A 57,671-nucleotide genomic window follows, 5' to 3' on the forward strand; every position below is an offset into this window, starting at 1 on the left:
CATTCATGGCTGCTTCCGTGAATTCGCCGCATTGACGGAAACACTCGGCTACCATTGGGACGAAGGGGTGCCGATTCATCCCGACGGACGAAAGCTCGGCTTCGTCGGCGATTTGACCGACCGCGGTCCTGAATCGCTGAACATGATCGAGATCGTCTGCGCCCTTGTTGAGCGAAATTTGGCTTACTACGTGCCAGGCAACCATTGCAATAAGCTGTACCGCTTTTTTTTAGGACGAAACGTGCAAATCGCCCACGGGCTTGAGACGACGGTCGCAGAATATCGCACCTTGCCTCCAAGCGAACAGGAGATGATCCGCCGCAAGTTCATCCGCCTGTATGAACAGGCGCCGCTGTATGCGGTGCTCGATGAGGGGCGCCTTGTCATCGCCCACGCCGGCATCCGTCACGACTATATCGGGCGGACGGACAAAAAAGTCAAGACGTTCGTCCTGTACGGGGACATCACCGGCGAAATGAACCAGGACGGGACGCCGGTGCGCCGCGACTGGGCGAAACGGTATCACGGCAGCGCATGGGTTGTATATGGCCACACGCCGGTCGAAAAACCGCGGTTTGTCGGGCGGACGGTCAACATCGACACCGGCTGCGTATTCGGCGGCGCGCTGACCGCCTTGCGCTATCCGGAAATGGAAACGGTCTCCGTTCCTTCCTCGATGCCGTTCGTTCCGGAAAAATTCCGCACGTTCTCCTAATCAGCGCACCTTCTGCGCGTTGCCTCGATGAGGAGCTCCATATCGTCAGGAAGCGGGGCGGAACATGTATACCAGCGCCCGGCAAACGGATGAAAAAACGACAGCTGCCGGCTATGAAGCGCCTGGCGGCCGATCATCTCCCGGCTCCCGCCGTACAGTTCATCGCCGGCGAGCGGGTGGCCGAGATAAGCCAAATGGACGCGAATTTGGTGCGTGCGCCCCGTCTCCAGCCGGAGCGAAACGTATGTATAGCCATAAAGCCGCTCAAGTACACGAAAATGAGTGACAGCCGGCTTCCCGTCTTCCCGCACTTCGCGAGCAATGATGCTGTCGCTTTGGCGGCCGATGGGGGCGTCAATCGTCCCTTCATCCTCGACAATGACGCCATGGCAAATGGCCTCATACGTGCGCACAACGTGCCCTTTTTGCTGCAATGCCGACAACAAATGATGAACGTGGCGGTGCTTGGCGACGAGCACGAGCCCGGACGTGTCGCGGTCAAGCCGGGTGACGATATGGACGGTCGAGTCGAGCTGCTGCTTTCGATAATGGTGAAGCAAGCCATTGGCGAGCGTCCCGCCCGGATGGTGGCGCGACGGAATCGTCGCCAATCCCGCTGGTTTGTTGACAACAAGGACGTAATCGTCTTCATACAGAATGTCAAGCGGCATCGCTTCTGCGTCCATCCAATCGCTTGTCCGCTCCGGCGGAAAGACAACCGACAGCGTCTCGCCGGCGCGCAGCACATGGCGGACGGTGACGGGCCGACCGTCAACCAACAGCGCCCCGCCATGGAATTTAATATCGGTAAGCGCCGTCCGCGAAATGCCGTTCTCTTGCAAAAACTGGCGCAGCAGCTTTCCGTCGTGCTGTTCATCGATGGAAAAGGTCATGGTAAACGGCGGCAATGTTCGTCACCTTTCTGATCAAAAATCTCCGTCTTGCTCATCGTGTTCCATCCACTTTCCTTTGGCGCCGCTAAAACGGAAGCGGCATCCGCGCCAAAAGACCATCACCTCGCCGCAAACGGGAAGCGTTGCCTAACCAAGGAGGCGGGTTTTCCCTCAGTCGGCGATAAACGAGTCGCGCACCCGCCGCCAAAACGGAAACGGCCGAAAGCGGGCGAAACGCACCTTTTCATCGGCCACCCGGCATTGAATCGACTTCACTTCTTTATGCAACAGTGACAAATGGTCGATCGTAATTTGAAAATCGACGTGGTTGACCGGCTTGAGTAAACACGTATGGTGCGCCGGCAGCACGAGCGGCGAACCGATTGTCCGAAACACGCGGTTGTTGATCGACGCCATCTCGGTCACTTGAATCGCCTCAAGCGAAGGATGCAAAATCGCGCCGCCGAGCGCTTTATTGTAAGCCGTGCTGCCGGTCGGCGTCGAAATGCACAACCCGTCGCCGCGGAACCGCTCAAACAAGTCGCCGCGAATCTCGACATCCATCACGAGCGTCCCGCTGACGCACTTGACTGTGCATTCATTGAGCGCTAAATACTTTGCCTCGCTTCCGCCGTTGAGATAGCGGATCGTCACCTCAAGGAGCGGGTATTCGACCACTTGGTACGGCGTCTTAGCGATGGCGATGACGAGCTTTTCGAGTTCCTCCGGCACCCAGTCCGCGTAAAAGCCGAGATGGCCAGTATGGACTCCGACAAACGCCGTCTTGTCCAACCGATGGCAATAGCGATGGAACGCATACAACAGCGTTCCATCACCGCCAACCGAAATGACGAGATCAGGTTCCTCTTCATCGTAACGCAAGTCAAAGTCAAGCAAATACGTTTTCATTTTTTGCGCCAGAGCGTTTGATATGTCGTCGCCTTTGGACGTGATGGCGAACACGAGCGGCGCGTCCGTCCGTTTCATTGCCCTTCTCCTTTTGCTTCTTGTTTTCGAGAAAAAGCAGCCTGCGCTTCTTGAATTTCAAAGCGGATTTTCGACATCTCCTCATCGAGGCGATAGGCCGCCTCCGCGGCGCGCTGCAGCCGAACTTTGATATCTTCGGGGAAACGCCCGCTGTACTTATAGTTCAACGAATGCTCAATCGTCGCCCAAAAGTTCATCGCCAACGTTCGAATTTGAATCTCCGCCAAAATGTTTTTTTCACCGCGGATCGTCTGCACTGGATAGCGGATGACGACATGGTACGAGCGGTAGCCGCTCTCTTTTTTTTGCGTGATGTAATCGCGTTCTTCAACAATCGTAAAATCGTTGCGCTGGCGCAATAGCTCGACGACGGTCTTAATGTCATCGACAAACTGGCACATGATGCGCAGCCCCGCAATATCTTGCATCTCTTCCTCAAGACGGTCGAGCGGGATGTTTTTCTTTTGCGCCTTATCCAAAATGCTGGCGACGGGCTTCACCCGTCCGGTGACAAACTCAATCGGCGAGTGCGCTTCAATCATCTCAAATTGGGCGCGAATGCCCCTTAGCTTCACTTTCAGCTCCTCAACCGCCTGCTTATACGGGGCTAAAAACAAATCCCAATGGTTGACCATCGTACCACCTGCCTACATGTTTTCGATCTCCCGCGGCTTACGTCAAGAGGGCGCAACCGCGCCTCTTTCTTGCTGCACGATGCGAATTCACCGGGCCGCTCCCTGTTCGAACGCGCCGGAAAGGGAAAACCCCCGGCTTATTGCTCAAAAAACACGTCTTGCACCGCCTGTTCAAGCGCCTCGCCATAGTTGGCGTTGCCGCGAATATTTTCAAGCAAATAAGACAGTTCATCGTGAAACTGTTCAAGCTCAAGCGTCCTCTCTCCACATCGAAGCCAGACCGGCTCCTTGGCGTCAAGCGCCGCCTTTAGCTCAGGCCACCACGGCTTCGGAATCATGACATATAGAAAGCGGTCATCGGTTTCCAAAATGTACGCAAACGCCAACGCATCCGAATCGACAAGCATATGGCGTTTCGGCGTTACGCGGGCAAGCGGAACCGGAGCATCATTGACATACAGCCAAAGCCGGCCGCCTTCCCGCTCCACCCGCTCGACGATCCATTTTTCGTTCATGTTTTCTCTCCTTCCGCATCAACCATCCGCCCTTTATTTTACCATATTCACCCTATACAGGCGAAATAATTGATATTCGCCGGAAAACAGCTGATAATAGAGGGAGACGACTATCCTGTCTGAAGGGGATTCACGATGCATCAAGAAATCGAAATCGAATTAAAAAACTTGTTAACGGCAGCGGAGTTTGCTGCCGTCCGCGCCGCCTTCCGCCTTGATGATGGCGCTTTCTTCCGCCAGGAAAACCATTACTTTGACACCCCGTCATTCGCCCTGAAAGAACGAGCGGCAGCGCTGCGCATCCGGGCGAAAGAGGGACGCCTGACCTTGACGCTGAAACAAACGCGGGCGGACGGGACCATTTTGGAAATCCATGAGCCGCTTTCGCTGTCTGAAGCGGAAGCGTTGCTTGCTGGTATAGCGGCGCCGCGCGGGGCGATCGCCGATTTGCTTGCAGAACTGGGCATCAACCCACACGAGGTGCGCTGCTTTGGCTCCCTTGTCACCGACCGAGCCGAATGGCCGCATGAAGGCGGCACGCTATGCCTTGACCATAACTGTTACTTGCAAAGCGAAGATTACGAACTTGAATATGAAGTGGATCACGTGGAAGCGGGTGAAAAGCGGTTTTTGCGCCTGCTTGAGGCGCTCGGCATCCCGCGCCGCCCGGCGCCAAACAAAATCGCCCGCTTTTACGCCCGCATGAAAGAAATGGAGGAAAGACGATGACCGTTTCGCCATTAAAGCTGCTCATCGAATGGCAGGCGCTCAATGCGTTCTCACCCGGACGCTCCAGCCTGTTGCCATCGCCGGTGCCATCCTTGTTTTCAAGCTTGCTTGCCGAATCTCTCAGCCGCGGTGAGGAATCTTCTGCCGAGGCGCCTCAAGCTGCCCTAAGCGGTCAGCCCCCGGCGCCCGCCGGCCATCGCAGCGCCCCGCTCGAACATGAAGCGGGTGCTGCAACCAACTCATCTTCTTCCATCGATGCTTTAATCGCGGCGGCAGCGGAAAAATACGATGTTGACCCGCAGCTCATCCGCGCCGTCATTCGCCATGAGTCAAATTTCCGTCCCGATGCGAAAAGCCCGGCTGGAGCGCTTGGACTCATGCAGCTCATGCCAAGCACGGCAAAAATGCTCGGCGTCAACAACCCGCTTGATCCGGCGCAAAACATCGACGGCGGCGTAAAATATTTGCGCCAGCTCCTTGACCGGTACAGCGGCAATATCACTCTCGCCTTAGCCGCCTACAACGCCGGGCCCGGGCACGTCGACCGCTATGGGGGCGTGCCGCCATTTGCCGAAACGCGGGCGTATGTCGAACGCGTGTTGAAAAGCTACCGCACATAAACGAGCGGCGCTCGAGTCACTTTGTTTGAGATCCATGCGTGCTGTTGATAAAATAGCAATCAAACGACAACGAATGATTTTCAAACAAAAGGAGCATCCGCGATGGGTGAACAATGGCAAACTCTTTATGAGGCGATCGGCGGAGAGGAGACGGTTGCGAAACTTGTCGAAGCATTTTACCGTCGCGTGGCCGCGCATCCGGACTTGCGGCCCATTTTCCCTGACGATTTGACGGAAACCGCCCGCAAGCAAAAACAGTTTTTAACACAATATTTAGGCGGCCCCCCTCTTTACACGGCAGAGCATGGACACCCCATGCTGAGGGCGCGCCATCTCCGCTTTGAAATCACGCCGAAGCGGGCGGAAGCGTGGCTTGCCTGCATGCGGGCAGCCATGGACGAAATCGGCTTGTCCGGGCCGGCGCGCGAACAGTTTTATCACCGGCTCGTACTCACCGCCCATCATATGGTCAATACCCCAGATCATCTGGACAGAAAGGAGCATACCCTTGAGTGAGAAGTTTGCTGGGAAGACGACATCAACTTGCTACCCTTCCCAGCCGCTAGGCAACACGAACAAACCGCTCGAGCTGTATTTGTTTATCGATCCTTTATGCCCGGAATGCTGGGGGCTTGAACCAGTCATCAAAAAACTGACGATCGAATACGGCCGTTTTTTTACCTTAAGGCACATATTGAGCGGAACATGGGCGACATGGAGCGCGCGCAAAGGAACGAAGCCGGAGGCAATGGCCAAAGCGTGGGAGTGGGCGGCGAACCGCACCGGCATGTCATGCGACGGCAGCGTTTGGCTCGAAAACCCGATTTCGAGCCCGTTCGCCCCATCGCTCGCCATTAAAGCGGCGGAAATGCAAGGAAAGCGGGCTGGCCTTCGCTTTTTGCGCAAGCTGCAAGAACAGCTCTTTCTCGAAAAACAAAATGTCGCCGATTTGTCGGTGCTCGCCGAATGCGCCGTCAAAGCGGGCTTGGATGTCGATGAATTTTTGCGCGACATGCACTCGCCGGGAGCGGCGAAAGCGTTCCAATGCGATTTAAAAATCACCTCGGAAATGGACGTTGACGAAATTCCGACGCTTGTGTTGTTTAATGAAAACATTGAAGACGAAGGCATTAAAATTTCCGGATGCTATCCGTACGACATCTACGTCGAATTGATCGCTGAAATGCTCGGCTTCCATCCTGAACCGTCCTCTCCTCCTCCGCTGGAATCATTTTTAAGCCATTTTAAATTCGTCGCCACAAAGGAAGTTGCCGTTGTGTACAACTGGACGATCCAAGAAGCGGAAACGGAAATGAAAAAGCTGCAGCTAAAGCAAAAAGTGGAGCGGGTGCCCGTCAAACACGGAACATTTTGGCGCTATATCGATGATTCCCGTCCCTAGCAGCAGGGATGGGCGCAAGAAAAAGCCCGGCTGACGCCGGGCTTTTTCTTGTTGCCAAGACAACAAAGGGGATGGGAGAAATTGTTCACGGTCAAACAAAGGGGTATCAGGTTTTGTCTTCCGTTCACGTTTTTATCTTACCAAACGTCCAACTAAATTGGCAACCCGTTTGCTCGTTTGTTCACATTATTGTCATAATTCGCCCTGCGTCATGATCAGGCAGACAAACAGCATATAATCAACTAGGCTCTTCACCAAAAGTTGTACTTGATTTTTTCTGAACATACCCTATTTACGCTTGTGAGGGAAAATCAACAAATCAGTGATTTTTGCACATCTTTGTGCAGGAAACCGTATTGCTTGTCAAATACATGTTGTGGTGAAGAGCCATCAACTAAAGCAAATGGGAAGAGGTGGCCATCGCCATGAAGCAGCGCATCGTCTTATCCCTTTGGGCGGCGGCATCCACTGCCGCCTTTATTCTGAACTTGTTGGGCCTCATGCAGCTCCTTCCGCTTTGGGCGACCATGCCGCTTTTGTTTCTCTCCTTGCTTGGATTGGCAGCGACATGGAACCGCCGCCATCAGTTTCGTGGATTTCCGTCCAAACGAATGCGGCTGTAGCGCCGCATTCGTTTCATTTCTCAAGCAGCCGTTCCATCTCATCAAGCTTCTCCGCAAACACTTGGCACGCTTGGCGGATCGGCTCGGCGCTCGTCATGTCGACGCCGGCTTTTTTCAACACTTCAATCGGGTAATCAGAGCTGCCGGCTTTCAAAAAGTCGATGTACCGTCTCACCGCCGGTTCGCCTTCTTCCAAAATTTGTTTACTGAGTGCAGTCGCCGCGCTGAAGCCGGTTGCGTATTGGTACACGTAGTAGTTGTAATAAAAATGCGGAATGCGCGCCCACTCGAGGCCGATTTCTTTGTCCACGACAATATCATCGCCAAAATACGTTTTATTTAAGTCGTAATAAAGGGCGCTCAACGTTTCGGCCGTCAACGCTTCGCCTTGTTGCGCCTTCAAATGGATCAAATGCTCAAACTCCGCGAACATCGTCTGGCGAAAAACCGTGCCGCGGAACCCCTCAAGATAATGGTTGAGCAAATAGAGCCGCTTTTTCTCATCATCGATCGTTCTCAGCAAGTAGTCGTTCAACAGCGCCTCATTGCACGTCGACGCCACTTCGGCGACGAAAATTGAATAATGCGCATATGGATACGGCTGCGTTTTGCGCGTATAGTAGCTGTGCACCGAATGGCCAAACTCATGCACAAGTGTAAACAAATTGTTCACATTGTCCTGCCAGTTGAGCAAAATGTACGGATGGGTGCCGTACGCTCCCGACGAATAGGCGCCGCTTCGCTTTCCTTTGTTTTCGCGCACATCGACCCAACGGTTGTCAAGACCTTCTTTCACGATCGCCACATATTCCTCGCCAAGCGGCGCGAGCCCTTCAAGCATATATTGCTTCGCTTCCTCGTACGTCACTTCCATTTTCACTTCTTGCACAAGCGGCGTGTACAAATCGTACATATGCAGCTCATCAAGCCCAAGCACTCGTTTGCGCAGCCGCACGTACCGATGCAACAGCGGCAAATGTTCGTGAATCGCGGCGATTAGATTGTCATAGACGCTCTCCGGAATGTTGTTCGCATCCAACGCCGCTTCTCGCGCCGAACGGTAGTGGCGGATGCGGGCGAAAAAGTTGTCTTTTTTCACCGTGCCGGCAAGCATATTGGCGAACGTATTTTGAAACTTCTCATACGTATGGTATACGGCGTAAAACGCATCGCGGCGGACGCGGCGGTCCGTGCTTTCTAAAAAGCGGATGAACCGGCCGTGCGTGACTTCGACTTCCTCGCCGTTTTCATCGATGATCGTCGGAAACGTCAAATCAGCGTTGTTCAACGCGCTGAACGTGTCGGATGTCGCCTGCATCACCTCGGCTGCCTGCGCCAAGATCGCCTCCTCTTCTGCCGACAGCACGTGCGGGCGCTGGCGCGTAATTTCGTCTAACGCGTGCGCATACAAGCGAAGCGGCTCGTATTGTTCCAAAAACGAGCGCAGCACCGCTTCATCGATCGCCAAAATTTCCGGCACGATAAACGCCATCGCGCTCGATGCTTCGCTGTACAAGCTTTTCGCCCGGGCGTCGAGCCCTTGGTAAAACGAGTTGGTCGTATCTTGATCATAGCGCATATGGGCGTATGTATACAGCTTGCCGAGGCGCATCGATACGTCATCTTGGCATTGCAATGCTTCATACAGCACTTCCGGCGATTCGCCAAGCCGCCCTTTGTATTCGCCAAGCTTTGGAATCATTGCCTTCACTTGTTTGAATTCTTCTTCCCAGGCGTCATCGGTGGGAAAAATGTCCTCAAGCCGCCACGTTTCTTCCACAGGAATCTCGCTTCGCAGCGGCAGCGACTTTTTCGCTTTCTTTTCCTCCACCGTCATCATTCCTCCTTATACAAATAATCGATACACGAATTATTATTCACCATTCCGTTCATCTTTTCCTGTTTTCTGCTCATTTTTTCCACTCTCCCGAACTCAAGTGTTGACCAATAGCAGCTAAGCGCCGACGTTTGGTGAATTTGCTCAAGAAGCGCAGCATCTTGATGAATCATCTGATCGACGGTCGACGGAAACGACAGCGGCTTCACCAAATGAAGCTGGTCGCCCTCTTCGCGGCGGAGATAGCCGAGCAGGCTCAACCAATGCAAATACTCGCCGACGGCCTCACGATACGTATCCCGGCCGACAAGCGGCAGCCGGCGCGGAACGAGGCGGCCGGTGCGGATTTTGTCGTCGAGCCACTGAAATAAAGATACTGCCGTTGCCGGCCGTCCGGTCTTTCCAAGAAGAAACAAAAGGACATACGTTTGCCAAATGAACGGCGCCGTCTCCCATAAATACCCCCGCGGCACTGGCCAGCCTGCTTCGGTCGGAAACAGTGACGGAACGATGCCCGCCTGGTAAAAATCAGCACAAATGCGGCGCACGGTTTGGTTCGGATAAAGCGGAAACGTCCGCCGCCATTGTTTTTTTCGTTCGAGCCATCGCTCCCAAAACTCGGATGGAAGCGGCAGCGGGCAGGGGGCCATCCAATCGGGGAACGAAAACGACGAAAGCGGAATCGAATCGACCGCGGCCAATGTTCGCTGCACCGATAGCGGCAACGGGCGAAAAAGACGGATGAAGCGTTTCGTCTCTGGACTGTAGTACCATATATGTGGAACGACTGAATGTGGAGCGCGATGGGCAAACAACCATTGAAACCGGGAGAGCTGCACTTCCCCCGAATATTTTGGCGAACGCCGCAAATGATGGGCTCCTAACACCCACAACGGGCGGATGCCAAGGAGACGGTAGCCGTCATTGCGTTCGCGAAACAGCGATTCATCGATCGTGGAACATTGGTATTCGAGGGCATAAAGGTGTGGGCCATGGCGGAACAATACGTCAGGACGCTGCTTGATGGCGGGCAAATACGGCTCGAGCTTCGCCTCCATGCCTTGGCGAATGAGCCACGCGAACAAGTCTCGCTTCCCAGTTAAGTGACGCTCCGACTCCGGTTCGTGCTCGACCGGGCAGGCCGCCCCTTTTCGATGGGCGAAATGCGGCAAACGGTAGCGGCCCGACCGGAGCACCACTTCTTGACGGCACGCGGGACAAAAAAACGGTTCCTGTCGTTTCAGGCGCATCAGCCCCTCTCGTTCCCATCTTTCCGCCCCGGCAAGCGAAACCGTCCTGCCATCAGCGGCGAGAGCGACAAACAACATGATCACTTCCTTTCCAGTAAAAAATAGTTGTCCGTGAGCGGGAACAGCTGGAATTGTTCTCTGCTGCCCCCCTTCACCGTTCGGTTCTTCCCTTTTATTCGTTGACCATCGCCGGTTTTCCTGCCCAAAGCCAAACTGCGTCGAAAAAAGTCCGCCGATTCGGCGGACTGGCGTTTACAAGCGGTTGGTTACAACAGAGGCGACAACAGCCGGGAGACCGATTCAGCGATACGCACCCGGAACGGGCGCTGTTGAAACTGTTCGTAGTCGATCATGGAAGCGTGGCGAAAATCTTCCAAAAAGTCGCGGACGAGTTTATGAATGCTGTCGGTATAATACAAAAAGGCGTTCACTTCAAAGTTTAAATGGAAACTGCGCATATCCATGTTCGCCGTGCCGATCGAGGCGAGCTCGCCATCGACGACGATGACTTTGCTGTGCAAAAACCCTTTCTCATACTCGTAAATTTTCACCCCAGCCTCGAGCAGCTCGGGAAAATACGAGCGCGAAGCGTAAAAGACAATTTTTTTATCCGGACGCTTTGGCGCCAGCAGGCGAACATCGATGCCGCTTAACGCCGCCACTTTGAGCGCCGTCAAAATGTCTTCATCCGGCACAAAGTACGGCGAGGCAACCCAAATCGACCGTTTGGCCGACGTAATCATGGCAAAATACAGCTGTTTGATCACTTCCCACTTTTGGTCCGGACCGCCGGCAATGAGCTGCACCCCGCCTTGCCCTTCCTCGACGATGAGCGGCGGCGACAAATAGTCCGGCGTCAACAAGCGTTCTCCCGTCATGTAATACCAATCTTGCAAAAAAATGAGCTGGAGCGTCCGGACGGCTTCACCGCGGATCAATAAGTGCGTATCGCGCCAAAATCCGAAATATTTGTTTTTTCCTAAATACTCATCTCCGATGTTCAGCCCGCCGACAAAGCCGACGCCTCCATCGATGACAATGATCTTTCGGTGATTGCGGAAATTGATTTGGTTGCTTAAAAACGGGAGGCGCACTGGTGAAAACGGGATCATCTCGACTCCAGCCGCGCGCAGCTCCTCGATATAGGCGTTTGACAACTTCCAACTTCCAACGGCGTCGTACAAAAAACGGACGCGCACACCTTGACGCGCTTTTTCCATCAAGACGCGCTTCAACTGTTGGCCGATTTCATCATGACGGACAATATAATATTCTAAATGAATATGGTGTTCCGCTTTTTCCAGTTCAGCAAAAATAGAAGAAAATGTCTCCTCTCCGTTCGTCAACACCGCCGTCTGCGAAGCAAGTGAAACCGGATGCTGGCCGATGCGATAAGCAAGGCGCAAAAGCGGACGCTGATGGGGCGCCATCGGCAGCCGCTCGACGGCAATCGGCGACGGCTCTTGAAACTTGAGCAGCACCGCCTCATCAAAATCGGCTTTCTTTTTATAGCGCCGTTGTTGCCAATAGTTGCGTCCGAACAATAAATAAAACAAAAAGCCGACAATCGGAAAGCTCCCCAGCACCGCCAGCCAAGCGATCGTCTGCGCCGGCTTTCGATTCTCAAGAGAAATGACCAGCGCAATAAAGATGACGGAACAAGACATCAATACGCTGAAAAGACCAAGCAGCTTCCCTTCCCAAAACCCGTTCGTCAATGCCAGCAACGCGCCGACAATGACGACGAGAATCGCCACTCTCGATGTGTTTCGCAACAAAACCCCTCCACCCGGCTCTTCATGATGGCCGTTTTTCTTCCGCTAACGTAGAAAACGCCGATTTCTGGCGGCGAAATCGGCGGAATGGAAACATTATAAGGCTGGAAAATACGTTTTGATCGTTTCGAGTGCATTGTCGCCCATAATTTCAGTCCCGTATTCTTCAAGTCGATAAATCGTCAGCTGGGAATCGCTTCCGTATTCCAACAGAAGGCTGAGCATATTGTCCACTTCCTGCTCGGTGTAGCGCTCGTCAAACTCCACGAACAAGTAATAGCGGCCTTCAAATTGGAACAGGCGATTCGACAACCGAGAGAAGTCAGCGCGATGGGCCAAGGAAATGACATCCTCGATATCCTTGAACGAAAGGATGAATTGAAGGACATCTTGCTCTTCTCTCTCCTCGGCGTCCCCGTTTTGACCAAAGTGGAAATGGTGGCCGAACAGCGATTCCACCTTTTCACCAGCTGACAGCGAAAACTCGCGCCATTTCTCTTCTGGAAGCGGCAGCTCGAGCTTGCTTCCGTCTTTGGACAACTGCGCTTTCGTCACGACGACTTCAAGCCCTTTTTCGAGCGCCTGCACTTGGATCCAAAGCGGGCCATCGAGCGAAAAATCGCTTTCCCCGTGAACTTCATCCATCATTTCCCAAAATAATTCTTCGCTTCGTTCCCGATTGTACCAAATTTCCTCGCGGTCAAAGCCGCGCTCCTCTATATCAACATAGGAAATGTAGAACTTCACCGTATGTTCATTGATGCGTTCGATTTCCATTTCTCAACTCTCCCTTCTAAAACAGAGAAATAAAAAAGGAAGGGATTGTGCCCCTGAAACTATTTAAATCAAAACTTATGATCTTGTACTTTTATTTTATGATAAAAAGCGAAAGAAGGGAAATAAAAAAACGCATTTTTAAAAATTGGTTATGAAACCGGCCATGCCCTACTATAATGATGATGAACACGGACGGAATGAGGGACGCCTATGGTGGATGAATACATCGTTTCCATCTTGCTGATTATCGGCATTGATGTCATTCTTGGCGGGGACAATGCGGTTGTCATTGCGCTAGCAAGCCGCAACTTGCCGGAACAAAAGCGGAATGTGGCCATCATTGTCGGCACCGCGCTGGCGATCGCTGTTCGCATTGTCTTGACGGTGGCCGTCGTTTGGCTGTTGACGATTCCGTTCTTGCAGCTCGCTGGAGGCGTCGTCCTCTTTTGGATCGCCTTGAAACTGATCGGGCAAAAAGACGAAAAACCGACTATGATCAAAGCCGAACCGTCGCTTTGGAAAGCCATCCAGACGATCGTCGCCGCCGATGTCGCCATGGGTCTTGACAACGTCATCGCCATCGCTGGAGCGGCTCAAGGCCATATCGGACTTGTTGTGTTCGGTTTTCTCTGTTCCGTTCCTATCATCATTTTAGGCAGCAAAATCATCCTTTATGCCATGGAACGGTTCCCGATTCTCATTTATGCCGGCGGCGCCCTCTTGGCGTACACCGCTGGAAAGATGATCGCTGCCGAAGAGCGGTTGCGCCCGTTTTACCCCCCGAATGGGGAGGCGCTGTTTCCAATGGCGGCGGCCGTTCTTGCCGTTTTGCTCGGCTTGGCGGCCCACCGCCGGTCGCGCGCCGCATAAAGCAAATGATAAAAAACTTCTACATGGCAGACCATGTAGAAGTTTTTTTATTACCCGTTCACCAGCCGCTGCGCTTCACGAAGCTGATACGCCCGCACTTTGCGCGGCAGAAAGCGGCGGATTTCATCTTCGTTGTAGCCGACTTGAAGCCGCTTTTCATCAATGATGATCGGCCGGCGCAAAATGCCTGGGTTTTTCTGAATCAGCTCGTACAAATCTTGCAACGGCAAAGCTTCCAAGTTAATATTCAGCTTCTGGAATACTTTCGAACGGGTGGAAATGATCTCATCCGTCCCCGTTTCCGTCATCCGCAAAATCTCTTTAATCTCCTCGACCGTGAGCGGCTCAGAGAAAATATTGCGCTCGATATAAGGAATATTGTGCTTCTCGAGCCACGCCTTCGCCTTCCGGCACGATGTGCAGCTCGGTGATGTGTATAGTTTGACCATTTTGATCACTCCTTTTTCACAAGGAATCCCTTGCTTCCCTCGTCCGTCAGACGACAGACGTGCACCGCTATGCCGGTTTGACGTCTGACAGCATAGCGACACGGCCTGGACGCCAGTCTGGCGATCAGCCGCTTTGCCAATCGTTTGCAAATTGAAATGACTTTAACATGATATATTATACAATACATCGGCCAAGAAAGATATAGTTTTTCGATGATAAATGCAATTTTCTTTCTTTCCTCTTCCAAAGTGAAGGCAAATCCTCTACAATCAAAGTAGAAAAGGAAAAGGGAGGAAGAACCGATGGCCGGCTATTTCATCGACTTTGCCATTGCTTCGGCATTGATCGTCGTCCTCACCGCATTGATGGGGAACATCAGCAACACGATCGGAGAGCGGATGTTCGGCCGAAACAAAAGTGGAAAGCATGTTGAGGCCTCCCGCCGCATCCAACAAGGATGGAAAGTCGTCGGGGGAAAAAATAACGCGCCAAAACAGGCGCATAGGTGGGTGCCGCCTCTTTCGCCGTTCGCACCATGCGGCGGTGAAAGAGCGGCGCTTTTTTCGATTCGGCTAGGCATACATCGCCCGATACCGCTTATATTCTTCCTCTGAACAAAGCACAAAATGGCCAGGCGTAATTTCGCGGAATTCGAGTTCCTCTCCGTCTTTGTAGCCATGTTGCGCCGGGTCGTACATGATCCGCTTGCGCGTCCGCTCCGTTTCCGGATCTGGAAGCGGAATAGCGGAGAGCAATGCCTTTGTATACGGATGGATCGGATTGCGGTACAGCTCTTCCGATTCAGCGAGCTCGACCATTTTCCCGAAATACATGACGCCGATCCGGTCGCTGATGTATTTGACCATCGACAAGTCATGGGCAATAAACAAGTACGTCAACCCTTTTTCACGCTGCAGGCGCTTCAATAAGTTCACGACTTGCGCCTGAATGGAAACGTCAAGCGCCGAAATCGGCTCATCGGCGATGATGAATTCCGGCTCGACGGCAAGCGCCCGGGCGATGCCGATCCGCTGGCGCTGACCGCCGGAAAACTCATGCGGATAGCGGCTCGCATGCTCGCGGTTCAAGCCAACCGTCTCAAGCAATTCATACACGCGTTGCATCCGTTCTTCTTTCGTTTTCGCCAGCCCATGGATGTCAATGCCCTCAGCGATAATGTCGGCGACCGTCATCCGCGGATTGAGCGACGCATACGGATCTTGGAAAATCATCTGCATTTTCCGATTTAACTCTTTCAGCTCTTTTTTTGATTTTTTGCCGTGCACATTGACGCCGTTAAACAGCACTTCTCCTTCCGTCGCTTCGTACAGCCGGATGATCGTCCGCCCCGTTGTCGACTTGCCGCAGCCCGACTCGCCGACAAGGCCGAACGTTTCACCTTTATAAATGTCAAAGGTGACGCCGTCGACTGCTTTCACCACCTGACCGCGTCCAGCTGGGAAATACTGTTTCAAATTTTTGACCTCAAGCAGCTTTTGTCTAGCCACGCGGTTTTCCTCCTTTCCGGGCGACGATGTCAGCAAACCGTTTCATCCGTTCACGCACGATAGCCGGCGGTTCCACTTTCGGCGCCATTTCATGCAACAGCCATGTCGCCGCATAGTGCGTATCAGACACTTGGAACATCGGCGGCTCGAGCTCATAGTCAATTTTGAGCGCATACGGATTGCGCGGCGCAAACGCATCGCCTTTTGGCGGATTTAACAAATCCGGCGGCGAACCCGGAATCGAATACAGCTCCGTATCTTTATGATCAAGGCTCGGCATCGAGGCCAGCAATCCCCACGTGTACGGATGTTTCGGATTGTAAAAAATTTCATCCACCGTGCCGATCTCCACGATTTTCCCGGCATACATCACGGCCACTCGGTCGGCCATGTTGGCGACGACCCCTAAATCATGGGTGATGAAAATAATCGACATGCCGAGCTTTTTCTGAATGTCTTTCATCAACTCCAAAATTTGCGCCTGAATCGTCACATCAAGCGCTGTCGTCGGTTCATCGGCGATCAAAATTTTCGGATTGCACGCCAAGGCGATGGCGATGACAACACGCTGGCGCATCCCGCCGGAAAATTGGTGCGGGTATTGCTTCATGCGCAGCTCGGCGTTTTTAATGCCGACCAGCTGCAATAGTTCAATCGCCCGTTTGCGCGCTTCATCTTTCGACAGCTTTTGATGCTTTAAAATCGCTTCCATAATTTGTTTCCCAATCGTCATCGTCGGATTGAGCGACGTCATCGGATCTTGGAAAATCATTGAAATTTCCGCACCGCGGATCGATTGCATCTCTTTCTCCGACAGCTTGGTCAAGTCTTTGCCTTCAAATAAAATTTCCCCTTGCTTAATCCGGCTCGGCGGTGTCGGCAACAGGCGCATCAACGCTTTTGAAGTCACTGATTTCCCAGACCCTGACTCGCCGACGATTGCCAGCGTTTCTCCCTTATACAAGTCGAACGTGACGCCGCGAACCGCCTGCACTTCACCGGCGTGGATGTCAAAGGAAATATGCAAATCGTTCACCTGCAAAATTTTCTCCATCGGTTTCACCCCTTCCGTCGGTTATTTGCGCATTTTCGGGTCAAGCGCATCGCGGATTCCGTCTGCCACCAAGTTGAAGCTTAAAATGAGCAAGCTGATGACAACGGCCGGAATAATCATCAAATGCGGATATGTTTGGATCGATTTGTATCCATCATTGACAAGCGAGCCAAGCGACGCTTCCGGCGGACGGATGCCAAGGCCGATAAAGCTCAAAAACGCCTCAGTGAAGATGGCCGATGGAATCGTGAACATCGTCGTAATAATGATCGGGCCGATGACGTTCGGGATCAAATGTTTGAAAATGAGCCGTGATGTCGGCGCTCCGAGCGTCCTTGCCGCCAACACGTATTCCATGTTCTTTAATTTCAACACTTGTCCGCGCACGATCCGCGCCATCGTCGTCCAACCGGTAATGACCATCGCCAACGTGATGGAAATGATTCCAGGCTCAAAAATCAAAATGAACAAAATGACCATAATTAAATACGGAATGCCGTTTAAAATTTCGATGATCCGCTGCATCACATTGTCGACGCGGCCGCCATAGTAGCCGGAAATGCCGCCGTACGCAATCCCGATCAATAAGTCGATCAACGCCGCGAGCAAACCAATGTAAAGTGAGATGCGCGTGCCATACCACGTTCTCACCCACAAGTCGCGTCCTAAGTCATCCGTGCCAAACCAATAGTACTCTTTCACGCCGCGCTGTTTATATACATCAACGCCGTTCGCATCCCGGCCGTCAAACGGAAGCCAATGAACATGCTCGAGCACCGGGATTTTCGGCGGAAGTTTCGCATGCCGCAAGTTTTGATCTTTATACGTCCGGTCGCTCGCCATCGGGGCGATGATCGCCATGAGCGTCAAAATGATAATCATCACGAGCCCCACGATCGCTGCCTTGTTTTCCCGAAGGCGAAGCCAAGCATCCTGCCAAAACGTCAAGCTCGGACGATTGATTTTTTCCTGCTCACCGACGTTCGGCGGGGCGGGCTGAAACCATTCCGGTGAAAGTTGTTCGTATTGTTGTTTCGCCATCATTTTTTCCCTCCCGCTAACCGGATGCGTGGGTCGACAACCCCGTACAACACATCAACGATAAAGACTGCCAAAATCAACAAGGCGGAATAAAACAACGTCGTTCCCATAATAACAGGGTAATCGTTCAGTTCAATCGAACGGACAAACTGCTCTCCAAGACCAGGGACAGCAAACAGTTTCTCAATGACAAGCGTTCCCGTCATTAAATTGACGGTCATCGGTCCTAAAATGGTAATGACGGGGATAAGCGAGTTGCGGATGGCGTGCTTGATGATAACCCCCGCCTGGCTGATCCCTTTCGCCCGAGCCGTCAAAATGTAGTCAGAGCTTAACACTTCAAGCATTTCCGTGCGCATAAAGCGGGCGATGCTGGCGATGACTCCGACAGACAGCGCCAAGGTCGGGAGAATCGTATATTTGAAGCCTTCCCAAAAGGCGACCGGAAGCCATTGCAGTTTCACAGCGATAAAATATTGCAAAAACCCCCCTAACACAAACGACGGGATCGAGGCGCCCAACACCGCAATGACCGTAGCTGTGTAATCTTCCCAATGATTATGTCGAATCGCCGCGACAATTCCGAGAATCAACCCAACGATCGTCCCAAAAACAATCGCCTGAAACCCGAGCTGGGCCGACGGGCCGATTCGATCGCTGATGAGCTCTGTCACTGGGCGGTTGTCATATTGGAACGATACCCCCAAGTCTCCTTTCAACAAATTCCCTAAATATTGAATGTATTGAACAGGCACGGGCTTATCCAATCCGTACTCTTTTAAAATAAGCGCCTTCTGTTCCGGCGTTAATTTCTCTTGGTTTTGCAGCGGCGAACCAGGCAGCAGCTTCATTAAAAAGAACGTCAACGTCGCAATGATAAACAACGTGATGATCATATAAACGAACCGCTGAAGCGTATACCGCGCCATGACCGCACCTCCTCTGCTTTTCTACAATCTTCGTTGTTTTTCGACATTTTTCGCCTTGGCAGGCAAAAGGAGAGTATATGCCTAGGCATATACTCTCCTCCGCATTTTCAAGAGAACAACGGATTACTCGACATACGCCCATTTCAAGCTGTAGTCGGCGCCAAACGTGTGCGTGACGAAATCTTTGACGTATTCACGTTGCAAATACGCAGCGCCGCGTTGGTACAGCGGAGCGATCGGCATTCCTTCAAAGACGATTTTTTCTGCTTTCAGCATCGCATCCCAACGAGCTTGCTGATCGTTGGCAAGCGTCGTTTGCGCGTCTTTGATCAGCTTGTCGTACTCAGGATTCGACCAGCCTGTTTCGTTGTGCGGGCTTGTCGACGTCCAAAGCTGCAGGAACGTCATTGGGTCTTGATAGTCCGGACCCCAGCCGGAGAACGACAAATCATATTGCATGTTGCTTTCGAGCTTCAGTTTTTGTGCAAACGGTTGTTGCTTAATGTTGATCGTCAAGCCCGGCAAGTTTTGTTCAAGCTGCGCTTTCACATACTCGCCGATTTTCTTCGCGCTGTCGGTGTCATAGTTCAGCAGTTCAAGCGTAAATTTGTCTTTGCCCAGCTCTTTTTTCGCTTGCTCCCACAATTTTTTCGCTTCATCCGGATTGTAATTGACCAAATCGCCATTCACATCGCGGAAGTCTTTGCCATCCGGACCGGTGACGAAGTCTTTCGGAACGGTGAACTTCGCCGGAATCGAACCGTTGTTCAAGAGCGTATCGACCATCGCTTGCGTGTCGATGGCCATCGCAATCGCTTTGCGGGCGTTGACGTTGTTCAACGGTTCTTTTTTCGTGTTCATGCGCAGCCAATAGAGCGACGGATCCAATTTCGTATGGAAGTTTTTGTCGTTTTTGTACTTATCCACGAACTCCGCCGTCAAGCCGACGCGGTCCGCTTGTTTTGTTTCATACAAGTTGACGGCTGTCGCCGTGTCTTTCACGACTTTCACATTGACTTTTTCCAGCTTGACGTTGTCTTTGTCCCAGTAGTTCGGGTTTTTCGTATATACCCAACCTTGTTCGTGCTTCCACTCGCTCAACACGAACGGGCCGTTGTACAATGTTGTATTCGCTTCCAATCCATATTTGTCGCCTTGAGCTTTGACAAATTTTTCGTTTTGCGGCATAAACGTGCCAAACGCTGTCAAGCCGACGAAATACGGAACTGGGTTTTTCAGCTCGACTTTAAGGGTGTAGTCATCAAGGGCTTTGACGCCGACTTGGTCAAGCGGCACCTTGCCTGTGTTGGCTTCTTCCGCGTTTTTAATGTCGTACATGATGTACGCATATTCCGATTTCGTCTTCGGATCAAGCACGCGCTTCCAGGCGAATTCGAAATCGTGCGCCGTCACCGGATCGCCGTTGGACCATTTCGCATCTTTGCGAAGCTTGAATGTATACGTTTTGCCGTCTTGGCTCACTTCATAGCTTTCCGCGATCCCTGGCACCGGCTTGTTGTCTTTGCCTAAACGGTACAGACCTTCCATGACGTTGTTCAACACGATAAACGATACTTGGTCGGTGGCGAGCGCCGAATCAAGCGACGGGATCTCTTGGCTTTCAAGCAAGTTCAGCACCTGCTCCTTCTTCTCCGCCGGCTTTTCGCCGCCCTGGCCGCCTTGAGCGTTGTTGTTGTCCTTGCCTCCGCCGCACGCCGCTAAAAACGTCGACAGCGCGAGAAGCAGGACGAGGAAGAAAGAGAATCGCTTCTTCACTAAAAAACCCCCCTTAAAATTTATGTAGCGTATTACAAATCTTCTGAACCATTTGATTTCAGAAGATTGTACTTACATCGCTTATTATATCCTGTGTTAGTATATTTGAAAAGGATTTTTTTATTTTCTTAAATAAAAAAATTTCAAACTACTTACAAACGGGATGAGGATCGGATTGCATTTACACCTGCATTGTAACGACTTTTGCCACAATTGTAAACAAAAAATTTCTGCTTACAGAAAAAAGAAAACGCTTACAATATAATTTTTTTGCCCTTCCTTTCAGCTTCGAAGCAAATCTCTCCTGAACTTCCAGGTTTCTTCTATATTTTTCAATATAATTTTGTTAATAATTTTGACAATCTTCCCGCCCACATGATTTATGATAAAATAAGCAGTGAGAAGGGAAAGGCGGGAACAGACGATATGAAACAAACGGCTGTGCGGACTGGATGGCTCGTCGCCGCGATGCTGGCGGCAAGCGCACTCATCGTAATAGGGCAAGGAGCATGGAGTACGGTGGCCTTTATTAACGTTTCGTTTTTGCTCTCCCTTTTGCCTCTGTCGCTTGGCGGGCTTTTGTTTGTTTATGAACGCGGGTTTTTCAGCGGATTCGCATACGGGTTTCGCCGATTGCGCAGGAATCGAACGAAGGTGGAGCGGTATCTTGAGGAAGCGGCAGCAGAACATGAATCGGATGAGCTGCTCGGTCCGCGGCGTTTCGCCATCACGTATCCGCTTCTCTTTTCTGGTCTGCTTCTGTTTCTGGCGATGATTGCCGCCGGATATGCCGTGCAATAAGGTTGCAACAGCTGAATGTTTTCCGTATAATATAAGGCAAATCTAGGATCAACCGAGCGATGAGAAAGAAGAGTACATATTGGCGATGCCTTCAGAGAGCTTGTGGACGGTGCGAACAAGCGGCTAGCCATATGGAATGGGCTTTCGAGCTTCCCGCCGAACCGGCGACGCAGTAGGCGAGGACGTTTCCCCGCGTTACAGGGGGCCATGCGCTAAGCATGGGCTGAGCGATTGCGCTTGTCGGCGCAATAAGTAGGGTGGCACCGCGGTCCTACCGTCCCTATCAGAGGGCTGGCAGGGCCTTTTTTATTTTTTGCTTGAGGGAGTGAAGATCGATGAAAACCATTTTTTCCGGCATTCAGCCAAGCGGCGTCATCACCCTTGGCAACTACATCGGGGCGCTGCGGCAGTTTGTCGAGCTGCAGCATGAATACAACTGCTATTTTTGCATCGTTGACCAACACGCCATTACCGTTTGGCAAGACCCACACGAACTGCGGCAAAACATCCGCCGCCTCGCCGCTTTGTATTTAGCAGTCGGCATCGACCCGACGCAAGCGACGTTGTTCATCCAGTCAGAAGTGCCGGCGCACGCTCAAGCCGCTTGGATGCTGCAGTGCATCGTTTATATCGGCGAACTTGAGCGGATGACGCAATTTAAAGAAAAATCGGCCGGCAAAGAGGCGGTCAGCGCCGGACTGCTCACGTACCCGCCGCTGATGGCCGCTGACATTTTGCTTTATAACACCGACATCGTCCCGGTCGGCGATGATCAAAAGCAGCATATCGAATTGACGCGGGATCTGGCCGAGCGCTTCAACAAACGGTATGGCGAGCTGTTCACGATCCCTGAGGCGCGCATTCCGAAAGTCGGCGCCCGCATCATGTCGCTTGTCGACCCGACGAAAAAAATGAGCAAATCCGACCCCAACCCGAAAGCGTACATCACACTGCTTGACGATGCGAAAACGATCGAGAAGAAGATCAAAAGCGCGGTCACCGACTCGGAAGGAACGATTCGCTACGACAAAGAAGCGAAGCCAGGCATTTCGAACTTGCTCAATATTTATTCGACGCTATCCGGTCAATCGATCGAGGAGTTGGAGCGGCAATACGAAGGAAAAGGATACGGCGTCTTCAAAGCAGACCTCGCTCAAGTCGTCATCGAAACGCTTCGACCGATTCAAGAGCGGTATCACCATTGGATGGAAAGCGAGGAGCTTGACCGCGTGTTGGATGAAGGGGCGGAAAAAGCAAATCGGGTTGCATCGGAAATGGTGCGCAAAATGGAGCAAGCCATGGGGCTCGGGCGGCGGCGGTAAATAGCCGCATCCAGCGAAGCCATACAAAAACGGGCAGGCGCCTATCGCCTTGGCCCGTTTTTTAATTGACTTTTGGTTCTTGCTCCATTTCCCACAGTTTTTCGAAAAATGGCTGCCCTTTGATCAAGTTTTCGCACAGCTGCTCATGCCGTTCGGACCACCCGTATTTCGTCTCGTTATACAATTGTTCCCACGCTTCATCAAAAGACATTTTTTGAATAGCGGCGTATTTTTCCGGCGCCCATTCCGTATACCAATAGCGCATCTGGGCAGCATTTTTTGTCGAATAAAGCTGGTCAAGCGCCATAAACAACAGCTGTTTCAACTGCCGCTCTTTGCGCGTGAGTCCGCACATCAGTTCCGGAGCCGGCGATAAAATGTGGTATTCTTTTTCATACCTCGGCAGCGGATAGTCCCGTTCCTCCGCTTCGGCCGCCATTTCGTAGACGAGTTGTTCCTGACGCGGAATGAGACGGCTTTTGCGAATCGGGATTTGATAACCGATTGTATCGACAGCCAAAACGCCGGCGCCGTCCGTGACAACGAAACAATAGTCCAGCTGAATGCGTTCATGGTTTTTGCGGACATACGCCTTCTGATGCACATCGTCTAGCAGCGGTTTTGGAAGATCGGACAAGCTGTTTTCAATGTAATGAAACAGGGCCGGGGATACTTTTAACAGCGGCACTTGGTCGAGCAGCTCGATTTGATCGTCCTTGCGCCATTCATGGAAATGGCAGACGTTGTATCCGTTCTCTTCTCCTTCAAACCAGTTGACCCAAATGTCGTGCAGATAAAGCATGCGAGACCCCTCACTTCCAGACGTGTTTGTCCATCAGTATAGGCAGAGGGGGAGAATTTTATTCCATTTCGTCCTCTTTTCCCCTCTAGGGGCTGCGGCTTGGAAACGTCAAGCTCCCCCACATCAAAAGAAGGCCAATAGGGAATAAATAACATTCCACCCTTGTCGAAATATAAGATAAGTATTCACTAAAACCACGCTCTGGAGTGATGATGTTCAAATAGGCGATCACCATCATGCCGCCGACGACTGAAAAACCGAAACCGACCAAATAAAAAAACAGGCGGACCACCGGGCTTTCCCTTCCTTCTTGTCCACGTCCTTGTTCTACATATATGTCGGCGCCATGGACAACATGCCTGTTTGCGCCCGATGCCCCTAAGATTCTTGTGATAACCGGACAGCGGCGGTCGCCATGCGGTTTCGAGCTAAGACGCTCCTTGCTGTTTGCCTGAAAAGCCCGCCAACTCCGCGATGTCTTTCGCTTCCATCTTCATCAATTGGGCGAGCGAATAGCCTCTTTCTAGGCAACGACGGATGATGGCATACCCAACGGCATAGCCCCCCATTTTCGGATGCCATCCAAGCCCGTACAAAATGCGGGAAGTATGCGGATGCGAAACGGGCAAATGTTGGTTCGGGACAATATAACGCCGCCAAAACCGTTCCATCTCCCGATCGGTGTAATACTTCGTCCATCCCGCACACTGCTTGACGCCGACTGTCTCGGCGACGGCATGCTCCGCCAATCCTTCCATAACGACTGCATCCAGCAACGTCGCATCTTCGCCTTCGTTCGGCAACTGCTTGAGACGGCATACATGGTTGTATTCATGCGCCACCAACGCGGCGATCTCCTCGTCGCCATGATCCGGCAGCAAGAAGAAAAACAATTTATCAGCAAACGCCACCCCGCCTTTTCCTTGGAATTCGCGCACAAGCTTCCGGTTTTCGTCATCGGCCGGCAGCAAAAATACCGGAACGTCCGGTCCCTTCCATATCCCCCGTTGCCGTTCATACAAACGGCCAAGACGTTCCCAAAGACGGCGCTCTTTCATCTCCGGCAAAAGCCGCTCGGCCTGCCGAGTGCTTCGGTACATGCCATACAGCCGTAAATAGCTGTAAATCTCACGCGCCGGCATCTTGCCAAAAAGCGGCGCCAACCGTGCGCACAACCGGAGCGGATCGCCTTCATCCTCTTCAAGCCATCGATCGGTCGGAAGCAATCCCATCGCTTTTCCCTCCTTTTCTCTTACGTTATGTCGGCAGCGAAAAGACGGTGAAACAAAACAAAAAAGAGAGCCTGACGCTGAACCGAACCCGCCGTTAGTCACGCGTTTTCAGCTCTGCTCAACCAAGGCTCTCCTTTTCATCCATTACACATATTTTTTAAAAATCAATGTCGCATTATGGCCGCCAAATCCAAATGAGTTGCTTAAGACCGCACGCACGTCTTGCTTGCGCGCTTCATTCGGCACATAGTCGAGGTCGCATTCCGGATCCGGTGTTTCGTAGTTGATCGTCGGCGGAATGATGCCGTCGCGGATCGCCAGCACGGAGAAAATCGCTTCCACCGCGCCGGTCGCCCCGAGCAAATGCCCAGTCATCGACTTCGTCGAGCTGACGGCGAGCTTATAGGCATGATCGCCGAATACTTCTTTGATCGCCGCCGTCTCATACTTATCATTGTACTCGGTGCTCGTGCCGTGGGCGTTGATGTAATCGATCTCCTCCGGCTCCAGGCCAGCGTCATGAAGCGCTTGGCGCATCGCCCGCACGCCGCCTTCGCCGCCCGGAGCCGGCGCGGTGATATGGTACGCATCGGCGGTCGCACCGTAACCGACAATTTCTGCGTAAATCTTCGCGCCGCGGCGCAACGCGTGCTCCAATTCCTCAAGAACAACGATGCCTGCTCCCTCACCCATGACGAAACCGTCGCGTTTTTTGTCAAATGGGCGGCTCGCCGTTTTTGGATCTGGATTGGTTGAAAGAGCCGTATTGGCGCAAAAACCGGCGAACGACATTTTCGTAATCGGCGCTTCCGTCCCGCCGGTGATCATGACATCGGCGTCGCCGCGCTGAATGACTTTAAACGCATCACCGATCGAGTTCGCCCCGGTCGCGCAAGCGGTCACCGTGCACGAATTGATCCCTTTCGCTCCGAGGATGATCGATACTTGCCCAGCGGCCATATCCGGGATCATCATTGGCACGAAAAACGGGCTCACTCGGCGATAACCGCGCTGCTGGAAAATCTCAAACTGCTGTTCAAACGTCTCCATGCCGCCGATGCCAGAACCAATCCAAACACCGACCCGTTCAGCGTTGCTTTCATTAATGTCGAGATTGGCATCTTTGACCGCCATGAGCGCCGCAGCGACGGCGAATTGGGTAAATCGGTCCATCTTCCGCGCCTCGCGGCGGTCGATAAACAGCGACGGATCGAAGTCTTTCACTTCCGCCGCCACTTTCGCCGGAAAGTCGTCCGGATTGACGCGGGTGACAATGTCGATGCCGGACTGGCCGGCGATAATGTTTTTCCACGTCGTTTCTGCGTCATTCCCAAGCGGGGTGACGGCGCCTATGCCTGTCACGACGACTCGTCTTTTTTCCATCGTTTCCGTCTCTCCTTTTATTTCGATAATATACGTGCCGTTAACGGCCCCAGCGCAAAGCGATCGCGCCCCACGTCAGCCCGCCGCCGAATCCGACCATAATGATGAGATCATCGTCATGGATTTTGCCCGCTTCCAACTCTTCTACAAGCGAAATCGGAATGGATGCGGCCGACGTGTTGCCATATCGACGGATGGTTGTCGATATTTTCTCTTCTGGCAGCTCGAGCCGCTGTCTGGCCGCTTCGACGATGCGAATGTTCGCTTGATGCGGAATGAGAAAGTCGACATCGTCTTTCGTGAGCCCGGCTTTTTCAAGCACACGCACGCTTGATTCTCCCATTTGCCGGACGGCGAACTTGAATACTTCACGGCCGTTCATGACGATATATTCGTCTTTGTATAAATGTTTTCCTCCTGTTCCGTCAGCTCCCAACTCGAAAGATAAAATCCCGCGCCCGGGCGACACCGGACCCATGACGACCGCTCCGGCGCCGTCGCCGAACAGCACCGCCGTGTTGCGGTCGGTCCAATCGATGATTTTCGATAGTTTGTCTGCCCCCACTACTAATATATACTTGTAGGCGCCTGTGTCAATAAATTGGGCGGCCGTGACCATCCCGTACATAAACCCCGCACAGGCAGCGCTGATATCAAGCGCAGCGGCGTTGACGGCGCCAAGCCGCTCTTGCAGCATGCAAGCGACCGACGGAAACGGACGGTCCGGAGTGACGGTGGCAACTAAAATGAGATCAATATCCTTCGCCTCCATGCCAGCGTCTTGAAGCGCCCTTTCTGCGGCAAAATACGCCATATGGGACGTATCGATGTCATCCGGAGCGATGCGGCGCTCCTCGATCCCGGTGCGCGTCCGGATCCATTCATCCGATGTATCCATCATTTTTTCCAAATCAAAGTTGGTCAACACTTTTTCCGGCACATAGCGGCCGACCCCGATAATTCCTGCTCCCATATCATTCATCTCCTCTTTCTTTCCCAAAATGGCAAAAAAACGCTCACGCTGACAACCAAACTTGAATGTACAATCAGTCTACATCACCAATTATTATTACTTGGTACTAATTTTAGCCGAAAGAGCGTGGATGCGCAATAGAAAACGAAAGTTGAACCAGCGCTTTCCGTACCCCTAAGGCATTTGTCCAAACCGCTTTTTCCCTTCTGCCATACAATACAAATACGAGCAACCATCGCATGAAAGGGAGGATCGCCCATGGCCAACGGCGAAGCACAAGAACAACATCGCGAACGGCAAGACCGTTTTTCCCGCCTAATGTTCGGATCTTTTCCTTCTCGCGCAACCGGCGAGCGCGAAGATCAAGGGAGCGGGGCAGAACCGCCTTTACTGCCGAATATCGATTTCATGAAGCTGTTTGAAAACGTCAATACGCTAGCCGACTCATTGCAACAATTAAAACCGCTCGTGAAAAAGATCACCTCGCTCGTCGACTTATTGAAAAAATAGCAGACGCACCGGTCGATGCGTCTGCCCTTGTCGTTTACGGGAGTTCATTGTATTGGCAGAAAAATTGCCCGATTTGTCGAGCCAGTTGGCGCCGTTTCTCCGGCAGCTCGTAAACGACGCGCACCCGGTTGTTTGTCGTTTTCATCCATTGTTCATATTTACGGCTATGCAAGGCGGATGGATACGGGCTCACTCCGGCCAGCTGCCAAATCGTCACCGGAACGTCATGAGGACTGAGAAAGAGGGACGGAACAGCCTCGGGCACCTCCTCTTCTTTCAAGCCATAGGCAGTCGCGATTTCCCTCACCATCCGCCGGTACACGAATGGATGTTCCTGTTCATAGTCAAGCTGGGCGCGAACATCAAGGCAAGGGTTGATCATGGCGACGGCGCGGATTTGACTTGGCATGGCGCCAAGCAGTTGCAAGGCAACGAGCGCGCCCATTCCTTCGGCAACGATATAGATGCGCTGGTTCACAATTTCGCTTTTCAACACCGAGTAAATGAGTTGGCGCGCCAGCCGGACCGCTTTCGGACTTCCCCAATGCCGGCCGTACAAATGGGACGAAAAGACCGTATACCCACGTTCCAACCAATCTTCCAGCCATTGGCGCCGCCCCGGATGCTCGAGCCAAAAACTCGTCTGTTCGTTCACAAAATGGTCGCCGTCGCCCATTAAAAAAAGGGCAAACCCATTTGGGCGCTCCGGCACGTGAACGATGCACCATTGCTCATCGAGTTGAAAAAACCGCCGTTGTCCTGCCATCGTTTCCATTCACCCTTGTTTGGCAATGCATAATGGTACAGTATACGATATGCGCGGCCAAAAAAAACGTCCGGGTATATGCCTACGTGACAAATTGTGATAAGATAAGAAAAGGAATGACGAGAAGATGGGAGGAACAAAGATGCGCTTGTTTTGGACGTTTTTTTGGACGTTTTTGCTCGTGCAAATGGCAACGTACGTCATGGGCTCGATGCAAGGGATCGGCTATGATTTCGCAACCGGCGCCTTGCTTGGCGTGATCGTGACGATCTTAGTCTTCGTGATTGCAGCCTTGATTCCGGACGAGCCGGCCGGGGATCACCATCATTGATCATTCGCTTCATAAGACAACGCCTTGGGGTGAAAGTCCCAAGGCGTTGTTTTTTGTCATCTTTAACCGAGAATCCTCCCACTTCAACACCTATATAGGGTAAGTGGAGGAGCATTCCATCCATATTGATCTGGGCTTGTGTTTTCCGCCCATGCTCAAACAATGCGACCAACCCCGGCAGACAAGAAGCACGTCTCTCCGCGTCGTCGGCGCCCCCTTCAGCTCGTTTACGCCGACGGACGAATGGCGATCTGCCCGTTGTCAACATCGACCGTGACGGTGCTGTAATCTTTCACCCGCCCAGCGATCAGCTCTTTCGCAAGCGGCGTTTCGATTTGCTTTTGCATAAACCGTTTGAGCGGGCGGGCGCCGTATACTGGGTCGAAGCCCGCTTCGGCAATGTATTGCTTCGCCGCTTCGGTCAGCACGAGTTCGATATGCCGATCGGCCAAACGGGCCGACAGCTCGCGGGCGAACTTTTCGACGATGCCTTTCACTTCATTCATCGACAATGGCTTAAATAAGACGATATCGTCGATCCGGTTTAAAAATTCTGGGCGGAAATGGGCGCGCAGTTGGTCAAACACTTGTTTGCGCGTTTCTTCATCGATGTCGCCATGTTTGTTTTCTAACAACAGCGGCGATCCGATGTTCGATGTCATAATGACGACCGTGTTTTTAAAGTCGACCGTCCGCCCTTGCGAATCGGTGAGCCGTCCGTCATCCAGCAGCTGCAGCAGGATGTTGAACACTTCCGGATGAGCTTTTTCGATTTCATCGAACAACAGAACGGAATACGGCTTGCGCCGCACTGCCTCGGTCAGCTGGCCGCCTTCCTCATAGCCGACATAGCCGGGCGGCGCTCCGATCAAGCGGGAGACGGCGTGTTTTTCCATATACTCGGACATGTCAAGACGGATGAGCTGCTCCTCACTGTCAAACAGCGCCTCGGCGAGCGCTTTGGCCAGTTCCGTTTTGCCGACGCCGGTCGGTCCGAGGAACAAAAACGATCCGATCGGGCGGTTCGGGTCTTTCATGCCGGCCCGCGCCCGCAAGACGGCGTCAGCGACAAGCTCGACCGCTTCGTCTTGACCGATGACCCGTCTATGCAGCAATTCATGAAGGCGAAGCAGCTTTTCCCTCTCTCCCTCGACGAGGCGGGTGAGCGGAATGCCAGTCCAGCGTGACACGATTTCGGCAATCTCTTCTTCCGTCACTTCCTCGCGCAGCAATTTCCCTTCACTTTGCTCACTGATTTCTTGCTCGAGCTGTTTGAGTTGCTTTTCCAACTGCGGAATGCGGCCATGGCGAAGCTCCGCCGCCTTGTTTAAATCATACTCGTTTTCCGCCTCTTCCAGTTCGCGTTTTGCCCGCTCGAGCGCCTCGCGCAAACGGCGGACGCGGTCAAGCGCCTCTTTTTCTTTTTGCCATTGCGCTTTCATGGCGTTCGCCTTTTCACGCAAATCGGCAAGTTCTTTTTGCAATGCCGCAAGCCGCTCGCGGCTCGCTTCATCCGTTTCTTTGCTTAAGGCCGCCTCTTCAATTTCAAGCTGCATGACGCGGCGCATCACTTCGTCCAGCTCCGACGGCATCGATTCCATTTCCGTCCGGATCGTCGCGCACGCTTCATCGACCAAATCGATCGCTTTGTCAGGCAAAAAGCGGTCAGAGATGTAACGGTCGGACAAAACGGCGGCCGCGACGAGCGCGCGATCGTGGATTTTCACTCCATGGTGCACTTCATACCGTTCTTTCAATCCGCGCAAAATCGAAATCGTGTCCTCGACACTCGGCTCTTGGACAAGCACTTGTTGGAAGCGGCGCTCGAGCGCCGGGTCTTTTTCGATGTATTGCCGGTACTCATCAAGCGTCGTCGCCCCGATGCAGCGCAACTCGCCGCGGGCAAGCATCGGCTTGAGCATATTGCCGGCGTCAATCGCCCCTTCCGCTCTGCCGGCGCCGACGATCGTATGCAGCTCGTCAATGAACAATATGATGCGGCCGTCGCTTTTTTTGATTTCGTTTAACACCGCTTTCAGCCGTTCTTCAAATTCACCGCGAAACTTTGCTCCGGCGACGAGCGCGCTCATATCAAGAGCGAAAATCGTTTTGTCTTTCAGCCCTTCCGGGACATCTTTGCGCACGATGCGTTGAGCGAGCCCTTCGACAATAGCGGTCTTCCCGACGCCCGGCTCGCCGATCAACACCGGGTTGTTTTTCGTCTTCCGCGACAAAATGCGGATGATGCGGCGAATTTCACTGTCGCGGCCGATGACCGGGTCGATTTTTCCCGCTTTCGCTTCCGCGACAAGGTCGCGCCCGTATTTTGCCAACGCTTCATAGGTTGCTTCCGGATGTGGACTCGTCACGCGTTGATTCCCCCTTACGTTTCTCACTGCCGCTAATAGTGCTTCCTTCGTCAGTCCAAACGACGCCAGCTGCCGAGCGACCGGCTCGGCGCCATGAGGCAACGCGAGCAGCACATGTTCGACCGATATGTACTCGTCTTGCATTCGCTTCGCTTCGTTTTCCGCCTCCTCAAGCAGCCGCGCTAAGGCGGGCGCAACATACAGCTGCCCGTCCGCCCCATGCACTTCAGGCTTTTGGCGAAGCTGGCTGCGAAGCCAGTCAGCGGCCTTTTCCTTGTCGGCGCCGGAAAGCTCCACGAGCCGCGGCGCCAGGCCGCCTTCTTGTTCGAGCAGCGCAATCAGGAGATGCTCGACATCAAGCTGTTGATGATGCCGCTCTTTGGCGAGCGACTGCGCCGCCATAAGCGCCTCTTGCAGTTTTTCCGTCAAACGGCTTGCGTCCATGCCGTTCCCTCCATTTGACCTTCTTTGACCATAAATCATTATAGCCGATCGCGAAGCACACGGCAAATCAAAAGCCACTCCATACTTGGAATGGCTTTTGTTGTACTTCACGGTTTGCGCAAATACGTCCAATGCCGATTATGGTTCGACGTTTCCGGGAACGTATCGCCGGCTTTCAGTTTCAGCTTTTTCGGGTGTTTTACATTGTCGCCCGTTTCGCCGATTTCAATGTACACGCCGTTGTTCGGCGCTTTATCCCCTGGTTTGAAATGGCGCGGTTGGCCCATTTGTTTCATCCCCCTTGCTTCGATTGCATTTGTTAGCATTCCCGGTTTTGCCGCTGTTCATAAGAAGGGAAATGATGGGGCCGCCGCACACGGAGCGTCAAGCCTTCACAATAAAAACGTTTTTTCTCATGAAAATCCTTTTCCTTGCAAAGAACGAAAAAGGAACTCCCGAAACGGGAATTCCTTTTTCCTATAGGATCGACACTAAAATCGCTTTTTGGGCATGAAGCCGGTTGCCGGCCTGCTCAAATACGACCGAGTTCGGGCCGTCCATGACGCCGGCCGTCACTTCTTCGCCTCGATGGGCCGGCAGGCAATGCAAAAAGAGGTAATCGGGTTTGGCCGCTTTGGCGAGCTCTTCATTCACTTGGTACGGCTGGAACACTTGAAGCCGCTCGGCGCTTTCGCTTTCTTGGCCCATGCTCGTCCATACGTCCGTATAAATCGCATCCGCTCCGGCCACTGCCTCAAGCGGGTCGTGCGTCACAACAACTGTTGCTCCGGTTTTCTCGCCGATCTGGCGCGCTGCCTCGACGTATTCCTCCTTCGGCTCATAGCCTGGCGGACAGGCAATGAAAATATCCATTCCCACTTTGGCTGCGGCCGCAAGCAAGGCGTTGGCGACGTTGTTGCCGTCGCCGACATAGGCGAGTTTGACGCCTTGGAACGTTTTCTTCGCTTCGTAAATCGTCAGCAAATCCGCCAGCGCCTGGCACGGATGATCATCGTCCGTCAAGCCGTTGATGACCGGAACGGACGCATACTCGGCCAATTCCTCGACTTTTTGATGGGCAAACGTCCGAATCATCATGACATCGACGTATTGCGACAAGACGCGCGCCGTATCCGCAATCGTTTCACCGCGGCCAAGCTGCAAATCGTTGCCGTTTAAATACATCGCCTGGCCGCCAAGCTGGATCATGCCGACTTCAAACGACACGCGCGTGCGCGTTGAGGGCTTTTCAAAAATCATCGCCATTGTTTTGCCGGAAAGCGGCGCATACGGCACGCCGGCTTTTTGTTTCGCTTTTAAATCGGCTGCTAGCGCCAACAAGTCCATAATTTCGTCTGTTGAAAAATCGAGCAGCGTTAAAAAATCTCTCCCTTTTAATGACATCACTGCATTCATGCGATCACCGCCTGTTCTGCCTGTTTTTTCTTTTCCAACCAGCCGTGGATCGGCTGCACATCAAGATGATCCACATCGAGCGCCTGCAAGAAGAGCTTCAATGTCTCACGTTCCGTGAAGACGAGCAATTGTCGGGACAACGCAGTCATTCGTTTGTTTGCCTCGTCTTCCTCTTTGCCCAAGTTGATCACCGCGAGCGCCGTGTCGCGCTTCACCCAATCGGCAAATGAACCATCTGAAACGATGGTCAGCTGTTTCGCTGTCATCTCCGCCTCCAGTTCGGCGTCGATGTTGCCGATGACGTAGATCTCGTTCGCGTTCGCTTTCTTTTGCAAATACGGATAAAATGCTTTATACGCCGCTTCTTCCTTCGTCGCGGCGATGCTGATGCCTTCACCGGTCGATTTCATCTCCGGTCCAACCATCGGGTCAACCCCCGGCAGCTTATGGCTCGAAAAGACCGGATACTTTAACACGGCGTACGGCATGACCGCCAATCCGCGAGCTTTTTCGTCAACGATGTCGACGAGTGATTTCCCAAGCAATAACTTTGTCGCAATTTGCGCCAATGGCACGCCGGTCGTTTTGCTGACGATCGGCACCGTCCGGCTGGCGCGCGGGTTCACTTCCAGGACGTATACATTGCCGTCCGCAATGACGTATTGAATGTTCATGATTCCTTTAAAGCCAAGTTTTTTCGCAATCCGGCCCGCATAGTCGATGATTTTCGCTTTTTCTTCGTCTGTGAGCGTCTGCGCCGGCAGCCAAGCATAGCTGTCGCCGGAGTGGACGCCGGCTTTTTCGACATGTTCGATAATCGTCGGCAGTAAAATGTCCGTCCCATCCGTGGCGATGTCGGCCTCCGCCTCTTTCCCGTCCAAATACGCATCGATCAAAATCGGATATGTCAACTCGCCTTGCTCAATCAAAGCGGCGAGCTGCGCCTCGCTATGGACGATAAACATGCCGCGGCCGCCGATGACATACGACGGGCGAAGCAGCACCGGGCAGCCGATCTCGGCCGCTTTGGCGGCGAGCTCCTCGGCGTTGTTCGCCATCAAGCCCGGTACGTGCGGGATGTCAAGCTCCTCGAGCAACTGGTAAAAACGATCGCGATCCTCAAGCTGGTCAATCATATCGTACGTGACGCCCAACAGCGGCACACCTGCTTCTTCGAGTCCTTTGACCAAATTGATCGCCGTCTGTCCGCCAAACTGAACGATGACATGCTTGATTTGTTCCGCTTCAATGACATCCAAGACGCTCTCTAAGGTAAGTGGCTCAAAGTAAAGGCGGTCGGCGACGGCAAAGTCCGTGCTGACGGTTTCTGGATTGTTGTTGATCATCACCGTTTCATAGCCTTCTTTTTGCAAGGCGAACACGCTATGAACGGAGCTGTAGTCAAACTCAATGCCTTGGCCGATGCGAATGGGTCCAGCTCCAATGATCAGCACTTTCTCCTTGCCGCTCGCTTTCTTCCGCTCGTCTTCGCCGAAATAGGTTGAGTAGTAATAATCCGTTTCCGAATGAAATTCGGCCGCGCACGTGTCGACCATTTTGTATGACGGCACGATGCCAAGTTCCTTCCGCTTGTTGCGCACATCAAGCTCCGTCACGCCCCACGTTTCGGCCAAAAAGGCGTCGCTTGCCCCTTTTTCTTTCAAGAAGCGCAACGTCGGCTCATCGATCGTATCGATCGTGGTGGCTGCCGCCTGTTTTTCGAGCGCCACGAGCCGTTCGAACGAAGCAAGGAAAAAGCGGTCGATTTTCGTCCATTCGTGAATGGCTTCGACCGCCACCCCGCGGCGGAGCAGTTCCAAAATGGCGAAAAAGCGGCGGTCGTCTTTGTCGACAAGCAGCTGTTTCAGCTCGTCATCCGTTTTCGCCGAAAGCTCCGGCAAAAACAGTCCGTTGTTTTTTCCCTCGAGCGACTGCACCGCTTTTTGGAATGCCCGCTCCATATTGCGATCGATCGCCATCACTTCCCCGGTCGCTTTCATTTGCGTACCGAGCTTCCGGTCCGCGTGCGGGAACTTGTCAAACGGCAAGCGCGGAAACTTGACGACGACGTAGTCCAAGGCCGGCTCGAAGCTGGCGTACGTCGTTTTCGTCACCGGATTGACGAGTTCCGCGAGCGTATAGCCGACCGCCAGCTTCGCCGCAATGCGGGCGATTGGATAGCCGGTCGCTTTCGAGGCGAGCGCTGACGAGCGGCTGACGCGCGGGTTGACTTCGATTAAGTAATATTGTTTGCTGTTCGGGTCAAGGGCGAACTGAATGTTGCAGCCGCCGATGATCCCTAATGCGGAAATGATCTTCACCGCCGACGAACGGAGCATTTGGTACTCCTCATCGGTCAACGTCTGCGACGGTGCGACGACGATCGAATCGCCCGTGTGGATGCCGACTGGATCGACGTTTTCCATATTGCAAACCGTGATGCACGTATTCGACTGGTCGCGCATCACTTCGTATTCAATTTCTTTAAACCCGGCGACGCTCCGTTCGATCAAACATTGGCGGATCGGGCTTTCGGCCAGCCCTTTTTCCACGAGCGCGAGAAACTGCTCCATGTTTTCGGCAATGCCGCCGCCCGTCCCGCCGAGCGTATACGCGGGACGAATAATGATCGGAAAACCGATTTGTTCGGCAAACGCGACCGCTTCCTCAACGCTTGTGACAATTTCGCTCTCCGGCACCGGTTCGCCAAGCTCATGCATTAACGCGCGGAACGCTTCGCGGTCTTCCCCGCGCTTGATCGCTTCAATCGGTGTTCCGAGCAGTCTCACCCCATACTTTTCAAGCACGCCGGCTTCATGCAGCTGAAACGCCAAGTTGAGCCCTGTCTGGCCGCCGAACGTGGCGAGCAGCCCGTCCGGGCGTTCTTTGGCAATAATCGCTTCGACCGCATCGACGGTGAGCGGTTCAAAATACACGGCATCGGCATGAACTTCATCGGTCATGATCGTCGCCGGATTGTTGTTCACTAAAATGACGCGGTATCCTTCTTCCTTTAAGGCGATGCACGCTTGTGTGCCGGAATAATCAAACTCGGCGGCCTGGCCGATGACAATCGGCCCCGACCCGATCAGGAGAATCGACTGAAGCGAAGAATCTTTAGGCATACACGTTCTCTCCCTTGAACACGGTTTGCAAAAATTCGTCGAAAATATAGCCGGTATCTTGCGGCCCCGGATGCGCCTCCGGGTGATATTGCACCGACAAAATCGGTTTATGGCGATGGACGATGCCTTCGACCGAGCCGTCGTTGACGTTGATGAAGCGGATGTCAAACGGCTTGCCCGCCAAGCTTTCCTCTTTGACGACGTAACTATGATTTTGCGATGTCATCATCACTTTTTGCTTCCCGGCGTCCCACACCGGCTGATTGGCGCCGCGGTGCCCGAAGCGGAGTTTTTCCGTATCCGCCCCGTACGCTAAGGCGACAAGCTGATGGCCAAGGCAAATCGCAAGCGTCGGATACCGGTCGATCAGCTGACGGATAGCGGGAAGCTGATGGCTTAACTGTTTCGGATCGCCCGGGCCGTTCGAGAGGACAAGCCCGTCCGGTTTCAGCGCGTCAATCGCTTCCGGCGCCGTATCATGCGGCACGACCGTCACCCGGCAGCCGCGTGCAAGGAGCGACTGCAAAATCGACTTTTTATAGCCGAAATCGATGAGCACCAAATGCGGCCCGGCTTCGCCGTATGTTTCGATCGTTTTCGTTGACACCGCGCGCACTGGAAACGCCGCTTCCTCATCAGCAACTGCTGGAATCGGCGACAAACTTAATTCCGCCATCATCGTCCCAGCGGTGCGGATTTCTTTCACAAGGGCGCGCGTGTCCACGTGCGTGAGAAGCGGAATGTTCCAATGCTGCAAGTATTCTGCCAAGCTGTATTTCGCCCCGTAATGAAATCCTGTGCCGCTCGCTTCGTAGACGACGACCGCTTCGACGTGCGGCCGCTTGCTTTCAAAATCGTCTTCATTAATGCCATAATTGCCGATCAGCGGGTACGTAAAAACGATGATTTGGTTTTTATACGACGGGTCGGTCAACACTTCTTGATAACCGGTCATGCCGGTGAAAAAAACGATCTCCCCGCTCACCTTTTCTTCAAGCGGAGCGGCGAGCTCGCCGCTGAACGTTTTTCCGCTCGCCACATGCAAGTACGCTTTCATTGGCGCCACCTCATCGTTTGAGTTTTTATAACCGTTCAAGAATTTTTATGCATGAACAGGAATAAAAATTAAGCCATCGGCCGTCCGTTTACAAGACAGCTGAGGCGTTGGCGTTGTTCAACACGTTTGTCAAAATGTCCACCGCTTCATCGATTTCCGCTTTCGTCACGACAAGCGGCGGCAGCAGGCGGATCACGTTCGGCCCCGCCGAGAGGACAAGCAAGCCGTTTTCATGAATCAATGGCAACAGCGGCGCGACGTCCGTTTGGCACTCGATTCCGACCAGCAACCCGAGCCCGCGCACGTCCTTGACGATGTCAAGCGGGGCGAGCGCGTCATGGAGGCGCTCAAGCAAATAGCGGCCTTTCTCCTGCACATCTTGCAAAAACGCCGGATCAAACACAACTTCAAGCGTCGCCTTGGCGGCGGCCATCGCGATCGGGTTGCCGCCAAACGTCGACCCGTGCACCCCAGGTCCAAACGATTCTTTCAAAAACGCTTTGCCGATCATCGCCCCAACCGGAATGCCGCTGCCAAGCCCTTTCGCTGCGGTGATGATGTCCGGCTCCACATCAAAGTGCTGGTACGCAAACGGCTTCCCGGTCCGGCCGATGCCGGTTTGCACTTCGTCGATGATCAGAAGCGCCCCGTGCTGTTGACACAGCTCCGACGCTATTTGCAAAAACGCCGAGTCAACCGGGCGGACGCCCCCTTCCCCTTGGACGACCTCAAGCATCACCGCGGCCACTTCTTCGTTCATTGCCTGTTTGAGAGCGTCGACATCATTCAGCGGCAAGTGAATGAATTCCGGAAGCAGCGGACCAAAACCGCTATGCACTTTCTCCTGCCCGGTCGCCGCCATCGTCGCAAACGTCCGGCCGTGAAACGATTGGGAAAACGTGATCACTTTGTGTCGTCCGGTATGTTTGCGCGCCAGCTTCAGCGCCGCTTCGTTCGCCTCGGCTCCGCTATTGCAGAAAAAGACGCAGTCGCCGGCGCTGTGGGCGACAAGCAAAGACGCGACCTCTTCTTGAATGGGAATCGTAAACAAGTTCGATACGTGCCAATATTGATTCAGCTGCTTTTCAATCGCCTTTTGGACGTGCGGATGGCGATGGCCGAGATTGCAGACGGCAATGCCGGAGACAAAGTCGAGATATTGTTTTCCGTTTACATCGGTCACAACCGTCCCTTCCGCGGCTTGGACGGCGATCTTCCAACGGTTGTATGTCGGAAACAGCGCGCTCATAAATATACCCCCACTTCTTTGCGAATCGTTGTGCCGTGCCATGTTCCGTTCTGGTAAAACGTCGTTTTGCCGCTGACGATCATCACCTCGGGCAGCGCATCGGACAGGGCGGACAGCGCCGCTTTCACTTTCGGAATCATCCCGCCAGTAATGACGCCGTCTTCGATCAGTCGTTCAATCGTTTCCGCCGTCGCGTCGGCCACGAGCGCGCCGTCTCGCAAAATGCCGGGCACGTTCGTCACAAACGCGAGCTGGCTGGCGCCGATGGCGGCCGCGACCGCCCCAGCCGCCGTGTCGGCGTTAATGTTGTATGTTTGCCCGTTTTGATCGATGCCAAGCGGCGAAACGACCGGAATGTAGCCCGCCTCAAGCAGCGTGCGCAAAAGACGGGAGCGAACCGTTTTCACACGGCCGACATAGCCGAGTTTGGCCAAGTCGATCGGTTCTGCTTCAAGCAGCCCCCCGTCCACGCCGGAAACGCCGACCGCCGGCAAGCCGTTCTGCCTGAGCATCGCCACAAGCTGTTTGTTCACTTTGCCGGAGAGCACCATTTCCACAACGGCAAGCACCTCTTTCGTCGTTTTCCGCAAGCCGTTGACAAACTCGCTCGGCACCGCCAGTTTTTTCAACATTTGCCCGATTTCCGGCCCGCCGCCGTGGACGATGACGACATCCATCCCTTGTTCCCGCATCATGTTCACGCTGGCAAAAAAGGCGGGAGACAGCTCATCGAGCACGCTGCCGCCGCATTTGATGACGACCGTTTTCCCCATCGTTCTCTCTCCTTACGTCCGATAGCTGGCGTTGATTTTCACATAATCGTACGTCAAGTCGCAGCCCCACGCGACGCCGAAGCCATCGCCCAAGTGCAAATCCACCTCAATGACGACCGTCTCTTGTTGCAAATACGCCGTCGCTTCTTCTTCCGAGAACGGCTGCGGCTCGCTTCCTTTCAGCATCACAATCGGCCCGATCGCGACATCAACATTGTCCGGATCAACGTCAGCGTCCGCATAGCCGATCGCGCCGATGATCCGCCCCCAGTTGGCATCCGCGCCGTAAACGGCCGTTTTCACTAAGTTGGAGCCAACGATTTGCTTGGCGACTTTTTTCGCCTCATCGTCCGTTTTCGCGCCGCGCACGCGCACTTCAATGAGCTTCGTCGCCCCCTCGCCGTCTCTGGCGATTTGCTTCGCCAAGTCTTCGCACGTTTTCCGCAGCGCCTCGTAAAAGTGTTCCCAATCCGGATGATTCGGCGTCAGCTCGTCATTTCCAGCAAGACCGTTTGCCATCACCACAACCATGTCATTCGTCGACGTATCGCCATCGACGGTAATTTGATTGAACGATACATCGGTAATCGACCGGAGCGCATCATGCAGCACCGCCGAAGAGATGTTGGCATCGGTCGTAATGAACGCGAGCATCGTCGCCATGTTCGGATGGATCATCCCCGATCCTTTCGCCGCCCCGCCGACGGTGACCGTTTTCCCATCGACGGTCGTTTGGTAACAGGCGCGCTTCATCACCGTATCCGTCGTTAAAATCGCCGTTTGAAACGCCTCAGCATCCGCCATCGTCGCCCCTGGAACAAGCTTTTCGATGCCCGCGCGAATTTTTTCCATCGGCAAATATTCCCCGATCACGCCCGTTGAAGCGACGGCCACATGGTGCAGCGCCAGGCCAAACTGTTTCGCGCACAGCTCGCGCATTTCATAGGCGTCCTTGAGCCCCTGCTCGCCGGTGCAGGCGTTCGCGCATGCACTGTTGACGATGACCGCCTGCAATTTTTGCTCTACAGCGAGGCTCGCCTGCGTCACTTTGAGCGGCGCCGCCTGGAAATGGCTTTGGGTATACACAGCGGCGGCTGAAGCTGGCACGTCGCATAGAATAACCCCTAAATCTTTTTTCGAATAGCGCAGCCCGGCGTGCACCCCAGCCGCTTGAAATCCTTTCGGCGTGACGACCGTTCCATCGGCGACCGCCGTTACTTGCGCCGTTTGTTTCGTCGCTGTCATTGTTCGTTCCCCTTCCCTCACGGATAGATCGGCAAGGATTGGAGGCCCTCGGCCTCATCCCACCCCATCATCAAATTGAAGTTTTGCACCGCCTGCCCGGCAGCGCCTTTCATTAAGTTGTCGATCACCGACACGACCGTCACCCGTCCCGTCCGTTCATCGTAGGCGAGGCCGATGTCGCAATAATTTGAGCCGTACACTTCTTTCGTCGCCGGAAATTGCCCGACCTTGCGAACGCGGATAAACGGCGAACCTTCATAACTTGTTTTATATAAATCTACCAAATCGTTTGGCGAAATCGATTGTTTCGCCTTCGCATAGATCGTCGCCATAATGCCCCGTGTCATCGGAATCAAATGGGTGCTGAACGTAATTGGCTCCATCGCTTCATTCCACGTTTGCAGCGTTTGCTCAATTTCCGGAATGTGCTGATGGACGTTCACTTTATAAATTTTCACGTTTTCGTTCACTTCGGAAAAATGCGTCCCAAGCCCTGCTTTCCGCCCCGCGCCCGATACGCCGGACTTGGCGTCAACGATGATCGAATCTTCCTGAATCAATCCTTCTTTGACAAGCGGCGCCAGGCCAAGCAGCGTCGCCGTCGGATAACAGCCCGGGTTGGATAGGAGCACGGCCTCGCGCACCGCCTCCCGATTCCACTCGGTCAGCCCGTACACCGCCTTTTGCAAATATTCCGCTGGCGCCGCCTCGCGTCCGTACCATTGTTCGTACACCGCTCCGTCTTTCAAACGGAAATCCCCGGATAAATCGATCACTTTCACTCCCCGATCCACGAGCGCCGGCGCCCACTCCCCGGACACCCCGGGCGGCGTGGCGAAAAAGACCGCATCGTAACGGGAAAGCGCCTCGATTTCAAGTTTATGCAACACCGCACCATCGACCGAACCGACGTGCGGGAAACTTTCCGATACATGAACCCCGTCCTGCGACGACGAGAAAACGTCGCAGCGGCTCACATGCGGATGCCCGTGCAACAAGCGGAACAACTCCGCGCCGCTGTACCCCGTCGCCCCGATAATGGCTACGTTCATCATGTTCCCCCTCACCCGTATGCCTCATGTAGTTCTCATTATAATACTGTATAAAAATAAAATCAAATGTATATTTAATAATTTTCGGGGATTTTTTTCTTGCCCCTCCCTAAGTCTATGGGAAACGAATACCGATTTGTCCCGGCAGCCAAGGTGCATCCTTGACTCCATCACCCTCATGTCCTCGGGATGCAAAGACTTTCACAAACGATTCCATCGATGTTCAACAAGTTTTCAATCTTTCCACTATCCTTATATTGACTTCCCTCTTTTTTTCCTGTACACTTTTATATAGCGATACATTTTACGTAAGGTTGTGATCGGATGAACGAGATTGAATCTCGTGAATGGCAGAAGTGGCTTACATCGCTTGGGCGCGATCTTCGCCTTGAGAAGGGAACGTACTTGTTTCAAGAAGGGGAAAAAGCAGACGATATTTACTATATCCAATCGGGGAAAATCCAAATCAGCAAAATGGATATGGACGGACGGGAGCTCGCGCTGCGCATTTGCAGCGAGGGCGATTTGATCGGCGAGCTGACGCTGTTTTGCCCTGGCGCCCGCTACATGCTGACGGCGAAAGCGCTCGAAGACAGCGTCGTTTCCGCCATTCCGCGCGAAAGGCTCGAACAAGAGCTCGCCAACAATCCGAAACTGGCCATCGAATTCATGAAATGGATGAGCCTCCATTTCCGCAAAACGCAAACGAAATTCCGCGATTTGATTTTACATGGCAAAAAAGGAGCGCTCTATTCAACGCTCATCCGTCTGTGCAACAGCTACGGCGTCATGAAAGAAGACGGCATTTTGATCGACGTGCCGCTGACGAACCAAGAGCTCGCCAACTTTTGCGGCACCGCCCGCGAAGTCGTCAACCGCATGCTCGGCGATTTGCGGAAAAAAGGCGTCATCTCCGTGCAAAAAGGAAAAATTCGCGTCCACAACTTGCAATACTTGCGCGACGAAATCTCCTGCGAAGGCTGCCCGCCCGAGCTGTGCCGCATTGACTGACGGGCAAGTGCGGCAAATAAAAGGGAAGGCCGTTCTCGGCGCTCAGGGGCGGCCTTTGCTTTTTTGAAGCAAACACTCCCCTGCTGTTGAAAGCTACACTGCCTATCAACGATGCACCTGCAACCATCGCCACGGCTTTCCAACCACCTTTTTTTAAAGGCTTGGCATCCACCATACGCCGCAACCCCCGCGTTGACGGCAAACCAGAAGAAATGCCCATCCGGATCTATCAACATCACTAGATTGTTATTTGCGTACGTGTATCCATTGTGCGTCAAGATATCGTCCGCATCCCCCGGATCCGGATCTAGGGATAGGAACACGCCATGCGTTGGATGATAGTACCAGGCGATCAGATAATACAGACCTGTTTCGTTGTTATATTGATACCCCGCATATCGGTATGAGTTTTCCTCCGCCAAGGCGCCGGATTGGGAAAGAATTTTGCCCCATGTGTCGTACTGGTAGCGAACCACCACGTTTCCTTGCACATCTGTCAGGGAGATAACATCGCCGTTCGTGCTTGCCCTTCCTTGAATGGTCACGAAAAAAGAACCTTGAAAGGCTTGTTGCCAATCAAGGATCCTTATTGTTCTGTCCTAGCGTTCAAGGCGAGGCTTCTTTACTTAGCTTCGTTAGAATAATGCAAGAAAAGAGAATCGACAACCTCTTGCGGAAGCTGTTGATTGGCAAAATTAAGCGCCACCCATGATAGAACCGTTTGATCCATTGGACGCCAAGTTTTTACAATCGGCCATGCATCCACACGATGGTTCGCATCTCGAAGTCCTAAAATACAAATGCCGTAATTTCTATCCCCCCATATAGCCCATTTCATGGAAGAAGGCAACCAAATAACTGTATACGAATTGTATAACATTGCATCAGCTGGACTTTCCTTAGGCCCCAATTCCAGGACATTTACATATTGATCAGATGTTAAATGAACAGGGGGTTTCACCCAATTATAGTAACCAAATTCTTCATAAAAGTATTCTACAGGATGAGGATCTAGTACAGCAGTAAGAATATACTCATCTTTCATTTTTTCGACAATTGCTGAATTACGGTCCAAAAATCCCCATCCATTGTCCAGTCGAATTCTTCAAACCAAAAATAACGAAATGGTTCACGAAATACCTGTTTGGGCAATCGATTTTCTAAGAAAAACACATCGTTCACCGTGCGGTATAACTGATAAAATTCTCTTTTTTCTCTCACAAACAATGTTTCTAAATTCACGAAGATCACCTATTGTTTTAAACCTGATTTTTAAAGTCATTTTTTACTTCCCTTTGGATAATAGTCAGCGGTTGGCCCACCTGTAGATTTCGCTTCATCACGAAGAACGTATTCAGCTCCGTGAACCGCAATGTTTCCTTGTTGCTCATTTAGAGTGTGAATCGTCTATTTCTTTCGTTTCAATTTCTTTATTGTGATGTTGATATCGTCTAACAGTGCGCTTTCACTTAGCCATTTCCAAAATTTCCCCTTTGTTAAATACTTTTTTTCCTCAACAATTCTTTCAAGTCTTGATGCATCATCAATATTTCCATATCTACCTATTGCAAGTATGGCATGATTCTTTAGTGTTGTATTAAAATCACCCGTTAAAATGTCAAAGAACTTATTTACTACATCCCTAGTAACTTTGTCCTTAGGAAATTTTTCCGCGAAAGCAAGTAGAGTAACGGCACTAAAAACACGCTCAAATTCCTCACTAAAGAGATCTTCTATTATAACTTTTGATGCTTCTGGATGATCAAATGAATGATAAATAGCCTCTGCTAATGCTTTATGAGAATAACGGGAATCTGGTTTTCTGTACTCCTTAATTATTTCTTCTAGTCCACATATTATTTGTAATTTTGCTACCTTGATTTGTTCCAGCACCTCTTTGTTATCCGTATTGATTTTGTCTAATTCTCTTATAGCATTGTAATCGCCAATTGTTCCTATCATAGCTATATCTGCGATTAAATCCGTGCCACTTTTTTTAGATAAATTGCGAATTTTTCTTTTTAATTGAGTTTCTTTCCCCTCTAAAAAATCCAATACACTTTCTGCATAAGCTTTAACAAAAAAGGGTCTTCACCATTTTCTGTGATTTCCACTCAACCCCAGAAATATGTTAGCTGGATGAAATCGGTTCATCAGTCAGGATCCTTCTTCCGCATACAGACCACGAAGTTGGTAGAATGGAAACAGTCAAGTGCTTTCCTTGACGGGTTCCATTCTACCAACTATCATACCGATAGCGGAAGAAGAGAGCGCTTAAGCAGCCTGACTACCTGTAGTGTTCCCTGTACACTCCAGAAATACACGCAAACGAAACCGTTCTCGATTTCGATAGCCATATGCCCGGCGTTTGATGTTTTTGATCTTGTGATTCGTCCCCTCGATTCGGGCATTGGTATATGGGCACAAAAAGTAGGAAAGAATCGGCTCCTTCCACCTTTCAAGCGTGTTGGCTGCTTCCTGAAAAGAAGCAAAAGGGCTCTGTTTGGCTAACTGAATCCATTCTTCCAAGCGTTCCTTTGCTTCGTTATATCCATCGGTTCGGTAAAAATCCCGAAACAACTCTTTCAGATAATAAGCAATGGAAAGTACCGGATACTCCTCCAAGATATCGTCCAATCGAAGCCGTTGGTCCTTACGAAGCTTTTCACAGCCTTTTAAGAGAAGATATCGAGCCTTTTTCAATGGAGGAAATTCCTTTCTTGCTTGATCCAAGGCTTGTGTCACTTTTTGAATCACATGGTACTTATCGATGACAATCGAAGCAGATGGAAACAGGGCGCGAACCGCCTTATGATAAGGTTCCCACATGTCAAGAATCACCGTTTGGACCCTTTCTTTCGACAGGACATTTTGGCTCAACAAGTGGAGGGCGGAGTCACATTGGCGATCGGCATGCATTCCCATGACCGATCCGGCTTTGGCATCCATCAATACGGTTTCATACTGATGTCCCTTTTTTACCGCGATTTCATCTAAGCTAAGCACCATCTCTTCTTGAGAAGATGCTTCTATCGCTGTTTGACGCTCTTTTGCTTTTTTCGATGCAATGAAGTAATAGATGCGCTCCAATGTCGTATATGGGATGCGGTGCTTTCGGCTAACCTCTTGAATGGTGGAGCCTTCACAAAGTTCATACAAGTACTCACAAAATCGATTGGTGTAGTGTTGATTGGGTTGAATCGATTCCAAAGAGGCGGAAAACACTTGGGAACAATTCCAGCACCGATAGCGCTTTACCTTTACGAACAAGTACACCGGTTGATGGAAAATCGCCAAATCCCGTACTTTTCTTGTCCGTCTGTCGTGGACAGAGGAAGTGGCAAACCCACAATGAGGGCAGCGTTCCTGTGTCTCTGTTTTCTCTACATGAATCGCATAACCATAGGAAAGAAGTTCTTGTTTAATCACTTTAAATTCTGGCAATCCTAGTGGTATCGAAAGCACTTACGAGACCTCCTTAATGTTGATTTCACCGCTAACATTATTGCCAGGATCTCGTCAGTGCTTTCTCTTTTTTGTCACTAAATCACAAAATTTGGTGATGAACCAAAAGTATTTTAGCTTTACCTTGTTTTATAGCCATTGTTGGGTAAGGTTCCCACGTAGCATGAGCTGCTATTTTTCCTGTATTTACATTTTCTAATCCTACAGCTACAGATTGATCTATTATAGTTACTTTATTTAACAAGTTATTAGACTTTAAAGTCTGTAAAAGCATTTTGTGTGCGCTTGATCCGTAGGGGACAGAAACCTCTTTCCCCTTTAACTGACTAATATCATTAATGCCATCAATTGGAGCTATTATGCTTTGATTCATCCCGTTTTTTCCTTTTCCATCAATAGCTACTATTTTCGCATCTAATTGTTCTAGCTCAACCGACTTGGCACCAGCTAATAAAGCAGGCATATCACCAAGGAATGCTATTTGTACTTTACCTGAAGACATAGCATTTACAAGTGGAACACCTGATGATGAGTTAAACCATTGTATTTCAATTTCCGCATCTGGATACATCTCTAATAATTTCTTTTCAAAAATCTTTTGATTTTTAATAATTGTAGCGCCCCACGTCTGAGCCGTAGGAGTTTGATATCCGATTGTTAAGCTTATACTTTTTTTATCTAGATTGGGTTTACTTTGCTTAGAAGAACAAGATGCCAATAATAGTACTATAAATATTAACAAAATTTTGAAATATTTATAGCTTATCGACATCATTTTTCCATTAACCCCCATACAACGTTCTCTTCGAACCAATCTCTTATAATGAATATTCGTTGTTCTACTTCTTTTAATGTATTTCCCCTCACCAGTACTATTGCTATAGAATCAATTACAGAGTTAGGATTATTAAAAGTTTCACCCTCATTTCCGAAAGGATCATACAATACTACCCAATCAAATGGAATTTTAGATGGCCTGGACAATAATTTACCATTTTTCGAAGGGATAAAGACTCCACCTACTAAACTTTTTAGTTCTACTGTCGAGGGGATTTCTATAGGTAATGAGCACTCATTTCTCACCCATATCCTATATAAATCTATTCCATACGCCTCATTTATAGCGGCATCAAGTCGTCCACCTCCGACTCTTGAAGCAATCTCACAAAAAACTAATTCATCATTTTCTGTATGGAAAATTTCACAATGGAATGGTGTAAAATTCGGAGTGGGTAATGATTTAATTATTTCTTCAGTAAAATATTTTATTCTTTTAAATAAACTGTGATTAGGTGGTAATAAAGTATACGAAGAACCTTTTTTAAAACTGAGTGCATCATCTAGATATTGTCCCACTGAAATAAAAGCTATTTTTCCATCGGAAATTATTCCATCAACATTGTGCATTGTCCCTTTTATAAAAGTTTCTACCATCATATCTTTTGGTATTCCTTTTTCTAAATATAATTTTAGCTCTTGATGGTTTTTTATTACACTTACACTTTTTGATGCCATTCCATCTACCGGTTTGATAATAAAAGGATAACCGTGTGTCTTTTCAAAGTCATATAAATCTACTGAGCTTTCAATTTTTTTATACGCAGGCGTTTTTAATCCGGCGCTAGAAACGTAGTCCTTCATAATAACTTTATCTCTGAAGGCAAGTGCACTTTTCATATTTTGACCTCTTAGATTAAATCTCTCTCTTAGTCTAGCTGCTCTAACAATTTCTGTTTCATCTAAAGCTATTATTGCATCATACGGATTTTGTTCATATAACTCAATTGCGTCATAATCTACCAAACCATTATCTTGAAACTTTTTATAAGATTTCTTTATATCAAATCCTACAAATTGATCTGAAAATCTCTCATTAGTGAACAAATATATTTCACTGTTATAATCTTCAAGCCATTCTTTGTATTTTGCAACATTAATCGGAAATCTGTTTAGTATCAATACTGCCAATTTCTTTCTCCTCCATTAACTCTAATTTATTAATCAAAATACCAATTGTTGAACATAATATTACAAACATTCCGATAAGATATATTATAATTTGAATAGAGATAACTTCTCCCAATTTACCAATTATACTATATATAAACGCACCTAATAATGAGATGAACATATTGATTATGCTGTTAACCCTTCCTTGAAAATTATTATCTACCTTTTCAAGAATTATAGTGCTAAATAATGTTCTTGACTGAAGTGCAACTGCACCTAGAAAAAACATCACTGTCCCGATAATTAATATGCTTTTCGTTACTGGAATTAAACACAGCAGCCCACCTAAAGCGGCTATACTCATCCAAATAAAATTTCTCCTACCCATTAATTTAATTATCCTTATTAGGCACAATCCGCCCACTATAGAACCCACTGCAAAAATACCTTCAAGGAGGCTTAATGTTGCCGGCCCTTCAGCTAAGATTTTAGTGACATAAGGAACCATAATAATATTGACTATCTGAATCACAAATTCGTTTAATGCTACTAAACAACCGAAAAGTACAATGATTTTTCTAGCAGATAAATACTTAGCAGTGGATTTCAATTGCACGAAAAAGTCATGAAACTCAATAGTATTTTTCTTTTTCAGAGTATTATTTTTCCGTTGTCTTATACTTAGAATACTTATTGCAGCTATAATAAACAAAATTGAATTAAAAAATACTGCAAATACATCTGCTATGTATTCAAAGAGAAAACCTGCAATAGCTGTTCCTATTATCATTCCTATTTGAAAAGTTACGTTTAATGACGTATTTCCCTTTAACAACTCATCGTTTGTTAATAGTTCCTTCATCAACCCTTTAAATGCAGGCATATAGAATCTATCGACAACATTCCAAAGAAAAGTTACTACATACAATATTAATAAATTTAAACTATCAATTAAAATTGCTAAAGGTATAATAATAAGTAATAGCGATCTTAAAAATTGTACAACAACAATAGTCTTCTTCCTATTCCAAATATCAACAAGCACACCAATAAAAGGTGATAATAAAATTCTTGGAATTGTAGAGATGGCCAAAACTGTCCCAATTGCTGAGGCTGTTTGAGTAATATCATAAGCTAACCAGGTTACTACAAAGGCCTGTAAACCAAATCCAATAGAACTAAAAAAATTATTAGATAACAGTAATAAAAAGGTCTTGTTTTGGTACATTAAAAATTGCTCCAATCATACTAATTTAACATTAATTTTTTTTATGGCATTTTTGGCTTTGGATAATGCGTCATCTGTACTATTACCTTTCGCAATAACATATGCTAATCTATCAAACGAACTTAAAGCAGATCTTACAACGTCACCTTTATTCTTCAATAAATTAGCTTCCACTACTCCTTCCGATGCTCTTACATTTTCTAAACCGTTTATTTCACATATTTCACCCTCTTCTTCAGGAAGATAGTACCAAATGGCGTGATAATGCTTTATTTTTAATTCCGGAATGCCTACATCTTCTCCTAATGTTTGTTGTGCGGTCATCTTAATTAAGTCTATACCTGTGGACTTTTCTATTAATTCTGGAATAAAATCCCCTCCCAATCTAGTATGCGTTTCAACAATGTTTATATTACCGCTTGGGTCCACTATAACCTCTGTATGAGAAGGTCCATGTGTTATTCCTAAACATGCAAGACAGTCATAAACTTTTTTTTCAATTTTTGATCTTATAGAAGAAGGAATGGAGGCAAATACAACATGCCCTTTTTCAACTGGATAAGTTTGATTTTTAAATTTCTTGGTTATGACAGTTACGATGTGCTTACCATTTTGACTAAAAACTTCAACACTATATTCATCTCCATTTAAATACTCTTCAACAAGCACTTCTTTATTAGGATTTTCAGCTTTTATAAGGGCTAAAGCTTTATCTATCTCATTCTTTTCCTTTATAATAGATACTCCAATACTTCCCCATTCATCTACAGGTTTAAGAACAACAGGAAGACCAACCCCATCAATGAATCTTTCAATATCTCGCCTATTTATTGCACAAGAAAATTTAACATTATCAATACCATTGCTATTTAATTTTTCTCTCATCAGTACTTTATTTCTTACTGTTTGAATAACTTCGTAACTATAAAAATTTAGACCGAGTTCCTCCGCAATTAATGCAGCTTTATCTTGCAGTTTTTCGTGATACGCCCCAATTGCATAAAACGGTTCAATTTTATTTATAGCTTTTGCTAATTCAATCCACTCATTCGTATCTTCAACATTTTCAATTCCTATAATTCTTTCATATATACCTGCATCACTATTTTTTATTTTTTTTCTGTCAGTCATTAATGTTAATTTTGCATTGTGTTTCTTTAACTGTTTATGGACGGGTCTCATACCGCCTATTACCAATACGTGTTTCGTCAATTTTTCATTACTCCTTTCATTCTTTTAGACTCTGCATTTTTAAGAAATTGTACTGGATCTGTTATCTTCTGATTTGTGTCAAATGAATAACATTCGTTTCTTAACCAGAAACGCTTTTCTATTTCCGGAAAAGGCAAGTCATATACACCTTCATCTTCGGAAGCTTTTCTCATCCATTCATATGTTAGGCCTCTTTCTTCATTCCATTGTTTTAAGTCTTTAGAAGATTTTATTTCATTATTGCTAAGCGCCCTTTTAAATCTTTTAATCTCTCTGGCGATTTGACTAGAACCATTATTAATTTGCCTGAAAATTTGTTCGGTTAATTCGTTAACATCTACAGTTTCAGTAATATCATAACCCAAGTTTTTTAATGACTTGATTCCAGCTGAAATTAATTTTAATGCTTTATCATCACAAACCTTATCACCAGATAAGGTTCCTGATAATGTTCTAATTATTTTTCTCATTGTATGTCCTGGACCTTTCCCCTCTGGTCTTACACCGTCATAATATAGCGCCATGAGTGTTCTTAAATGATTAGCCCATAGGTAAACTTCGTTATAGTTAAATTTAGGGAATTGTGCTTTTACTTCCTTCGTAAGATCAATAAAAAACTCACTTTCATACCAATGAATTAAATTATCTTTTACAAAGGAAAGTCGTTCGAGAAATAACGCACTATCTGTTGAAATTCCATTTATACCTTCGATAAACCCTATAGTCGAAATAGGTATAATGCCATGTTTATATGGTAAAAATATTTTCAAATAATATCCTTGCGGTTTATTTTTTCCTAGTCTTAACGGAATATTGTTTTCCCAACTAATAACATTTCTTTCTGGTACTTTCTTTGATAAGACGGTATTTCTAATCCCTAGTTCATACGGAGCTAAATAGATTAATTGAGAAGGATCTATACCTAAAGCTAGATTCAAAAAATTGAGAATAAAGTCTATAGATGGTTCTACACTTTTATCTCCAAACCGAAATATAGATAACATAACTTCAAATGGAGTAGCTAATGGATACTTCCCTACATCTTCTAATCTGTTAGCTGAAAAAACCCTTTGTGCTGTTATATATTTTTGTGGTATCTCATGTTTTTTCTCCTTTTCTGCTTCAAAAAGATCCATATTTGCCATAATAGCAGATCCAATAAAAAATGTGTCTGCATTATTACGTATAATGGGGCTTTCTGGAATTAATTTATAATTATTGCTAACGCCCATTTTAATAAATAAGTCTCTAATCATGATATTCCCCTACTTTATTTGATAAAGTTGTTATTGGTCTGACTTGAAATATATAAATTTTTTGATTTTGTGCTCCCCATTCAATATCAACAGGGTATCCATATAAATTTTCTATATAATTCGCTATTTCCGCTAAATTATTAAAAATTTTATAATTAGACTTATAACTTGACTTACTTAACGTTTCCCTAATATCAACTTTTCCGTTAACCACATTGGAAGCCCCACCATAACTAGCTTCTATTAACATATCATTTTCATCGTCACCTATAGGATTACAAGTAAATATAACTCCCCCCAAATCTTGTTTTAAATATGGTTGTATTAAAACAGCCAAATCCACCTCATCTTTACTAAAGTAATATTTTATTATTCCTTTTTTTCCGGATTCTTGTACATATTGGATTGCATTATATAAATCGAATGATTCCATTTTACAGATTTTAGATTCTAAAATACCTGCTACTGACTTATCTATAAGATCTTCGCTAGGTGAGCTACTTCGAACAACTAAATGTGAACATTCTGGGAAAAGCATTTTAATCTCATTTAATAGTATCTCAACGTCATTTGCAGTATAGTCGTTTATATTTATACTAGACGGTATTACTATACCGGGTAATACATTAATATTGTGTTTTAAAAGTTCATATAACCTATAAGCTTTATTGCCAACAATAACAGAGTTGGAGGCATCATCAAGTTTAACAAAAGGAATTTTCTTTTCATTTACCTTTCTATGGATAACTTTCACATATCCTTGATCCGCATTTAAATTTATAAAGGATCCTTCAGGTATTTTAGAAAAGACGTTGGGAATTCCTATTAAACAGGGTTTTTTTAATTCTCTTGCTATAACCGCTGCGTGACTTAAGATTCCCCCTTCTTCTGTAATGAATCCCTTAGATTTCATCATTGCATCCATAAAATTAAAGTCAGTACCCTTAGCTACTAAAATATCTTCTTTTGTTATGTAATTTAAGTCACTGATATCTCTAACATGTTTGACATATCCCTTAACATTTCCCATGCTTGCCGTAGTACCTTTTATTTGGTCATTTTTATCAGTTTTAAAATCAACTACTAATGTAGCTTCACGTGCTTTATCTCCAATCAAACAGTTTTCTATTCTATTTAATACAACATAGTCATACCTTAAATTAATAGTTTCTTCACTTAATCTTTTTTGGTTCTCAGCTAATTCAAAGAGTTCAAACAACATGTATCTTGACAAGTTCTCCCTCTTTTCACCTGTTAAACTTGCTAAGTTATTTAGAAGCCTATTTCTCTGGTAGGCTACTTGTCCCATTAATGCTTTATTTTTATCTCTTAAATCCCCTACTTTTATAGCAATGTCATTTAATTTAATAAGTTTATCCCTTATCTCATGAGATCTAATGATTTTATCAACTAGAGAATTACTTTTATTACAATCAGTTAAATTATCCAATTTATTAAAAAGTTGTATTCGTTCTTTTAAGGGAGTCTCTATTAAATACTTTAACTTTTCAGCTGCAACATTATTTTTCTTAACAGCACCATAGGCGTAGTTTAAATTTTTATATTTAGATAAATACTCTTTTTCCGCTTCTCTTAAAGTTAATTTTTTCTCACTGACTTTAATAGATAAAGCCAAAGCAGTTTTTTCTGCTATAACTCCTATCGTTGCTTTTTCAGAACCAAGGAGATACGGAATATATTTTCTCACATCTTCTTTAGGTATTTCTTCTAGTAGGAGTTGCTCCATTGCCCATTTTAGTCCATGTTCAATTTGAACCAGATTTATACCATAAATTTCTCCTAAAGCGGTGTACTGAAGAGATGCAATCCTTTCCACTGTTTCAAGAGAACTATCTAAAGATATTTTTTCAGAAGAAATTTCTTGCAACATATTAATTAAACGATTTTTTGGTTTTTTTATATACAGATCCAACTGTTTTAACAAATCAGGTAACTATTCAGCCCGTACATAGAAAAAATTTACGAGAGCCGGTTTGTTCGCACCTTCCTTGTCTATACTAATTACCATCATAGACATGGGAGGTGAACACAATGGCAAATGTTGCTTTTGGCTTCCAACAAGCGGTCTTCACACTTGAAAGCATGGTCGCAAAAATCGAACACCAAGCACAAACGATGGAAAAACTCATCAAAGAAAACGAACAACTACGTCAAGAAAACCAACAGCTCCGACAAGAAAACCAGCAATGGAAAGCACGTATTGCAGAATTAGAAGCCCGTACGAAAAAAAACAGTACGAATAGTCATTTCCCGCCGTCCTCTGACCGGTTTGAGGCGAAATCTCCTTCTCGTCCACCATCGGAGAAACGGCCGGGAGGACAGCCAGGGCACCAAGGAACGACGCTCCGCCAATCACCGAATCCTGACCATCGAGTCCTTCACCGTGTGACCCAATGCAAAGGATGTGGTCACTCGTTAGAACATATCGATCCACTTCAAGTAGACATTCGCCAAGTGTTCGACCTCCCAGTGGTTCGCATGGAAGTCACTCAACACGAGCGGGAAATCAAGCGTTGTCCTGAATGCCGACTTGTCCAGCAGGCGGAGTTCCCTTTTTATGTCACGAATCATGTCCAGTACGGTCCAGCTATCACTTCCCTTATTTTATACTGGAATCATGCACAGTTGATCCCGTGCGAGCGTGTCACGGAGATGGTCAAAGCGCTCACTGACCATTCGATGAGTGCAGGCACAGTCGTGAACATGACGAGACGGTGGCAGCCTGTGGCAGAAGCCGCGATCGAAGAAATCGAAGCCGCGCTGCTCACTTCGAGCACGCTGCACGTCGATGAAACGAGCCTGCGTGTGAAAGGAACGAAACAATGGGTGCACGTCGCTTCCACTTCCAAGGAAACCCGATACGGGATTCATCGCTCGCGTGGCAAACAAGCGACGGATGACATCGGGATTTTGCCGCGGTACAAAGGAACGATGGTGCATGATGCGTATGCCGTATACCCGATGTATACGCAGGCGAGCCATGCCCTTTGCCACGCCCATCATCTCCGGGAGCTTCGGGAGTATACCGAACTTTACCATCACTCTTGGTCGAACAAGATGGCTGAAGCACTGTTGGAGATGAAACAGGCAGTGGAGAAAGCGGGCGGAGCCTTGCCGGAAGAGAAAGTCCGGTATTGGGAAGTGGTGTACGACGAGCTTCTTTCGAATGGGCGCCAGGAACTCGATGAACGTTGCCGACAAGGCAATCATCTCGGTGTCCGCAAAGCGGAACATTTCATCCGGCGCCTAGAAAAGCGCAAGCAAGAAGCGCTTCTCTTCCTGCGAAAGAAAGAAGTGCCGTTTGACAACAACCAAGCCGAGCGCGATTTGCGGATGGTGAAAGTCAAACAAAAAATCTCTGGAACGTTTCGTCAGGAAGACGATGCCGAGGCTTTCTGTGTCATCCGCAGCGTCGTTTCCACCCTGCAAAAACACGGAAAGCCGGTGTGGGAATCGTTGCAAAGACTTCTAAGTGGGGAGTCTCTCCAAACGATTCTCCAGTCCTCCTAGGGCATTTTCGATACCGGAAATGCCCTATTGGTGCTGGATTCTGAAAATCTCGCTAGTACTGAGCTGAATAGATACCAAATCAGCCTCTAAGTTATAAAATCTTCTTCCCAACCTTCGTCCTAAATTATCCCATTCGTCTTTTGGTGCGTAACTTTCAAACACGTTTCCCTTATAAATACTTATAGTATTCCTAAACCTTATTGAATTAACTGAATAATCATATCGATTATACAGATCATGTAAAAATTCAGCTGCTATCATATCATCGACATTTCTATAATTAATGATTTTCCAATTTTCCCTAGTGCTATTAATCAACAAAAATATTCACCCTCTTTTAATTTTTTTATTTTTTTATTTATTTTAATATAAAAAAAGTTTTTTTCAACTGTAAATTACCATTCGAGTCAGTCAAGACTTTGTGGAGAACATTTTTTCGGTTCACTACGGGCGTTGTCAATCACTAGTTAGTGAACCATTTTCAGGAATTAATATCGTAAGCGCTTTCCGACTCTCATCCCTCATCTTGAGACGATGATACGATATTCCATTTTTTTACACCCAACCACCATCCCGGAGCGCCGACAACGCTTGATGGATCGGCGTCCCGGATGACTGTTGCAGACACGGTATATTCTGACGCACCACATCTGTCCACAACCGTCCTGCCTTCCGTTTGGCCTGTTCGATCCGCTTGGACGTTGTTGAGGCCGAGACGGCCGACTGGGGCTCTTGCTCCTCCCACCGTCCCTTTCTCCACCCGATCCCGTCGATTCGGGCTGCCATCACCCTCAGAAACGCCCGAAGCCCTTGGTCTTTCCAGCTGCGGCGGGATTTCACCCGATGCGCAAATCGGCTCATCACGCTCTCGGCGTGGCCCATCGGACGCATGCCGGTCGTCTCCACCCCTTGCTCCGACAGCCACCCCCGATAGTCCCGGATGCATCCCGGCATCGACTCGATCCGGCGGATCATGGCAGCCAGCTGCTGTTCTTTCGCTTCGTCCTCCAACGTGCCGACCGCGCTGTTCAGCTCCACGAGAAGCCCTTCTTCGTCTTGTTTCGCCAGCTTCTTCCGCACCTCCCGCCAACGCGGATGGCCGGACAGACACTGACGCAGCTCCCGCGCCACATGAAATCGATCCAGCTGAAAGCACGCCCGCTTCCCAAAATACTCCCGGGAGGCCGTGATCCACGACGCCGCGTCGCCGTTGAGGACCAACAGGTCTCGGCACGGATCATAGGCATATTCCTTCATCAGCCACTCCTCAAACCGTTCCCACACGTCCCCCGTCCCTTCATGGAGGTAGTGGCGCCGGTTCACCAGCTCAAGCTGCGACCCGTTTCGTCTCCATCCCTCGTGAACCGCCAGGATTTTCTCTTCTTTCGCCCGTTTCCCTTTCCCCTGGCGGGAAATAAACAGTCCATCCGCCTCCACAAACAGCACCCGGCCGTGCCGTTTGGAAACAGGGTGATGCAGCGAGACAGGGGCCCTCCAGCACCAGTTGGCGAATCGCCTCGTGGCTGAGGACCGCATACCCCACGATCGACTCCAGCGTGCGAGCCGCTTTGCGGTAGGAAGAGCACTCTACGGCCAACTCGACCGCCGTTTCCTCGAGGCAAGGACTGATCGATTGGGCCCCATCAAAGCCTAATTCGGCATCCAGCAAGAAGGTATAGTTCCCCGTTTGCCGGTCATAGTAGTAGTTCCGTCGAAACGTCACTTCTCCAAACAGCGTTTGGATCGTAGTCGGCCGTTTGTCTTTCAGCTGATGCCGGCGCTTGTCCCGCGCTTCCGCCAGTTGTTGATCGATCTCCTCCAAAAGGGCCGCCAACAAGACAGCGAACACCTTTTGAAGAGTTCTGACTAATTGCTCCTCCAGCTCTTTTAATAAAGGCCATTCTGTGGTAAGATGTTTCATGGACTCTCTCCCTCCTGTTTTATGGATGTTGGTCATCACCATCATAGCAGGGAGAGAGTCCTTTTTGCATGACATTTGCTTTTTCTACCGCGCTTCGCTTGGTGGCCCCGACGAGCGTCGCGAACAAAAGTTCGCAACCCTCGTCGGGGAATCATTCCGGAATGCCACCCACAAATATTTTACTCACACGTGGACTTTCCCTAGGTGTTTTTTGCAAGCAAAAAATGCAGAGAAGTGCAAGAAAAAATACATAGGCTTGCCAGCTCAAGACTTAAGGTTCCAGACCGGAGGCAGAGGACGGCTGGATCGCGGAGAGAGCGTTCCGCAGTCGATAGCTCTCTCCCGTAAAGGCCAAGATGTGGGCGTGGTGAACCAAGCGATCCACCAACGCTGCCGTCAAACGGTTGTCCCCAAACACCCGATTCCACTGTCCAAATTCTAGATTCGATGTCACCATGACGCTTTTTCGCTCGTAACAGTCGGCGATAATATGAAACAACAGTTCCGATCCTTGCTTTTGAAACGGCACATAGCCGAGTTCATCCAAAATCAACAGTTCGCATGGGTCGAGGCTTCGTTTCAGCCGTCCGAGCGTGCCGTTTTTCAACGCCTCTTCCAGCTGGGCGACAAGATCCGCGACGCGGAAAAACCGAACCTCATGGCCTTGTTGGCACGCCTGAATGCCAAGTGCTGTGGCGAGATGGGTTTTCCCCGTTCCAGGTGAACCTAAAAGCAGAACGTTTTGCTTTCGCTCCAAAAAGCGAAGGTCACACAGTTCCTCCCTCGATGTCGTGGCTGGCCAATGGATATGACCCGACCATTCGTAATCCTTCAGCCATTTCAACTCCCGAAACTTGGCTT

53 protein-coding genes, 2 pseudogenes and 1 other annotated feature (2 of these 56 running past the window's edge) are annotated in these 57,671 nt (G+C 49.6%); of the genes and pseudogenes, 13 read left to right on the top strand and 42 right to left on the bottom strand.

Features of this window, described 5'->3' with window-relative positions; genetic code table 11:
- A protein-coding gene (prpE, locus tag ACVX3G_RS16100) for a bis(5'-nucleosyl)-tetraphosphatase PrpE (protein ID WP_011230333.1) crosses the window boundary here: on the top strand, nt 1–715 show its 3' portion. The gene continues 23 nt to the left of window position 1, outside the view; only the last 715 of its 738 coding nucleotides appear in the window; its start codon lies off the left edge, out of view; the stop codon is at nt 713–715.
- Here prpE and ACVX3G_RS16105 read toward each other — a convergent pair.
- The 4 genes from ACVX3G_RS16105 to ACVX3G_RS16120 form a co-directional block, all read right to left on the bottom strand.
- Entirely contained in the window at nt 712–1,623 is a 912-nt protein-coding gene (locus ACVX3G_RS16105; protein ID WP_011230332.1) for an RluA family pseudouridine synthase, read from the bottom strand. The genes prpE and ACVX3G_RS16105 overlap by 4 nt on opposite strands.
- Before the next feature lie 156 nt (nt 1,624–1,779).
- Nucleotides 1,780–2,595, bottom strand: coding sequence for an NAD kinase (locus tag ACVX3G_RS16110; protein WP_011230331.1), 816 nt, complete (start codon nt 2,593–2,595; stop codon nt 1,780–1,782).
- Nucleotides 2,592–3,230: a GTP diphosphokinase gene (gene yjbM, locus ACVX3G_RS16115; protein ID WP_011230330.1), complete on the bottom strand. Its 639-nt coding sequence runs from the start codon at nt 3,228–3,230 to the stop codon at nt 2,592–2,594. The genes ACVX3G_RS16110 and yjbM overlap by 4 nt, the downstream gene beginning before the upstream one ends.
- 137 nt (nt 3,231–3,367) lie before the next feature.
- Nucleotides 3,368–3,745: a UPF0738 family protein gene (locus ACVX3G_RS16120; protein WP_011230329.1), complete on the bottom strand. Its 378-nt coding sequence runs from the start codon at nt 3,743–3,745 to the stop codon at nt 3,368–3,370.
- Nucleotides 3,746–3,880: 135 nt separating this feature from the next.
- On the opposite strand from ACVX3G_RS16120, the gene ACVX3G_RS16125 reads away from it, so the two are divergent.
- The 5 genes from ACVX3G_RS16125 to ACVX3G_RS16145 all read left to right on the top strand — a co-directional run bounded on the left by ACVX3G_RS16125 (nt 3,881) and on the right by ACVX3G_RS16145 (nt 7,119).
- Nucleotides 3,881–4,474 carry a CYTH domain-containing protein gene (locus ACVX3G_RS16125; RefSeq protein ID WP_011230328.1) on the top strand — a complete coding sequence of 198 codons (594 nt, stop codon included), beginning with the start codon at nt 3,881–3,883 and terminating at the stop codon, nt 4,472–4,474.
- On the top strand, nt 4,471–5,094 hold the full coding sequence (locus ACVX3G_RS16130; RefSeq protein ID WP_011230327.1) for a lytic transglycosylase domain-containing protein: 624 nt from the start codon (nt 4,471–4,473) through the stop codon (nt 5,092–5,094). Before ACVX3G_RS16125 ends, ACVX3G_RS16130 begins: the two co-directional genes overlap by 4 nt.
- 102 nt (nt 5,095–5,196) lie before the next feature.
- Complete coding sequence (locus ACVX3G_RS16135) at nt 5,197–5,610, top strand: globin domain-containing protein (protein ID WP_011230326.1); 414 nt, start codon at nt 5,197–5,199, stop codon at nt 5,608–5,610.
- Nucleotides 5,603–6,496 (top strand): ClpXP adapter protein SpxH, encoded by an 894-nt coding sequence (gene spxH / locus ACVX3G_RS16140; protein ID WP_011230325.1) that lies wholly within the window; start codon nt 5,603–5,605, stop codon nt 6,494–6,496. Before ACVX3G_RS16135 ends, spxH begins: the two co-directional genes overlap by 8 nt.
- Before the next feature lie 425 nt (nt 6,497–6,921).
- Nucleotides 6,922–7,119, top strand: a complete 198-nt coding sequence (locus ACVX3G_RS16145; RefSeq protein ID WP_011230324.1) for a hypothetical protein — start codon at nt 6,922–6,924, stop codon at nt 7,117–7,119.
- Nucleotides 7,120–7,132: 13 nt separating this feature from the next.
- Here the strand turns inward: ACVX3G_RS16145 and pepF are convergent, their stop codons facing one another.
- The 4 genes from pepF to mecA all read right to left on the bottom strand — a co-directional run bounded on the left by pepF (nt 7,133) and on the right by mecA (nt 12,758).
- Nucleotides 7,133–8,956: an oligoendopeptidase F gene (pepF, locus tag ACVX3G_RS16150; RefSeq protein WP_033012423.1), complete on the bottom strand. Its 1,824-nt coding sequence runs from the start codon at nt 8,954–8,956 to the stop codon at nt 7,133–7,135.
- Entirely contained in the window at nt 8,956–10,284 is a 1,329-nt protein-coding gene (locus ACVX3G_RS16155) for a competence protein CoiA (RefSeq protein ID WP_011230322.1), read from the bottom strand. The genes pepF and ACVX3G_RS16155 overlap by 1 nt, the downstream gene beginning before the upstream one ends.
- A gap of 188 nt (nt 10,285–10,472) precedes the next feature.
- Entirely contained in the window at nt 10,473–11,981 is a 1,509-nt protein-coding gene (gene cls / locus ACVX3G_RS16160) for a cardiolipin synthase (protein WP_011230321.1), read from the bottom strand.
- A 96-nt stretch (nt 11,982–12,077) separates the two neighbouring features.
- A complete protein-coding gene (mecA, locus tag ACVX3G_RS16165; protein WP_011230320.1) occupies nt 12,078–12,758 on the bottom strand; it encodes an adaptor protein MecA in 681 nt (226 codons plus the stop codon).
- 210 nt (nt 12,759–12,968) lie between these two features.
- Between mecA and ACVX3G_RS16170 the strand changes: the two genes are divergently transcribed.
- Nucleotides 12,969–13,628, top strand: coding sequence for a TerC family protein (locus ACVX3G_RS16170; RefSeq protein WP_014195176.1), 660 nt, complete (start codon nt 12,969–12,971; stop codon nt 13,626–13,628).
- A 50-nt stretch (nt 13,629–13,678) separates the two neighbouring features.
- On the opposite strand, the gene spxA is transcribed toward ACVX3G_RS16170, so the two are convergent.
- The 7 genes from spxA to ACVX3G_RS16205 all read right to left on the bottom strand — a co-directional run bounded on the left by spxA (nt 13,679) and on the right by ACVX3G_RS16205 (nt 20,386).
- Nucleotides 13,679–14,077 (bottom strand): transcriptional regulator SpxA, encoded by a 399-nt coding sequence (spxA, locus tag ACVX3G_RS16175; RefSeq protein WP_479454556.1) that lies wholly within the window; start codon nt 14,075–14,077, stop codon nt 13,679–13,681.
- A 270-nt stretch (nt 14,078–14,347) separates the two neighbouring features.
- Nucleotides 14,348–14,581, bottom strand: coding sequence for a hypothetical protein (locus ACVX3G_RS16180; RefSeq protein ID WP_479454557.1), 234 nt, complete (start codon nt 14,579–14,581; stop codon nt 14,348–14,350).
- Between the two features lie 69 nt (nt 14,582–14,650).
- Nucleotides 14,651–15,586: an ABC transporter ATP-binding protein gene (locus ACVX3G_RS16185; protein ID WP_025038852.1), complete on the bottom strand. Its 936-nt coding sequence runs from the start codon at nt 15,584–15,586 to the stop codon at nt 14,651–14,653.
- Nucleotides 15,579–16,640, bottom strand: a complete 1,062-nt coding sequence (locus ACVX3G_RS16190; protein ID WP_014195173.1) for an ABC transporter ATP-binding protein — start codon at nt 16,638–16,640, stop codon at nt 15,579–15,581. The genes ACVX3G_RS16185 and ACVX3G_RS16190 overlap by 8 nt, the downstream gene beginning before the upstream one ends.
- 21 nt (nt 16,641–16,661) lie before the next feature.
- Nucleotides 16,662–17,684, bottom strand: a complete 1,023-nt coding sequence (gene opp3C, locus ACVX3G_RS16195; RefSeq protein ID WP_013146073.1) for an oligopeptide ABC transporter permease — start codon at nt 17,682–17,684, stop codon at nt 16,662–16,664.
- Nucleotides 17,681–18,610 (bottom strand): oligopeptide ABC transporter permease, encoded by a 930-nt coding sequence (opp3b, locus tag ACVX3G_RS16200; RefSeq protein WP_011230313.1) that lies wholly within the window; start codon nt 18,608–18,610, stop codon nt 17,681–17,683. Before opp3b ends, opp3C begins: the two co-directional genes overlap by 4 nt.
- A gap of 123 nt (nt 18,611–18,733) precedes the next feature.
- Nucleotides 18,734–20,386: a peptide ABC transporter substrate-binding protein gene (locus ACVX3G_RS16205; RefSeq protein WP_021321877.1), complete on the bottom strand. Its 1,653-nt coding sequence runs from the start codon at nt 20,384–20,386 to the stop codon at nt 18,734–18,736.
- Nucleotides 20,387–20,812: 426 nt separating this feature from the next.
- Here ACVX3G_RS16205 and ACVX3G_RS16210 point away from each other — a divergent pair, with 426 nt between their 5' ends.
- Complete coding sequence (locus ACVX3G_RS16210; RefSeq protein ID WP_011230311.1) at nt 20,813–21,187, top strand: DUF3899 domain-containing protein; 375 nt, start codon at nt 20,813–20,815, stop codon at nt 21,185–21,187.
- Nucleotides 21,188–21,237: 50 nt separating this feature from the next.
- Nucleotides 21,238–21,472, top strand: a binding site (T-box leader).
- Nucleotides 21,473–21,522: 50 nt separating this feature from the next.
- On the top strand, nt 21,523–22,509 hold the full coding sequence (gene trpS, locus ACVX3G_RS16215) for a tryptophan--tRNA ligase (protein ID WP_013146076.1): 987 nt from the start codon (nt 21,523–21,525) through the stop codon (nt 22,507–22,509).
- Between the two features lie 61 nt (nt 22,510–22,570).
- Here trpS and ACVX3G_RS16220 read toward each other — a convergent pair whose 3' ends face one another.
- The 5 genes from ACVX3G_RS16220 to ACVX3G_RS16240 form a co-directional block, all read right to left on the bottom strand.
- Nucleotides 22,571–23,311: a YjbA family protein gene (locus ACVX3G_RS16220; protein WP_014195169.1), complete on the bottom strand. Its 741-nt coding sequence runs from the start codon at nt 23,309–23,311 to the stop codon at nt 22,571–22,573.
- 85 nt (nt 23,312–23,396) lie between these two features.
- Nucleotides 23,397–23,603: a YuzI family membrane protein gene (locus ACVX3G_RS16225; protein WP_011230308.1), complete on the bottom strand. Its 207-nt coding sequence runs from the start codon at nt 23,601–23,603 to the stop codon at nt 23,397–23,399.
- A 136-nt stretch (nt 23,604–23,739) separates the two neighbouring features.
- Nucleotides 23,740–24,543 (bottom strand): DUF2268 domain-containing putative Zn-dependent protease, encoded by an 804-nt coding sequence (locus tag ACVX3G_RS16230; RefSeq protein WP_011230307.1) that lies wholly within the window; start codon nt 24,541–24,543, stop codon nt 23,740–23,742.
- A gap of 144 nt (nt 24,544–24,687) precedes the next feature.
- Nucleotides 24,688–25,926, bottom strand: a complete 1,239-nt coding sequence (gene fabF, locus ACVX3G_RS16235; RefSeq protein WP_068894959.1) for a beta-ketoacyl-ACP synthase II — start codon at nt 25,924–25,926, stop codon at nt 24,688–24,690.
- Nucleotides 25,927–25,966: 40 nt separating this feature from the next.
- The gene (locus tag ACVX3G_RS16240; protein ID WP_068894961.1) at nt 25,967–26,899 is read right to left on the bottom strand and encodes a beta-ketoacyl-ACP synthase III; all 933 of its coding nucleotides are present in this window, start codon (nt 26,897–26,899) and stop codon (nt 25,967–25,969) included.
- Nucleotides 26,900–27,157: 258 nt separating this feature from the next.
- Between ACVX3G_RS16240 and ACVX3G_RS16245 the strand changes: the two genes are divergently transcribed.
- Nucleotides 27,158–27,409 (top strand): hypothetical protein, encoded by a 252-nt coding sequence (locus ACVX3G_RS16245; protein ID WP_014195166.1) that lies wholly within the window; start codon nt 27,158–27,160, stop codon nt 27,407–27,409.
- 34 nt (nt 27,410–27,443) lie between these two features.
- Here ACVX3G_RS16245 and ACVX3G_RS16250 read toward each other — a convergent pair whose 3' ends face one another.
- A complete protein-coding gene (locus ACVX3G_RS16250) occupies nt 27,444–28,184 on the bottom strand; it encodes an alpha/beta fold hydrolase (RefSeq protein WP_014195165.1) in 741 nt (246 codons plus the stop codon).
- 133 nt (nt 28,185–28,317) lie between these two features.
- Here ACVX3G_RS16250 and ACVX3G_RS16255 point away from each other — a divergent pair, with 133 nt between their 5' ends.
- Entirely contained in the window at nt 28,318–28,506 is a 189-nt protein-coding gene (locus ACVX3G_RS16255) for a YjzD family protein (protein WP_025039308.1), read from the top strand.
- A gap of 227 nt (nt 28,507–28,733) precedes the next feature.
- Here the strand turns inward: ACVX3G_RS16255 and clpB are convergent, their stop codons facing one another.
- The 9 genes from clpB to argC form a co-directional block, all read right to left on the bottom strand.
- Complete coding sequence (clpB, locus tag ACVX3G_RS16260; RefSeq protein WP_014195163.1) at nt 28,734–31,319, bottom strand: ATP-dependent chaperone ClpB; 2,586 nt, start codon at nt 31,317–31,319, stop codon at nt 28,734–28,736.
- Nucleotides 31,320–31,426: 107 nt separating this feature from the next.
- Entirely contained in the window at nt 31,427–31,606 is a 180-nt protein-coding gene (locus ACVX3G_RS16265) for a YjzC family protein (protein WP_011230299.1), read from the bottom strand.
- Between the two features lie 190 nt (nt 31,607–31,796).
- Nucleotides 31,797–32,735 (bottom strand): ornithine carbamoyltransferase, encoded by a 939-nt coding sequence (gene argF, locus ACVX3G_RS16270; RefSeq protein WP_013146083.1) that lies wholly within the window; start codon nt 32,733–32,735, stop codon nt 31,797–31,799.
- Nucleotides 32,732–35,860, bottom strand: a complete 3,129-nt coding sequence (locus tag ACVX3G_RS16275; RefSeq protein ID WP_033845508.1) for a carbamoyl phosphate synthase large subunit — start codon at nt 35,858–35,860, stop codon at nt 32,732–32,734. The genes argF and ACVX3G_RS16275 overlap by 4 nt, the downstream gene beginning before the upstream one ends.
- Nucleotides 35,853–36,917 carry a carbamoyl phosphate synthase small subunit gene (locus ACVX3G_RS16280; RefSeq protein WP_014195160.1) on the bottom strand — a complete coding sequence of 355 codons (1,065 nt, stop codon included), beginning with the start codon at nt 36,915–36,917 and terminating at the stop codon, nt 35,853–35,855. Before ACVX3G_RS16280 ends, ACVX3G_RS16275 begins: the two co-directional genes overlap by 8 nt.
- Before the next feature lie 88 nt (nt 36,918–37,005).
- Nucleotides 37,006–38,166, bottom strand: coding sequence for an acetylornithine transaminase (locus tag ACVX3G_RS16285; RefSeq protein WP_014195159.1), 1,161 nt, complete (start codon nt 38,164–38,166; stop codon nt 37,006–37,008).
- Nucleotides 38,163–38,939: an acetylglutamate kinase gene (gene argB / locus ACVX3G_RS16290; protein WP_014195158.1), complete on the bottom strand. Its 777-nt coding sequence runs from the start codon at nt 38,937–38,939 to the stop codon at nt 38,163–38,165. The genes ACVX3G_RS16285 and argB overlap by 4 nt, the downstream gene beginning before the upstream one ends.
- A gap of 12 nt (nt 38,940–38,951) precedes the next feature.
- Nucleotides 38,952–40,184 carry a bifunctional ornithine acetyltransferase/N-acetylglutamate synthase gene (gene argJ / locus ACVX3G_RS16295; protein ID WP_014195157.1) on the bottom strand — a complete coding sequence of 411 codons (1,233 nt, stop codon included), beginning with the start codon at nt 40,182–40,184 and terminating at the stop codon, nt 38,952–38,954.
- A gap of 17 nt (nt 40,185–40,201) precedes the next feature.
- Nucleotides 40,202–41,236: an N-acetyl-gamma-glutamyl-phosphate reductase gene (gene argC / locus ACVX3G_RS16300; RefSeq protein ID WP_020279628.1), complete on the bottom strand. Its 1,035-nt coding sequence runs from the start codon at nt 41,234–41,236 to the stop codon at nt 40,202–40,204.
- A 324-nt stretch (nt 41,237–41,560) separates the two neighbouring features.
- Between argC and ACVX3G_RS16305 the strand changes: the two genes are divergently transcribed.
- Entirely contained in the window at nt 41,561–42,247 is a 687-nt protein-coding gene (locus ACVX3G_RS16305; RefSeq protein ID WP_014195154.1) for a Crp/Fnr family transcriptional regulator, read from the top strand.
- 272 nt (nt 42,248–42,519) lie between these two features.
- On the opposite strand, the pseudogene ACVX3G_RS16310 reads toward ACVX3G_RS16305, so the two are convergent.
- From ACVX3G_RS16310 to ACVX3G_RS16355, 10 genes and pseudogenes are all read right to left on the bottom strand, one after another.
- Nucleotides 42,520–42,792 (bottom strand): annotated as a pseudogene (locus ACVX3G_RS16310) (RHS repeat-associated core domain-containing protein); the annotation flags it as partial.
- Between the two features lie 77 nt (nt 42,793–42,869).
- Nucleotides 42,870–43,322, bottom strand: coding sequence for a hypothetical protein (locus ACVX3G_RS16315; protein WP_223812638.1), 453 nt, complete (start codon nt 43,320–43,322; stop codon nt 42,870–42,872).
- A gap of 332 nt (nt 43,323–43,654) precedes the next feature.
- Entirely contained in the window at nt 43,655–44,302 is a 648-nt protein-coding gene (locus ACVX3G_RS16320) for a hypothetical protein (RefSeq protein WP_033024880.1), read from the bottom strand.
- 219 nt (nt 44,303–44,521) lie between these two features.
- A complete protein-coding gene (locus ACVX3G_RS16325) occupies nt 44,522–45,712 on the bottom strand; it encodes an ISL3 family transposase (protein WP_011229816.1) in 1,191 nt (396 codons plus the stop codon).
- A gap of 82 nt (nt 45,713–45,794) precedes the next feature.
- The gene (locus ACVX3G_RS16330; protein ID WP_128723173.1) at nt 45,795–46,505 is read right to left on the bottom strand and encodes an ABC transporter substrate-binding protein; all 711 of its coding nucleotides are present in this window, start codon (nt 46,503–46,505) and stop codon (nt 45,795–45,797) included.
- Nucleotides 46,484–47,680 carry an ATP-grasp domain-containing protein gene (locus ACVX3G_RS16335; RefSeq protein ID WP_021322226.1) on the bottom strand — a complete coding sequence of 399 codons (1,197 nt, stop codon included), beginning with the start codon at nt 47,678–47,680 and terminating at the stop codon, nt 46,484–46,486. Before ACVX3G_RS16335 ends, ACVX3G_RS16330 begins: the two co-directional genes overlap by 22 nt.
- A complete protein-coding gene (locus tag ACVX3G_RS16340; protein ID WP_033026754.1) occupies nt 47,646–48,890 on the bottom strand; it encodes an MFS transporter in 1,245 nt (414 codons plus the stop codon). Before ACVX3G_RS16340 ends, ACVX3G_RS16335 begins: the two co-directional genes overlap by 35 nt.
- A gap of 15 nt (nt 48,891–48,905) precedes the next feature.
- On the bottom strand, nt 48,906–50,102 hold the full coding sequence (locus tag ACVX3G_RS16345; RefSeq protein WP_033026756.1) for an ATP-grasp domain-containing protein: 1,197 nt from the start codon (nt 50,100–50,102) through the stop codon (nt 48,906–48,908).
- Complete coding sequence (locus ACVX3G_RS16350; protein WP_033026758.1) at nt 50,099–51,358, bottom strand: hypothetical protein; 1,260 nt, start codon at nt 51,356–51,358, stop codon at nt 50,099–50,101. Before ACVX3G_RS16350 ends, ACVX3G_RS16345 begins: the two co-directional genes overlap by 4 nt.
- On the bottom strand, nt 51,351–53,303 hold the full coding sequence (locus ACVX3G_RS16355; RefSeq protein WP_081704467.1) for a PEP/pyruvate-binding domain-containing protein: 1,953 nt from the start codon (nt 53,301–53,303) through the stop codon (nt 51,351–51,353). Before ACVX3G_RS16355 ends, ACVX3G_RS16350 begins: the two co-directional genes overlap by 8 nt.
- Before the next feature lie 107 nt (nt 53,304–53,410).
- Here ACVX3G_RS16355 and tnpC point away from each other — a divergent pair, with 107 nt between their 5' ends.
- Complete coding sequence (tnpC, locus tag ACVX3G_RS16360) at nt 53,411–54,889, top strand: IS66 family transposase (RefSeq protein WP_031206434.1); 1,479 nt, start codon at nt 53,411–53,413, stop codon at nt 54,887–54,889.
- Between the two features lie 555 nt (nt 54,890–55,444).
- On the opposite strand, the pseudogene ACVX3G_RS16365 reads toward tnpC, so the two are convergent.
- Both ACVX3G_RS16365 and istB read right to left on the bottom strand, forming a co-directional pair.
- Nucleotides 55,445–56,810 (bottom strand): annotated as a pseudogene (locus tag ACVX3G_RS16365) (ISLre2 family transposase).
- 271 nt (nt 56,811–57,081) lie between these two features.
- Nucleotides 57,082–57,671 carry the 3' portion of an IS21-like element helper ATPase IstB gene (istB, locus tag ACVX3G_RS16370; protein WP_011230286.1) on the bottom strand. 163 nt of this gene lie beyond the right edge of the window, so only the last 590 of its 753 coding nucleotides appear in the window; the start codon falls outside the window, past its right edge — the gene reads right to left on this strand; its stop codon occupies nt 57,082–57,084.

The organism is Geobacillus sp. PLS 41 (assembly GCF_056494105.1).

Excerpts from the sequence above, each read along its gene's own strand:
- ACVX3G_RS16110 (WP_011230331.1), bottom strand. The coding sequence starts at position 2,595 with ATGAAACGGACGGACGCGCCGCTCGTGTTCGCCATCACGTCCAAAGGC.
- yjbM (WP_011230330.1), bottom strand. The coding sequence starts at position 3,230 with ATGGTCAACCATTGGGATTTGTTTTTAGCCCCGTATAAGCAGGCGGTT.
- ACVX3G_RS16120 (WP_011230329.1), bottom strand. The coding sequence starts at position 3,745 with ATGAACGAAAAATGGATCGTCGAGCGGGTGGAGCGGGAAGGCGGCCGG.
- ACVX3G_RS16125 (WP_011230328.1), top strand. The coding sequence starts at position 3,881 with ATGCATCAAGAAATCGAAATCGAATTAAAAAACTTGTTAACGGCAGCG.
- ACVX3G_RS16130 (WP_011230327.1), top strand. The coding sequence starts at position 4,471 with ATGACCGTTTCGCCATTAAAGCTGCTCATCGAATGGCAGGCGCTCAAT.
- ACVX3G_RS16135 (WP_011230326.1), top strand. The coding sequence starts at position 5,197 with ATGGGTGAACAATGGCAAACTCTTTATGAGGCGATCGGCGGAGAGGAG.
- ACVX3G_RS16145 (WP_011230324.1), top strand. The coding sequence starts at position 6,922 with ATGAAGCAGCGCATCGTCTTATCCCTTTGGGCGGCGGCATCCACTGCC.
- pepF (WP_033012423.1), bottom strand. The coding sequence starts at position 8,956 with ATGACGGTGGAGGAAAAGAAAGCGAAAAAGTCGCTGCCGCTGCGAAGC.
- ACVX3G_RS16155 (WP_011230322.1), bottom strand. The coding sequence starts at position 10,284 with ATGTTGTTTGTCGCTCTCGCCGCTGATGGCAGGACGGTTTCGCTTGCC.
- mecA (WP_011230320.1), bottom strand. The coding sequence starts at position 12,758 with ATGGAAATCGAACGCATCAATGAACATACGGTGAAGTTCTACATTTCC.
- ACVX3G_RS16170 (WP_014195176.1), top strand. The coding sequence starts at position 12,969 with ATGGTGGATGAATACATCGTTTCCATCTTGCTGATTATCGGCATTGAT.
- spxA (WP_479454556.1), bottom strand. The coding sequence starts at position 14,077 with ATGGTCAAACTATACACATCACCGAGCTGCACATCGTGCCGGAAGGCG.
- ACVX3G_RS16180 (WP_479454557.1), bottom strand. The coding sequence starts at position 14,581 with ATGCGCCTGTTTTGGCGCGTTATTTTTTCCCCCGACGACTTTCCATCC.
- ACVX3G_RS16190 (WP_014195173.1), bottom strand. The coding sequence starts at position 16,640 with ATGGAGAAAATTTTGCAGGTGAACGATTTGCATATTTCCTTTGACATC.
- opp3C (WP_013146073.1), bottom strand. The coding sequence starts at position 17,684 with ATGATGGCGAAACAACAATACGAACAACTTTCACCGGAATGGTTTCAG.
- opp3b (WP_011230313.1), bottom strand. The coding sequence starts at position 18,610 with ATGGCGCGGTATACGCTTCAGCGGTTCGTTTATATGATCATCACGTTG.
- ACVX3G_RS16210 (WP_011230311.1), top strand. The coding sequence starts at position 20,813 with ATGAAACAAACGGCTGTGCGGACTGGATGGCTCGTCGCCGCGATGCTG.
- trpS (WP_013146076.1), top strand. The coding sequence starts at position 21,523 with ATGAAAACCATTTTTTCCGGCATTCAGCCAAGCGGCGTCATCACCCTT.
- ACVX3G_RS16220 (WP_014195169.1), bottom strand. The coding sequence starts at position 23,311 with ATGCTTTATCTGCACGACATTTGGGTCAACTGGTTTGAAGGAGAAGAG.
- ACVX3G_RS16230 (WP_011230307.1), bottom strand. The coding sequence starts at position 24,543 with ATGGGATTGCTTCCGACCGATCGATGGCTTGAAGAGGATGAAGGCGAT.
- fabF (WP_068894959.1), bottom strand. The coding sequence starts at position 25,926 with ATGGAAAAAAGACGAGTCGTCGTGACAGGCATAGGCGCCGTCACCCCG.
- ACVX3G_RS16240 (WP_068894961.1), bottom strand. The coding sequence starts at position 26,899 with ATGGGAGCAGGAATTATCGGGGTCGGCCGCTATGTGCCGGAAAAAGTG.
- ACVX3G_RS16245 (WP_014195166.1), top strand. The coding sequence starts at position 27,158 with ATGGCCAACGGCGAAGCACAAGAACAACATCGCGAACGGCAAGACCGT.
- ACVX3G_RS16250 (WP_014195165.1), bottom strand. The coding sequence starts at position 28,184 with ATGGAAACGATGGCAGGACAACGGCGGTTTTTTCAACTCGATGAGCAA.
- ACVX3G_RS16255 (WP_025039308.1), top strand. The coding sequence starts at position 28,318 with ATGCGCTTGTTTTGGACGTTTTTTTGGACGTTTTTGCTCGTGCAAATG.
- clpB (WP_014195163.1), bottom strand. The coding sequence starts at position 31,319 with ATGGACGCAAGCCGTTTGACGGAAAAACTGCAAGAGGCGCTTATGGCG.
- ACVX3G_RS16265 (WP_011230299.1), bottom strand. The coding sequence starts at position 31,606 with ATGGGCCAACCGCGCCATTTCAAACCAGGGGATAAAGCGCCGAACAAC.
- argF (WP_013146083.1), bottom strand. The coding sequence starts at position 32,735 with ATGAATGCAGTGATGTCATTAAAAGGGAGAGATTTTTTAACGCTGCTC.
- ACVX3G_RS16275 (WP_033845508.1), bottom strand. The coding sequence starts at position 35,860 with ATGCCTAAAGATTCTTCGCTTCAGTCGATTCTCCTGATCGGGTCGGGG.
- ACVX3G_RS16280 (WP_014195160.1), bottom strand. The coding sequence starts at position 36,917 with ATGAAAGCGTACTTGCATGTGGCGAGCGGAAAAACGTTCAGCGGCGAG.
- ACVX3G_RS16285 (WP_014195159.1), bottom strand. The coding sequence starts at position 38,166 with ATGAGCGCGCTGTTTCCGACATACAACCGTTGGAAGATCGCCGTCCAA.
- argB (WP_014195158.1), bottom strand. The coding sequence starts at position 38,939 with ATGGGGAAAACGGTCGTCATCAAATGCGGCGGCAGCGTGCTCGATGAG.
- argJ (WP_014195157.1), bottom strand. The coding sequence starts at position 40,184 with ATGACAGCGACGAAACAAACGGCGCAAGTAACGGCGGTCGCCGATGGA.
- argC (WP_020279628.1), bottom strand. The coding sequence starts at position 41,236 with ATGAACGTAGCCATTATCGGGGCGACGGGGTACAGCGGCGCGGAGTTG.
- ACVX3G_RS16305 (WP_014195154.1), top strand. The coding sequence starts at position 41,561 with ATGAACGAGATTGAATCTCGTGAATGGCAGAAGTGGCTTACATCGCTT.
- ACVX3G_RS16330 (WP_128723173.1), bottom strand. The coding sequence starts at position 46,505 with ATGGGGGTTAATGGAAAAATGATGTCGATAAGCTATAAATATTTCAAA.
- ACVX3G_RS16340 (WP_033026754.1), bottom strand. The coding sequence starts at position 48,890 with ATGTACCAAAACAAGACCTTTTTATTACTGTTATCTAATAATTTTTTT.
- ACVX3G_RS16350 (WP_033026758.1), bottom strand. The coding sequence starts at position 51,358 with ATGATTAGAGACTTATTTATTAAAATGGGCGTTAGCAATAATTATAAA.
- tnpC (WP_031206434.1), top strand. The coding sequence starts at position 53,411 with ATGGCAAATGTTGCTTTTGGCTTCCAACAAGCGGTCTTCACACTTGAA.